The organism is Geomicrobium sp. JCM 19039, from assembly GCF_000698145.1.
Taxonomy (GTDB): Bacteria; Bacillota; Bacilli; order Bacillales; family Marinococcaceae; genus Geomicrobium_A.
On the sequence record NZ_BAXB01000021.1, the window covers coordinates 1 to 56207 of the forward strand.

Sequence of the window (56207 nt, forward strand, 5' to 3'; positions counted from 1 at the left end):
CGTCGCTGTTTTGGCGACTTTATTAATTTACCACAACCAGCGTTTCGCGTCAATAATTTTTTTAAAAAGTTTTTCTGTGCGAACTGCTGTTCTCAAGCACAAGATATATCTTATCACCTGAGCACTTTGACTGTCAATAACTTTTTTAAGTTGTTATCGCCGTCGTTGTGGCGGATTTATAATATACCAATAACCTAAATAATATGCAACCATTTCTAGTAAATTCCTTTTAATTTTTTATTTCATGTACGATCGTATCAATTCTTTCCTCTCCATACGCTTGTATAACGCTCGAATCACGTCGCGCTTTTCTTCTACTGCTCTCAGTGACAAACCACTCACATCCTCTGATTGTAATCGCCGTTCGAGTAATTGCCATTCGTAGTAAAGCAGATCCCTTAGCTCAACTTCTTCTTTTTCATTAATAAGTAAACCAATCATCATTTGTCCTCCTTTTTCAGTTATATCTTGTCCGTTCATGCATATACATAACCAGCAAGACGTCGGCAATAATGGGAGGGAGTCATGTCACAGTTTTGGGTAATCAATCGACGTAGTGGTAAAAAATATGTATTTATTGCTGTTATTGCTTTTTGTACCGCATGTATTCTATTAATGGACAGACCTTTTTTGGCGGTGTTTTCAGGGGACAATGATGCGGGTGCTTTCTCAAGTGCCGATATTGAGGAAACAATCGCTAGCCTCACGTTTAATGTAAGTTGGGGAGAAGAAAATGTGGAGCCAATCTTGGATATCTTACAGGAAAAAGACGTTACCGCAACGTTTTTCGTCTCTGGTGTTTGGTCTGAACGCCACGTTGAGTTACTACAACGCATGGTCGAGGAAGGTCATGAGGTAGGAACTATGGTTACTACTTCAAACCATATCCAGACCAAGAACCTGAGGATATTCGAAGAGACATGATGCAAAGTCATGATGTCATCTCAGAAGCTACTGATGCATCCCCGATATTTTTTCGCCCTCCAGCAGGGATCTTTAACCAAGAAGTATTAGATGCTGCAGATAATATGGGTTATTCAGTAATTCATTGGGCCACTGACGGAGCTGATTGGCAAAACCCTGGTATTGATGAGATTGTTGCTAACATTAGCGACGAACTTTCCCCAGGTGACGTCATCATGCTAGATGCGTCAGATTCAGCAAAACAAACGGTGGAAGCACTCCCGCTCGTTATCGATCATTTGCGAGATGATCATTACGAGTTGGTTTCGCTTCAAATGCTCATTAGCGAGGCTGAAGCTGAATACGAAGCATTATAGATAGATAAAAAAGCCGAGCGCCTCATCAATAGGGCGCACGGCTTCTTAAAATTGTTGAAACGGGTGACTTCGTTTCAACTTATAGGGGTGGTTCTTCGTCAAACTGTTAATGATTTCGATGTTCCGTGTTACAGATAAAGCCAAGTTCGTCGCACTCGTTCCGTGAGAGTGTTCAAGGTTCGTGAGCATAAATATTTGGTGCTCCCTCTTATCGATGAAAGATAAACGGTAGTCCCGTTCAACTTTAGGCAACCCTTTCCCCTCCCAAACGAGGTCATCTTCCATCCGCTCAATAAAATGAGGAACTTGTGGTTCATACCCTGTGGCAAGTACCGTCCAATCAGAATCAAGCTCGAAGTTTCGATCCTCTTGCCATTGCTTGCACTGCAACTCGTGATTTGAATGATCGGAGTCCGAAAGTCCGTTCACTTCTACACTTGGCTGGATACTCACCGGGATCTCTCCTTCCGCTGTTCTGTGATACAGCAATTCATAGATCGATTTCAACGTTTTTCCTTCAACACCATTGCGCAAGCTAGTCAGGGAACCGAGCACATTTTGCCTTTCATCAAAAGACAACCTGTGAAAATGGTCAACATAATCAGGCGTAAACTGTTCTTGACCTAACTTACTTTCTTCTAATTGAAAGAAACCAGGTGAACGCGTGAGCCACGTTAATGTGTACCCAAAATAAGTTTGGTTTTCCAGCAAATCATAGAAGATTTCTGCTGCACTCTGGCCCGAACCAACAACAGTCAACCGTTCCCCACGTTTGATTTCTTCGGCATGAAACGTGTATTCACTGGAGTGGATGACTTGATGCTCTCGATTCTCTTCCATTGTTGGCGGGAACATCGGTATACTTCCCGTCCCAACAACAACATGATTTGCGGTCACTTCAGTTTGGCTTTTCGTTTTCACATCTTCAATCGTGCAACGATAAAATGTCCCTTCATTTCGTACGTCTACTACCCGCTTTCCAAACACCAAGCTGTTCACTTTCTTAGCCACCCATTGGCAATATGCATTGTACTCTTTCCTCGGCACATTCCATTCCTTAAAGAAATAGAACAAAAACATGCGATCAGTTTCATGTATATAGTTTAAAAACGTATATTCACTGCGAGGATTGGCCAGCGTCACAAGATCCGCAATAAAAGAAATTTGAAGATCTGTTCGGTCAATTAACATCCCAGGATGCCATTCAAAATGATCATTCTCATCAAAGAATACAGCGTTGAGTTCTGTGCCTTCTTCCAGTAATGCAGCCAAACTTAAATTAAATGGGCCAATACCCGCTCCTAGTACATCCACGTGCTTCACCATATCGACGTCCTTTCTATCTATACACAAAAGTACAGGCCTATCAGCCTGTACTTGATTATTTATCTTGGCGTTGTAGCCTGTGTAGCGCAATGAGTTGATACGTGTTCGCTGCAATTAGTGGGGCTAAATAGATCCACAGCCACACACTATCGTTAACCACTTGTATTGTTAAAGCTGGCACCCATTCGATCGTTGTAATGACAAACATAAAGAATACCGCGGGGACAAACGCTGTCCAATTCGTCTCTTTCATCTTCCAATAGGCAATAATCACCGCATAAATTAACAGAAGCGTCGGTGTAATCAAATAGCCTGTCCAATGTTCCCCAGGTTCTGCGTATGCAATATATCGTAAATACACAAGATCAAAATACACAAAAGCAATCAACAGTATTTGAATAAGATTCCAAAGTTTTCGCGTTTTAAACAACGATAATGCAAATCGATGCAAGACGAGGTAAGCAAAATACCCCATTTGTGCGACAATACTCACCGCTGCACCAATTCCAAGCATCCAGACGACACCCCAGAAAAAGTTCCAAAACCCTTCTTCTTGGAAAACATCCCATGTTAATGGAACTCCGACAACCGCACCACCTGCTGCTCCGATAAACATCGTCGTGAAAAATAGATAGACAACTTTTCTAGTATTCACAAGATCATCCCTTAAGACCAAAATCACACAGGTTACATTTTACCAATCACTGTGCGAAAAAGCTAGCTGACGTTTAAAGGGTTGCATATTTTGTCACGGTTTGAATCATAGTAAGAAAAAACGAAAGGGGGCTGACAATCCATGATTCCATACGGACGCCTCTTGGCTTTAGCAACATCTATCGTTGTTTTAACGGGATGTGCCGCTTTTCAAGGAGAAGCCCAGGCAGATTATGATGAAACAAAACGGATGGTTAGTGACGTTATTAAAACAGAAGAAGGAAAAGAAGCGTTGCGCGAGGTGTTAAGTGAGGAGGAGTTTCAATCCTCTTTAATCATGGAGCAATCATTTATTCAAGATACAATTCACGACACACTCGTATCAAACGAAGGGAAAGAGTATTGGGGACAACTCATTGAAGACCCTGACTTTAGCGTGAAAATTGCCGATAGCATGCAATCAAAGAATGAAGAGATCTTAAAACGTCTCATGAAAGATCCCGACTACCAAACGATGATGATGGATGTCATGCACGATCCAGAAATGGAGCAAGCAACACTTGAGTTAATGAAAAGCAAAGCGTATCGCGAGCAAATGATGACCGTCATTGCGGAAGCATTACAGAACCCTCGTCTTCAATCACAGTTGCAACAAGCAGACAATGCCAGTGATCGCGAAGAAAGCAGTGAGGGAGAGGAAGAAAAAAGCGAATCGTCTGGAAGCGAGGAAGAAGAGTAAAGTGAACGCTCACTTTACTCTTCGGTCGTTTTACGATTCTTTTTTACGAATGACGTTTCGGGCGAGTTCACTATAAATTTGACCGATTGGGTGGTCTTCTGCGTATACAGAAGGTGCAAAATCTTCATGGTCAATATCGGGTTGCCCAAGTGGAATTTGGCCAAGAAGGTCCGCTTTCAACTCTTCACTCAAGCGTTCACCGCCACCTTGACCGAATACGTACTCCCGCTCTCCAGTCTTTTGACTCTCAAAGTACGCCATATTCTCAACAATACCGAGAATGCGGTGGTTACTCTTAATCGCCATAGATCCAGCACGAGCCGCAACAAATGCCGCTGTTGCGTGCGGTGTTGTAACGATAATCTCGTCTGACTCCGGTAGCATCGTATGAACGTCCAAAGCAACATCGCCTGTGCCTGGTGGCAAGTCCAAGATGAGGTAGTCAAGATCTCCCCACGTCACTTCCTTGAAGAAGTTCGTTAACATCTTCCGAGCATTGGGCCACGCCAGATGACAGGGGCATTGTCTTCAACGAAGAAGCCCATGGAGATAACTTTAACACCGTAACGCTCAACGGGGTGAATCTTCTCACCTTCAACAGTCGGACGCTTTTCAATGCCCATCATGTCCGGAACACTAAAACCGTAAATGTCTGCATCAATAATGCCGACTTTCTTACCTTCACGGGCGAGGGAAACGGCTAGATTGACGGAAACCGTTGACTTTCCAACGCCGCCCTTACCGCTAGCGACAGCAATGAAATTCACTTTATTATTCGGATCTAGCAAGCCAAGTTTTTTCGCTTCCTCTTCAGGATCGATGTGTTTGCTGACTTCTTCTTCTGTTAACTGCTCAAAACGAAGTCCGACACTATTTGCCCCTAGCTCTTTAACAACAGAAACAATATTTTGTTGCAATTTCATCTGACCGCTCGTACCGGTTTTTGCGAGCGCGATCTTTAGACTAACGTTCTCATCTTTAATCTTGATTTCCCGAATGCCTTCGGTCTCAAGAATACTTTTATTCAAATCCGGATCTTTTATAGGTTTAAGTACTTCAATGATTTCTTTCTCATTTAACAACGTTTTACACCTTCCTTTAGTGTGACTGCATATATTATATCACACCTAAAGGCTAGGTTTTACTGTTCTGCTTCATTCTCCTTCGCCATTTCTGGAACTTTATATCGAAGCATTCCTTGATAAATTGATGCGGCAATTTTGTCTTGATATTCTTCCGATTGAAGGTCAGCCGCTTCATTTGGATTCGATAAAAACCCGACTTCAACGAGAACACCTGGAATTCTTGCTTGATCAACAATGTATTTGCCATTGATGGCTAAAGCGGTCCGGTTTGTATTTTCCAACTGCCGAATCATTTCACTTTGAACGCTCTCAGCCATGTTTTTGCTGTCTTCAAACGTGCGATTATAGAACGTCTGCGCCCCGCGCCACCTCGGTGAGTGAATGGCGTTTAAGTGTAAGCTTATATAATAATCACTATTCGTTTCATTAATGAGCGCAAGCCGGTTTTTTAGATCTTCTGTTTTTCGATTTGAATACCTTTTGTATCACTCCCAGCCAAGTCGCTATCATCCTCGCGCGTCATGAGTACAAGTGCTCCTGATGCTTGCAAATAATCTCTTAATTTTAGAGAAATCGCCAAGGCAATTTCTTTTTCTTGTGTACCGTCACTAGCACTAGATCCCCCATCGACGCCTCCGTGCCCTGGGTCAATCACAATGATTTGTCCGCTTAACGGCATCTCAAGCCCTGCTGTATTTTCTGAGGAAAACATGGAGAAGATAGCATAAACCGCTAAACCTGAAAAAATAATGGCTAGAGGAATGCCGATAAACATTCGTTTCGTCATGATGAACAGCCCCTTTTGGGAGTTTAGTTCATCATATGAAAAACAAGACGAGCATATGCCCGTCTTGCCCATTAACGTCTTGCTTTTACATGCTTTTTCCCCGCATCAAAGCCCAAATCCCACCAATGCTTCACATAGCTGCTGCACCGTGCGCCACTTTTTCGGATTCAACGGTCTGATCTTGAATCCAGTCAGAAATGAACAAGTTCAGTTCCATCATACGGTTTTGCAAGTGAGCGTCTTCATGAGGCACTGCTTTCCCTAGTCGAGCCTCTGTCATCCCACGCTTCCCTGAATATAGAAATGTTTCAATGGCGAGATCCATGCACACTTCTTCAAGGAATGAATGGCGAAATCGAAAGGTTCGGCTAATCGGAACGAGGTATTTCTCAGTTGCAGCAACCATATCTTCCATGCTGAGGGTATGAAGCAATGATTTCTCCGTCTCCCAGTCTCTTGCCCGCTTCTCCTCTTGAAAAGAAACAACAGCTCCCAATTCCAGCCCCCCTCACTCCATAGTATGGGGCGACTCGCTGGATTCATGACTGGGAATTGCCGAATGTTCCACGAGAAACATTTGACAGTATGATTCGCAGCAACATGCAAATACTAATGGTTGCTACTTCGTTCCTGCCAAATGATATGGGCTACACGAACGCAAGCGTTCCAATCATGGTCATCTGAAAACGACTCATCAAATATTTGTTTTATCCGATTCGCCAAGTGATTCGCATCGGACGTCTTTTCCAGTTGAACGATGATTTGTTTAATTTCCACGTCATATTCGTCCAGGGGCGCGCCGCCAAGAAGCAACAATTGCGGATCCCATTCATCAATGATTTTTTTGACAGCTATTTCTATTGTCTGTGTCAACGTTACACCTCATGTCCAAAACATTGTAAAAAGACCGATCAACACGACGATAGACGGACTACTAAAAAGCAGAAGATAAATCGCCCAGCGGTGTCGATTTGCCCCCTCTTTATTCGTCTCAAAATTCTCACTAGTTAACGCACTTCTTTTCGTAATCCCAACAACAAACCCGCCGATCACTAAAGACGCGATAATGACAATTCCTACCCCGTTCAAAAGGATGTTTCCATTTGCTGAAATCCATGCAACGAGTGCGAGCACGCTAACCGTGGCGATCCCTAATAACAAAGATACAAGCATTTGAACTCCCCTTCCCCATCTTCTCATAGTATACCTTTTCCTGTTACCCTAGTAAAAAAGGAGATGAGGAAGTGACGTTGATGAAATCCATTGTTGTAATGATTGTCTTGGCTATGTTAACCGCTTGCTCTTCTTCCACACTTAATGAGACAGTTGAAAGTTCATATAAAGGTAATGATTTTACTGCAAACATTACGCACGTAACAGGTGTAACTGAAGGGGAAAACAAAGAAGCTTTAACGTTGAGTGCCGATTCAATGCTGCTTTATGTAACCGTTGAAATCGAAGCAATTGATTCCGTCAATATCGACCAACCCTTTTATGAAGGATTTAAAATTGAAACATCCGTTGAGCCATTTCCTATTTCACCATTTATTGAACAACTTCAAGATGCGCCAGAAGATATGCAAATCGTTAACGTTCAAGAACAGCAGCTAAATGCCGGTGAACAAACATCGATTGACCTTGCTCATAACATCCGGCAAGGATCAGGTGCATATCAATTGCACGTGCATGACGGCCCGAGCATTCAATTTACTGAAGATGAGGTAAAATTCAATCGGTCTCAAGCAAATTAAATCGGGAGAACCCCGATTTAAAGCTTGGCCCCCTCAAAACCTTAGAGCCCATATTCAAGGGTCGAGAAAACCTACGTTGAGTTTGATCACATCGTTCCTAGTCCGTTAAACAATTCTTCCACATCTACCTTAAACGCAGACAAAATTGTGGATGAAACTTCCCCTTGTCCTCTCGAAGCTGATAAAACTCTTCTAAAGTGACGGTTGATTTTTCGGGAATGCTCATTTCTAACACCTACCCTCTTGTATTAACCTTTCACCTACCAAACATTATGGCATACTCTCCGAGAATTTCGTAATTGTCCTTGTGCCAAATAATTCTCAAGTATACGTAATGACGAATTGTAAAATCAAGTGCAACACCTAAAATAAAGACAGCTAATGACAGCCTTGTGTAAGGTGGATTGTAACCACGCAACTACACCTACGAAGGCATTGTCATGAACTACCAACATCTTAGCAAAGATGCAAAACCGCACGGCAGCGATTAAAAGATTACATACGTTACTGCCAGTTGGAACGTTTAAAACAGCGACCGAGGATCGAGGAAAAGAATTGGCATGCTATCCAAGAATTGAAGCCGAGCTCCCACTACGCATCTATTTCGCAGATGCCTATTCATCATGGCAACGCGGGAGTAATGAGAACGCCGATGGCCTTCTGCGCGAGTTCTTTCCGAAAGCATCTGATTTAAGTCTTGTGTCTGAGGAAGAGGCGAAGAATGCCCTTTGTTTAATTAATGGACGCCCACGCAAGTGTTTGAATTGGAAAACTGCGCACGAGGCTTTTCAGGATGAGCTGTTGCACTTAGATTGACAAACCGTCTTGCCTCAGTTATTTTTCAACCCCAACATTTAGTGTAGAGCCCAAAAAAGAAACAGACATTCATGGAAATCCATGAATGTCTGTTTTTTAACTATTGTCAAGCACCCTAATTTAATGACCTTGATATAAAGTTAGGTGCTTTTAGAGAATAATAAATTATTCAGCGTCGTCGTCATCAGTGTCAACATCGTCTTCTTCTGTGCCTTCACCTGCTGCAGCAATCTTATAAATCGAACCGCCATCAGTGATTGCAATAAGCGCGCCATCCTCAGTTACAAGAATATCACGGAAACGTTCACCTTCTTCAGTTAGTAGGCGTTCTTCTCCTACGATGAAGTCATCTTCAATAACGACACGTACAATATAATTCGGCGCTAAACCACCGATGAACAAGTCGTTCTCCCATTCAGGAATGGCGTCGTTATCATAGAATGACATGCCACTTGGTGCACTTGTTGGATCCCAATAATATACGGGTTCAACAAAGCCTTGCGCTTCGTGTTCTGAAATACCATCATTAATTAATTCACCCGTGTACTCAATACCATAGGAAACAATTGGCCATCCATAGTTAGAACCTGGTTCAATAATATTCAGTTCATCCCCAGCTTGTGGGCCGAATTCAACAACCCATAATTCTCCTGTTTCAGGGTGGAAGTCCACACCTTGAATATTACGGTGACCGTAGCTGTAAATACCATCTAGTGCGTCTTCATCTTCAATAAATGGATTCGTATCTACTGCTTCTCCATCTTGTGTGATGTGAATGACTTTACCTAAGTAAGCATCTAAGTCTTGTGCACGTTCGCGAATTGGATCATCTGAACGCTCACCAGTTGTTAAGAATAGGTTGTCTTCATCATCAAAGATAATACGTCCACCATAGTGTAAGTCACCATCATAAGCTGGTTCCGCTTGGAAGATGACTTCAAAATCTTCAAGTGAGGCTTCATCTTCTGATAAAACACCTTTACCGACAGCAGTTACAGTACCATCTTCAAGGTCTTGAGCAAACGTCATAAATACTAATCTTGATTCGTCAAAATCAGGTGCAATGGTTACATCAAGTAAACCACCTTGACCTTCGTTATTTACTTCTGGTGTACCTTCGATTGGATCCGAAACAGAGCCATCTTCAAGGTTTATAATAAGAAGTTCTGCTGAATCTCTTTGCGTAACAAGTAAGCGGTTTGTATCAAACTCTTCCATACCCCAAGACACGTCAAGACCCTCAGCAACAACTTCCACATCAAGTTCTGCTTCAGTCTCTACTTCAGGTGCTCTTGTTTGTTCTGGAAATGCAGGCTCAAACTCCGTAACTTTTGGCTCAGATTCTGCACTTGTATCTGTGTTTTCATCAGCGTCCTCGTCAACATTTTCTTCTGTTTCAGCATCCGAGTCATCCGTTGATTCTTCGTCTGAAGGATCACCATTTCCACAAGCTGCCAAAGTCAATACAGAGATCAGCATTGTAAAAGACATTAATCTTGACCACGAAAATTTCGTCATTGTTTTTGCTCCCATTTCTAAAATTTTTAAACTGAATAAATGATATGTCAGTCTTAACCAATTTTTGATATTGGTTCAGAGGATTGAACTTTACTATAAAAATGAAACACCTGCGAAAATAATACTAACAAAATTATCTCCAGATGACAAATAAAGGAATGTACCTAAACACGAATACGTTTTTCTTTTTTTGGTTACTATTTAGGTCTGAACACCATTAGTATAAAGTAGAAGTGGTGGTACTTTTAAATTACAAAATCAATAATAATCCTGCATTCCGAACTGTGGATAATTAAAGTTGCCCACAGGTTTTTTGCCTATTCCCCCTCCCAACAAAGCGGGCTGAGAGATACGCACCCATCATTTTTATTTCCCTAAGATATAGATATTGCATATGTATCTAAACGATGAGGACACATAACGATTCAAACCACTCAAAATTATTATCTCGAATTAATGCCAGAAAAAAACCCCCAACCGTAGTGGTTTGGGGGTTCTTGTAAAGGTAGTATCTTAACGCTTCGAGAATTGTGGTGCACGACGTGCAGACTTAAGACCGTATTTCTTACGTTCTTTCATTCTCGGGTCACGAGTAAGGAATCCTTTTTCTTTAAGAACTTTACGATATTCAGGATCAACGTCAAGAAGTGCACGGGATACGCCGAGCTGGATTGCGCCTGCTTGGCCTGTGTATCCTCCGCCATGAACGTTTACCTTAATGTCGTATTGTCCTTCTGTTCCTGTTTCAACGAATGGCGCGCGGACAACCATCTTCAACGTTTCGTAGTTGAAGTACTCATCCATATCACGCTTGTTAATCGTTACTTTCCCGCTGCCTGGTGTGACGAACACACGTGCAGTCGAGTTCTTACGACGGCCTGTACCGTAATATTGCAAAGCTGCCAATTCAAACCCTCCTCTAATTATCCGCGTAGCTCGTAAGCTTCTGGTTTTTGTGCTGCGTGCTTGTGTTCAGAACCTGCATATACGTGAAGCTTCTTGATCGTTTGACGACCGAGAGCGTTCTTTGGAAGCATGCCGTGAACCGCAAGTTCGATCATTTTCTCAGGCTTGTTCTTGCGCATGTCGATCGCGCGTGTTTCTTTAAGCCCACCGCGGTAACCGCTGTGACGATAGTAAACCTTGTCATTCCACTTGTTTCCAGTAAGTTCGATCTTCTCAGCGTTGATGATAATCACGTGATCACCTGTGTCAACGTGTGGTGTGAACTCTGGTTTATTCTTTCCACGTAGGATTGTCGCTACTTCACTAGCCAAACGTCCGAGCGTTTGACCTGCTGCGTCAATCACATACCATTTACGTTCAATTTCTTCTGCTTTAGCCATAAAAGTTGTACGCATGATGGAACCTCCTCGTTCATGATCATTCATTTATTTAGCAATCGTTTTTGTTCTCGTATATTTCATTCTCCGGGGCAGTGGAGTTTGAAATGCCAACTAACATCGTATAATATCCAGAGGAAAAAGTCAATTATTATCACGAAAAAAATGTTCGTCTATTGCCTGCAGGGAGCGCTTTTCGATGAGGTCATGATCTTCTGTAATTTTCCTCGTACACGGCTTTTCGGAATCGCTATCTAATCCGCGCGCTCAGCCCGCTTATTCACCACGATACGCCACTTCCCATAAGTACAACCCTTGTGCAGGTGCTGTTTTTCCTGCAAGCCTGCGATCTTTCCCATCACGAATGGTTGTGATCTCTTCTACAGTGCGACGCCCCTGTCCGACTTCCAGTACAGTTCCTACAATAATTCTTACCATATTGTAGAGAAACCCCTCTCCGCGAAAGCGAAACATCAACGTATGCTCAGCGAGTGGTTCTACATATGCGAGCTTTAATGTCCTTACTTTATCCACGACGCTCGTATTGCTTGCACAAAAGGATGAAAAGTCATATTTACCGACCAGTTTCTCCAATGCTTTGTTCATCGCTTCACTGTCTAAATGATTCGTATACACGTGATGGGTGTAGTTGCGCTGGAACACATCACGGTTTTTACCGATTTGCACGTAATAGCGATATTCTTTTTCCAAAGCATCGTACCTTGCATGAAAATCATCTCGAACGACTTCCACACGCTGAATGAGAATATCATCAGGTAAGAGTGACATGAGCGCTTTTGGCCACCTCTCCTCAGGAATGGCTAGTTGTGAATCAAAGTGGACAGCTTGCCCGACGGCATGCACGCCGCTGTCGGTTCTGCCTGAAGCAGTGACGTTTTCAACATGTGCCACCCGGTGCAAAGTGCCGAGTGCTCGGCCGATCTCTCCTTGCACCGTACGCTTTTCTGGTTGCACTTGCCATCCAGAAAAATGAGTTCCATCGTACGCCACAACCGCTTTTAATCTCGGCATCTTTTTTCACCTCTTGATTCTATGATCGTGCCATCCATAACAGGACACCTAGCGCAATGACGATGATGATGGCGATGGTGTCTCGCAGCTTCCACTTCAACACACGCAACTTTGTTCTGCCTTCACCGCCTCGGTATCCCCTCGCATCCATTGCCGTTGCCATGTCCTCGGCTCGTTTAAACGATCGTACAAATAGCGGAATGATAAAAGCAGTCATCGTATTCAATCGCGTCTTGAGTGAACCTTCAGTGAAGTCTGCCCCTCTGGCAGACTGTGCCTTTAAGATACGGTCAGCTTCAAGTAAGAGCGTCGGTATTAGGCGAATGCTTATGGCCATCATTAACGCAATTTCATGAGATGGTACCCCGATTTTTTTGAAAGGTCGAAGGTACGCTTCAAAGCCGTCAGTTAAGTCAATTGGCGATGTCGTTAACGTAAGTAATGATGCAATAATGACAAGTGATCCAATTCGTACGGCGATATAAAAACCTTGAACGAGTCCGCCAGAATAAATGGACCATCCAAGAAACGTAAATAACACTTCCCCTTCATTTGTAAAAAACGCATGCAAAAAAAACGTGAAGAAAATTAATATAAAGATCGGCAACATGCCTTTTAAGAAAAACTTAAGCGGTACACGTGATAATAAAACAAATATAACAATTGCACCGACTAGCATACTGTTTGTTACCGCATCATTGGCAAAAAATACGATGACTGCCATGAGAAGTAGCGCTAAAATCTTCGATCTAGAGTCCAAGCGGTGCAACGGTGATTTCACCGGAATGTATTGTCCAATCACAATGTTTTGGAGCATATTACTTGCCCCCTTCATTGCGAATGGCCGTTGCCATTTGTTTAGCACTTAAAAATGATTCGTCAATTGATAGGCCACATCGGTTAAGCTTCTCTCTAATTCTGACAGCAGCGGGTACTGCAAGCCCTAGGCTTTGCAGGCGGTCCGAATCTTGAAACACCTGCTCTGGTTCCCCTTGCAAAACTGGTCGGCCGTCACCCATCACGACGACCTCATCGGCATATCGAAATGCATCTTCCATATCATGAGTCACGAGTACGGTCGTCAGTCCGTTTTCTTTATGCCATGCTTGAAACAAATCTAATAGTGCTCGGTGTCCGGCAGGATCTAAGCCCGCCGCCGGTTCATCAAGAATCAACACTTCTGGGCGAGTAGCAAGAACACCTGCAATGGCAACTCTACGCATTTGCCCCCCACTCAGTTGAAACGGGGAACCGTCACGTACATCTTGTGGTAATCCGACCAGGTCGAGCAGCTCAGGAATTCTTTTGCTCACTTCGCCCGCGTCCATCCCATGCTGGATGGGACCAAATAGAATATCTTCCTCTACCGTTGAGCCAAACAGCTGATGTTCTGGATATTGAAAGACCATGCCGACTTTACGCCGGAGAGGCTTAACGAACTTTCGCTTCGTTTTTCGATGGAAACTTGTATTTCCGACAGTAACTTGTCCTTCAGTAGGAAGAAGCAGACCGTTAACATGTTGCATGAGTGTTGATTTACCTGAACCAGTACTGCCAACAATCGTCGTGAAGTTGCCTGAACGAATCGTTAGATTCACATCTTCCAATGCTTTTTTTTCAAATGGGGAGCCAGGCATATATGTATAACTTACGTTGTTGAATGTAATTTGCACAGCATCTTCACCCACTCATCCTCATCTAGCATATACGCTTGTTGTTTGTTGTCATTTAAGTATGCTTGTACTTCAAGAAAGTACGGCAAGTGAAAATTTCGATCCATTAAGAACGCTGGATCTTGAAAGAATGCTTCCGTCGATAGATCTTTTACTATCGTTCCTTTTTCCATAAACACAACACGGTCGGCTTGCATTGCTTCTTGCAAGTCATGAGTAATCATAATGAGCGTGAATCCACGTTCGTGCAATTCGTTCATTGTCTTCATCACTTCTTTGCGACCTTCGGGATCGAGCATGGAAGTTGATTCATCAAAGATCATGATATCTGGACGTAAAGCAAGAATACCAGCTATAGCAGCTCGCTGCTTTTGACCTCCTGAAAGACGATGAGGCTCGGCATCAAGATGACCATCAATCGCCACCTGCTCACTCGCAGCTTTAATGCGCTCAATCATCTCCTCACGATCTATGCCTGCATTCTCCAGTCCAAAAGCAATATCGTCACGAACGGTCGCTGCAACAAATTGATGATCTGGGTTTTGAAAAACCATACCTGCTTTTTGACGTATTTCCCAAACATGATCATCTTCGTCAGTTCGAAGCCCGTCAACCTCTGTCGTTCCTGAAGTAGGGATAAGCAGTGCATTTAGCATTCGGGCAAGCGTTGATTTCCCCGACCCGTTCGTTCCGAGTATCGCGATCCATTCACCACGATAAGCTTGAAACGATAGATTGTTTAGGATCCACTCTTGTTCTTCTTCATATGTAAAATAAAGATCACGACAATCAATTATGGCTTTCTGCACAGGAGCCTCCCCCAATCTGGTTGCTATATAAGTTGAACTAAAGAATTCCTTCACAAACCAATGCTAGACCAACCGTTAAAGGCTAAAATTCAACGACTTTGAGATCGATCTTCATTGTTTACAATAGACGTAGCAAGGATGGGGATCTACTGCTATTGACCTCCAAAGTGTACGGATCGAGTTGAAATGCCAATATTGAGCGATCCCAGTTCAGTAACGTCGCTAATTCACTACTTTTGCTTGGAACGAAAGGCGGTGACGCCTGTAGAAGTTGGGCCGAGGCTCGGCCGGTCCTCCGCGGTAAAGAAAACACGGTGGGCGTACTTTGGCCACCGATGTTGCACTTATACTCTGGAGTGTAAAGAAAACACGGTGGGCGTCTTTTGACCACCGATGTTGACCTTATACTCTGGACTGTAAAGAAAACACGGTGGGCGTACTTTGGCCACCGATGTTGCACTTATGCTCTGGAGTACAAGCATCCGCCTGCAGTGGAAAGCAACAATAAACTGCGCAACGAGGAAAATGTTTAGTTCATTCTATATAGTATAAGAAAAAGGCAGTGACGTGTGAGATCGTCCTGCCTAAGTGAGAAATTATACGAGTTCGATGACAGCCATTGGTGCACCGTCACCTTTACGTGGCTCCATCTTAACGATGCGCGTGTAACCACCTTGGCGATCTTCATAACGTGGACCAATGTCACTGAACAATTTCTGAACTGCAGTTTCGCTGTCTGCATCCTCAGTCACGTTCTCATTGCGAATGAAAGATGCCGCTTGACGACGAGCGTGAAGATCGCCGCGCTTTCCGAGCGTAATCACTTTCTCGACGAGTGGGCGTAAAGCTTTTGCTTTCGCTTCTGTCGTCACAATCTTTTCGTTGATGAGCAAATCGGTTGCAAGATCGCGGAAAAGTGCCTTACGCGCAGAACTGTCACGTCCTAGCTTTGCGTATGCCATTTTCGTTCCCCTCCTTCATCATGAGCCTGTATTCTTTGTTGTTACACATTAGAAAGAAGACCGATCAGCCGTCTTCTAATGAGAAACTTACTCTTCATTTCTTAGCCCGAGACTTAATTCTCCAAGCTTTTCTTGTACTTCTTCAAGTGATTTACGGCCAAGGTTGCGCACTTTCATCATGTCTTCTTCAGACTTCTGAGTAAGTTCTTGAACCGTATTAATGCCGGCGCGTTTTAAACAGTTGTACGAACGGACGGATAAGTCCAGTTCTTCAATTGTCATCTCCAGCACTTTCTCTTTCTGGTCTTCCTCTTTTTCCACCATAATCTCCGCATTCTGCGCTTGATCGGTCAAGCCAATGAAGATGTTTAGGTGCTCGTTCATAATCTTAGCGCCAAGAGATACCGCTTCTTCCGGACGGATGCTACCATCTGTCCATACATCAAGCGTTAGTTTGTCGTAGTTTGTAATCTGACCCACACGCGTATTCTCCACTTGGTAGTTTACACGAGAGACCGGTGTAAAGATGGAGTCAATCGGAAGAACGCCAATCGGCAAGTCTTCATGATTGTTCCCTTCAGCCGGAACATAGCCACGCCCGCGCTTAGCTGTCATACGCATATGAAGCTGTGCACCTTTCGTAAGCGTTGCAATGTGAAGGTCTGGGTTCAAGATATCAACATCACTGTCATGATTAATATCACGTGCAGTTACGACACCTTCTCCGTTTGCATCGATTTCAAGCACTTTCTCTTCGTCAGAATGAATGTTCAGAGCTAACTGTTTCAAGTTCAAAATGATCGTTGTAACGTCTTCTACGACACCCTCAACCGTTGAGAATTCATGAAGAACACTATCAATTTGAACATTGGTAATCGCAGACCCTGGGAGGGAGGATAATAGGATTCGACGCAAGGAGTTCCCTAAAGTCGTACCATAGCCACGTTCCAAAGGCTCCACAACGAATTTGCCGTACTTAGCATCCTCGCTGACTTCGATCGTTTCAATGCTTGGCTTTTCGATTTCAATCATTCGATTTCCTCCTTAAAAACGTCGGAATCCGAAAAGGCGTGCTCAGCACGTCTTTCCGCTTTTCCCTTAAAGGCAGTGATTGACACTGTTCACCATAACTCTGGCGCCCACATCTAACCATTATTGACACAATCCGGTTATTTTAACCTCTATGGTGTTAAACTCTCCGACGTTTCGGGGGACGACAACCGTTGTGAGGTACTGGCGTCATGTCACGAATGACATTCACTTCAAGGCCTGTTGCTTGCAAAGAGCGGATTGCTGCTTCACGTCCGGCACCAGGTCCTTTAACGGCAACCTCAACAGTTTCATGCCGTGCTCCATTGCTGACTTCGCTGCGCTTTCTGCAGCCATTTGTGCAGCAAACGGCGTAGATTTACGAGAACCTTTAAATCCAAGGTTACCAGCACTTGCCCAGGAAAGAACGTTTCCTTGTAAATCTGAAATGGTCACGATCGTATTATTAAACGTTGAGCGGATGTGAGCAATTCCTGAATCCACTTGTTTACGTTGGCGACGTTTACGTGTTGTTGTCTTAGGCTTAGCATCTGAATAGACCTCCTTTATCATTTATTTCTTTTTATTAGCGATCGTCTTACGAGGACCTTTTACTGTACGTGAGTTGTTCTTTGTCTTCTGACCACGAGCAGGAAGCCCGCGACGATGACGAATACCACGATAAGATCCGATTTCAATAAGACGCTTGATGTTTAATGACTTCTCACGGCGAAGATCACCTTCTACGTTGTAGTTTCCTACAACTGTACGAATGCGTCCTAGTTCTTCATCAGTAAGATCACGAACGCGCGTTTCTGATGAAACGTTCGCTTCATCGAGTACTTTCTCAGCAGTCTTCTTACCAATCCCGTGTACATAAGTGAGTGAAATCACTACACGTTTATCACGAGGGATATCGACACCAGCAATACGTGCCAAACTCATGCACCTCCTTGTTTTTTATCCTTGTTTTTGTTTATGCTTCGGATTTGAACAGATCACCATAACCGTACCTTTACGGCGAATGACCTTACAGCGTTCACAGATCGGTTTGACGGACGGTCTGACTTTCATCCTTTTTCCCTCCTTATGATCGGCATCCTTTGGGAGGCCACGTCTGCAGAACTGTGACGATTATTTATATCGATACGTAATCCTTCCCCTAGATAGGTCATATGGAGACAACTCCACAGTAACTTTATCTCCGGGTAAGATTCGAATAAAGTGCATTCGGATTTTGCCAGATACGTGCGCAAGAATCTTGTGTCCGTTATCTAACTCCACACGAAACATTGCGTTCGGTAAAGGCTCGATCACTGTGCTTCTACTTCGATTACATCATCTTTGGCCATGGATTACTCTCCTTCCTTTATTATAACAGGTTTCTCCCTACAATACTGAATCAACCCGTGGCGGATTTTGGCATTGGTCACAAGACCTGTTTGCTCAAGACTTTCCTTCACCTCTCGGGAAGCAAACCCAAGCGCTCTTACATGGTTGATGTTTTTCTTCTTAGCAGTTTTGAACATTCTCTGGTCGCCATCGGCAACAGCAACAAAGTGATCATCGAACTTGCCGACGACAATGTAGATTTTACCGTGGTCTCTACCTTTTGTCGCTTCAACAATTTCCCCGATTTGAAAAACCGGTACGTTCTCCATGTTCGACCACCTTGTTTACTACTTGGTTAGAATTTCATATCCCGTGTCCGTAATGGCAATGGTGTGTTCAAAATGTGCGCAGTTCTTTCCATCAGATGTGACCACTGTCCAGTTATCATCCAGGGTATGAACGTATCTTGCCTGCATATTAATCATCGGTTCAATGGCAAGGACCATTCCGGGTTTTAGCCTAGGGCCTTTCCCAGGAGGACCGTAATGCGGAATCTGTGGATCTTCATGCAAGTTTTGCCCAACTCCATGACCCACATACTCTCTCACGACCGAAAATCCATGCTTCTCAACGTACGTCTGAATTGCATGAGAGATATTGGAGAGCCTTTCTTTTGGTTTTGCTTCTGCAAGACCTTCGTACAAGGCATCCCGGGTAACATCCAAGAGCTTCTCGTTCTCTTCGCTGATCGTCCCTACTGGATACGTCCATGCGGAATCCCCGTGATACCCTTGGATTTTAGCACCAATGTCGATGGAGATGATGTCTCCATCTTGCAAAACACGCTTTCCCGGAATCCCGTGAACGAGTTCTTCATTGACAGAAGTGCAAATGCTCCCTGTAAATCCATGATACCCTTTGAATGATGGTTCTGCACCACGTGAACGAATGTAAGAATCGGCAATTCCATCCAATTCACCCGTCGTTACACCAGGCTGAATGTATTTTTTAAGTTCAGCATGTGTCTCAGCAACGATTTGACCTGCCAGGCGCATAATGTTGAGCTCGCGCTCGGTTTTCGTGATAATCATGCACGAAGTCCTTTCAACAACTGATCAATTTCAGAGAATACCTCGTTAATATCCTGGTCACCCTGAATATCTTTAAGGTAACCTTTATCTCCGTAAAAATCTTTCAGCGGTTGTTGCTGCTCAATATTCACCTGAAGACGATTCTTCACCGTTTCTGGCTTATCATCGTCACGTTGAATCAATTCACTGCCGTCCACATCACAAACACCGTCAACCTTCGGCGGATTATAGATCACGTGGTAGCTTCTGCCTGAAGATGGAGATACTCTTCGTCCAGCTAATCGCTCGACTAACTTCTCTTTTGGAACATCAATGTTGAGAACGTAGTCTAGCGTTCGGCCCATGTCTGAGAGCATATCCTCCAATGCTTTCGCCTGTACAGTAGTACGCGGGAAGCCATCGAGCAGAAAACCGTTTTTACAATCATCTTGTTCAAGACGTTCTTTTACAATCCCAATGGTTACATCGTCAGGGACGAGTCCTCCCTCATCAAGGTAACTCTTTGCTTTTATGCCTAGCTCGGTTTCTTCCTTGATGCTGCGCGGAACATATCGCCAGTGGAAATATGGGGAATTCCATATTCACGACGAATGCGATCTGCTTGTGTTCCTTTACCAGCTCCGGGAAGTCCCATTAAAATTAAATTCATGGTGATACCTCTCCTATCATCGCTTTACCAAATGATTTATTTGATAAAACCTTTATAACTCCGTTTTATTAGCTGACCTTCGATTTGTTTCATCGTGTCAAGTGCAACACCAACTACGATGAGTAATCCAGTACCCCCGATTTGAATTTGCTGAGGCAAGCCTAGCTGATTGGTAAAGAAAATCGGAATGATGGATACTGTGGCCAAAAACAGAGCGCCGACGAAGGTGAGGCGATATAAGATGCGACGAATAGTAAGCTCAGTCGACTTACCAGGCCTTACCCCAGGTATATAGCCGCCTTGTTTTTTCAAGTTTTCAGCCATAGTTTCGGGATTCACTTGCACAAACGTATAGAAATACGTAAATGCGATAATGAGGCCGACATAAAAGATCAGGCCAACTGGATGGTTATAGTTAAAGTTATCAACGATCCATTGTGCAATGCCACTACCATCTGCAAAGAATCCTGCTACTGTTGGTGGGAAGATAAAAAGTGCCATTGCGAAAATGACTGGAATTACCCCCGCAGAGTTTACTTTGAGTGGAAGGTGTGTGGATTGAGCGCCAGCTGTATTGCCTTGCCCAACGACACGCTTAGCATATTGAATCGGAACTTTTCTAATCGCTTGTTGTACGAAGACAACACCAACGATAACAAGTAAAACGGCTAACGCTAATAAAAGAATCGTGACGACACCCATGAATATCTGGTCGCCTTGGTCTTGAATTTGCGTTGCATAGATCATGTTCACACCATTAGGTATACCGGCAGCAATACCTGAGAAGATGAGAATCGATATCCCATTTCCGACGCCTTGTGCGGTAATTTGTTCCCCTAACCACATTAAGAACGTTGTACCTGCTGTCATGATTAAAGCAATCATGAGGTACGTCGTAACACTCGGATCAGGAATTAATCCAGGGAATTGCGTGTTAAAGCCGATTGACATTGCTAATGCTTGAACAAATGCTAACACAACAGTGAAATATCTAGTAAACTGCGCAAGCTTTCTACGCCCTGCTTCGCCTTGCTTCGACCATTCCGTGAATTTCGGAACAACGTCCATTCTTAAAAGCTGGACGACAATCGAGGCAGTAATATAAGGGAAGACTCCCATCGCGAAGATCGAGAAGTTCCCTAACGCCCCGCCCCCAAATGTATCTAGGAAACCAAAGGCGCTTGCTTCATCTTGAAAAGATAACTGATCACTGTCTGCCCCAGGAACCGGTATGAACGTACCCATACGGTATACGACGAGCATTAACAAGGTGAATAAAATCTTGCGGCGCAGATCAGCGACTCGAAAAATATTGGCGAGCGCCTTAAACATTAGACCACCTCTGTTGTACCGCCGGCTCCTTCAATCACCTTAACTGCAGATGCAGAGAACTTGTTTGCCTTTACGGTAAGTTTTTTGTTTAGACTACCGTTACCAAGTACTTTGATCCCATGATTCTCTTTTTTAACAACACCGTTTTCGATGAGAAGCTCTGGTGTAATCTCTGTACCTTCATCGAATTGATCTAGTGTCTCAACATTAACAATGCTATACGTTTTGCGTCCTGGGTTCGTGAACCCACGTTTTGGCAAACGCTTGTAAATTGGATTTTGACCACCTTCAAAGCCTGGACGTACATTCCCGCCTGAACGAGACTTTTGACCATGCTCTCCGCGTCCAGCACGATTTCCGCGTTTCGCACTGTACCCACGACCAACACGAATACCGCGCTTGCGGGATCCTTCAGATGGCTTCAACTCATGTAGTTTCATCAACTCACACCTCCTGTCTTTTCAATTATGACTAACCTTTAATTTCTTTAACGTTCAAAAGGTGGGATACTTTGTTAACCATTCCTCGGATCGATGGATTATCTTCTTGTACGACCGAGTGATTGACTTTACGAAGCCCAAGTGTCTTCACCGTCACGCGTTGATCTTCAGGACGCCCGATAAGACTGCGTTTGAGGGTGATTTCTAGCTTATTTGCCATGACATTTCCCTCCTTATCCTAGCAACTCTTCAACGCTTTTACCGCGAAGTTTTGCTACGTTTTCTGCAGTTTTCAATGAAGTTAACCCTTGCAATGTGGCACGAACCATATTGATTGGGTTGTTTGAACCGTGAGATTTAGACAAGATGTCTCCAACACCGCCAAGTTCAAGCACGGCACGAACCGGTCCACCCGCAATAATTCCAGTACCTTCGCTAGCAGGCTTAAGAAGTACTTTACCTGCTCCGAAACGTCCGATAAGTTCGTGAGGAATTGTTGTTCCAACACGTGGTACACTGATCAGATTTTTCTTTCCGTCTTCAATCGCTTTGCGAATGGCTTCTGGTACCTCTAGGGCTTTTCCGATTCCAAAACCAACATGTCCGTTACGGTCTCCGACAACAACAACCGCAGCGAAACGGAAGCGACGTCCACCTTTTACAACTTTTGCTACACGGTTGATGGCAACAACCTTTTCTTCAAGATCCAGTTTGTTCGGATCGATCATGTAATTTCCCTCCTTCGACCTTTAAAATTTCAATCCTGCTTCGCGCGCTGCATCTGCAAGCGCTGCAACACGTCCGTGGTATACGTTCCCGCCGCGGTCAAATACGACGTTATCGTATCCTTTTTCAGTGGCACGTTTCCCAACTAGCGCTCCTACTTCTTTTGCAGCTGCAACGTTTCCTCCGTGGTCTACGTTGATGTCCTTATCCATTGTGGACGCAGCAACAACCGTTACTCCTTGTTGATCATCGATCAATTGAGCGTAAATGTGGTTCGTTGAACGAAATACGTTAAGACGCGGGCGCTCTGTCGTACCATGCACCTTAAGACGGATGCTCTTTTGGCGACGCTGGCGCGCAGTGTTCTTTGACATTTTCTTCGCCATGAGAATGTTTCCTCCTTTCGTGCCGTTCGCTGGTTTCGTTTGTACCGAGCAAACAAAACCGGTTCATCTATAAAATTACTTACCTGTTTTACCTTCTTTACGACGAATCATCTCTCCGCTGTAGCGAATTCCTTTACCTTTATAAGGTTCAGGCTTACGTACAGAACGAATGTCAGAAGCAATCGCACCTACAAGCTGCTTATCGATTCCTTTTACAACAACTTTGTTGTTTGCAGGAACGTCAATTTCGATGCCTTCGATCTTGTCGAACTCAACAGGGTGTGAATACCCGACGTTAAGGACGAGTTTCTCGCCAGACTTCGATGCACGATAACCAACACCAACAAGTTCTAGTGTTTTTTCAAAACCATTCGTTACACCTTCGACCATGTTGCCAATAAGGCTTCTTGTCGTTCCGTGTAAAGAGCGGTGGTCTTTATGATCTGATGGACGGCTTGTAGTAAGCACGTCATCTTCAATCGAAATCTTAATGTCTGTATTAAACGTGTTGGACAGTTCGCCTTTTGGTCCTTTGACCGTTACGTGACCGCCATCCAACGTAATCGTAACATCCTTAGGAATCTCTAAAGGATTTACACCGATACGTGACATAATGTCGCACCTCCATTCTTCAGTAACTTCTTACCAAACGTAAGCGAGTACTTCGCCTCCGATATTCTTTTGACGCGCTTCTTTATCAGTCATTACTCCTTGAGATGTTGAAATGACTGCGATACCTAAACCACTGAGTACACGTGGAATCTCTTCTGATTTCGCGTATACACGAAGGCCAGGCTTACTAATTCTTTTTAGACCTGTAATTACTCGTTCGTTTTGCTCCCCGTACTTCAAGAAGATGCGAAGAACACCTTGTTTTTTATCATCAACGAATTCTACATCGCGAACGAATCCTTCACGTTTGAGGATTTCTGCTACTTCGCGCTTCACGTTTGAAGCTGGAAGTTCTAGTTTATCGTGACGTACAGTGTTCGCATTGCGAATTCTTGTTAGCATATCTGCAACCGGATCTGTCATAACCATATTGATGTACCTCCTTCCTTATATAAGGCTCTTACCAGCTGGCTTTTTTCACACCAGGAATCTGGCCTTTGTATGCAAGCTCTCGGAAACAAATCCGGCAAAGCTTGAATTTACGAATGACGGAGTGTGGCCGTCCACAACGTTCACAACGTGTATATTCACGAACTTTATACTTTTGAGGACGTTGTTGTTTGGCAACCATTGATTTTTTTGCCAAGAGTCTTTCCCTCCTTCATGTTTAGATGAATATCGTTCATTATTTTTGGAATGGCATTCCGACTTCTGTAAGAAGTGCTCTGGATTCTTCATCCGAATCAGCCGTAGTTACAATTACGATATCCATTCCGCGTACTTTATCAACTTTGTCGTACTCAATTTCAGGGAAAATCAACTGTTCTTTTACACCAAGCGTGTAGTTTCCACGACCGTCAAATGCTTTGTTAGACACACCACGGAAGTCACGTACACGTGGAAGGGATACATGGATCAATTTCTCAAGGAAATCATACATGCGCTCTCCGCGAAGTGTAACTTTTGCTCCAATTGGGTTGCCTTCACGAAGCTTAAAGCCAGCGATTGACTTTTTCGCTTTTGTAACGACTGGCTTTTGACCAGAGATCGTCGCAAGCTCTTCTACCGCGCTATCGAGTGATTTAGGGTTGTTTACGGCTTCACCGACACCCATGTTAATCACAACTTTTTCGATCTTAGGTACGGCCATGACCGAATCGTATTTGAATTGCTCGTGTAGACGAGGCACAATTTCTTGTTTGTAACGAGTTTTTAAAGCGTTCATGATCAAGGACCTCCTTTCAACAGGTGTTACTTATCGATCACTTCACCTGATTTTTTTGCAACACGTACTTTTTTGCCGTCTTCGTGCTTGTAACCCACTCGCGTTGGTTCTCCGCTTTTCGGGTCAATGAGCATCACATTAGAAACATGGATGGCTGCTTCCTCGTTAAGAATACCGCCTTGTGGGTTTTCTTGAGTTGGCTTTGCATGTTTCTTTACTACATTTACGCCTTCGACGATCACTCGCTCTTTACTCGGAAGAGCTTTAAGGATCACGCCTTCTTTTCCTTTATCTTTACCAGTGATTACTTTGACTTTATCGCCAGTTTTCACGTGTAATTTTGGCTGCGCCATTTAGTCGCACCTCCTCGATAACCGTTGTTTCGTATCTTTAAAGTACCTCAGGTGCTAGAGATACGATCTTCATATATTGCTTATCACGTAATTCACGTGCAACTGGTCCGAAAATACGTGTACCTCTCGGCCCTTTGTCGTCACGAATGATTACTGCTGCGTTTTCATCAAACTTGATATATGAACCGTCGTTACGACGAACGCCACTGCGTGAACGTACGATAACGGCGCGGACAACTTCACCTTTTTTGACAACGCCACCAGGTGTTGCATTCTTGACTGCACACACGATCGTGTCACCAATGTTCGCTGTCTTACGTCCAGTACCACCAAGTACTTTAATGCATTGTACTTCACGAGCACCAGAGTTATCTGCTACTTTCAATCTTGATTCTTGCTGGATCATGTCATTTGCCTCCCTTCAACAAAAGGATGTCTTAGATAATCACGGATTCTTCAACGATTTTCACGAGGCGGAAGTACTTATCTTTGGAAAGCGGACGTGTTTCATGATGCGTACGATATCTCCGACTTTTGCTTCGTTGTTTTCATCGTGAGCTTTGTATTTCTTTGAGTAACGAACACGCTTGCCGTATAACTTATCACGTTTATACGTTTCAACAACAACAGTGATTGTTTTATCCATTTTGTCGGATACAACACGGCCCGTTAATTCTTTACGATTATTACGTTCAGTCATTACGTTTGCCCCTCCTTTAATTATCCACGAGTAATGCCAAGTTCTCTTTCACGAAGAACTGTATTGGCTCTAGCGATTTCTTTACGTACGTGACGGATGCGGGCAGGATTATCCAACTGACCAGTAGCTAGCTGGAAACGAAGGTTAAACAATTCTTCTTTCAAAGACTTTGTTTCTTGTTCGATCTCAGTCGTTGTCAGATCTCTAATTTCTTTAGCTTTCATTTGCCTCACCACCCATATCTTCACGTTTCACGAATTTGCATTTAATCGGAAGCTTGTGAGACGCAAGACGCAATGCTTCACGTGCCACCTCTTCGTTTACACCTGCAATTTCAAACATGATTTTACCTGGCTTTACGACAGCTACCCAGCCTTCAGGAGCACCTTTACCGGAACCCATTCGAACTTCTAGAGGCTTTGCTGTGTAAGGCTTATCAGGGAAGATTTTAATCCATACTTTACCGCCACGCTTCATGTAACGAGTCATCGCGATACGTGCTGATTCGATTTGACGGTTCGTTACCCAAGATGGTTCGAGGGCTTGAAGACCGTATTCACCAAAGTTTACTTCTGTTCCGCCTTTCGCACGACCTTGCATACGGCCACGGAATTGGCGGCGATATTTAACGCGTTTAGGCATTAACATGTTTAGTTGCCTCCTTCCTCGTTGCTCTTACCTTTCGTGGGAAGGACTTCTCCACGGTAGATCCAGATCTTTACGCCGATTTTACCGAAAGTCGTATCAGCTTCAGCTGTTCCGTAATCAATGTCGGCACGAAGTGTATGAAGTGGCACTGTACCTTCACTATAGCTTTCAGAACGAGCCATATCTGCTCCACCAAGACGTCCATTTACTTCTGTACGAATCCCTTTTGCTCCAGAACGCATTGTGCGTTGGATCGATTGCTTCATCGCACGACGGAAACTCACACGGTTTTCCAATTGACGAGCAATGTTTTCTGCGACTAGACGAGCGTCCATGTCAGTAACTTTCACTTCAGAAATGTTGATATGAACACGCTTGCCAGTAATTTCATTTAGCTTCTTACGAAGTGCTTCGACTTCAGAACCACCCTTACCAATTACCATTCCTGGTTTCGCAGTATGGATGTTGATGTTCACACGACGAGCAGCACGTTCGATTTCGATTTTAGACAATGATGCATCTTTGAGGCGATCTTCAAGGAATTCACGAATCTTAATATCTTCATGCAAAAGATCTGCATATTCCTTCCCAGCGTACCATTTCGATTCCCAATCACGAATGACGCCGATACGAAGACCGACAGGGTTTACTTTTTGACCCACGCTCTATCCCTCCTCCTTCTCAGAAACAATAATTGTAATGTGACTAGTGCGCTTGTTGATTCTAGACGCACGACCTTGGGCTCTTGGGCGGAAGCGCTTCAAGGTAACTCCTTCATCTACAAATGCTGCACTTACGTATAAGTTTTCAGCATCGAGTTCGTAATTGTGTTCAGCGTTCGCAATAGCAGAATTGAGAACCTTCTCAACGATCGGCGAAACACCTCTTGGTGTATGACGCAAAATTGAAATGGCTTCTCCAACTTCCTTACCTCTGACAAGATCAACAACCATTCTTGCTTTACGAGGAGCAACACGAACTTGTTTCGCAACAGCTTTAGCTTGCATGAGTGAACCTCCTCTCTAATTAGCGGCGTTTCGTTTTCTTATCGTCTTTATCATGTCCACGATACGTTCTTGTTGGTGCAAACTCTCCGAGTTTATGTCCAACCATATCTTCTTGAATGTAAACCGGAACGTGTTTACGACCATCGTAAACAGCAATTGTATGACCTACAAATTGCGGGAAGATGGTAGAACGACGTGACCATGTTTTAATGACAGATCTGTTGTTATCATCCATTGCTTCAATTTTGTTAAGCAAGTGGCTATCGGCAAAAGGGCCTTTTTAAGACTACGTCCCATGTGAATGCCTCCCTTCAAATGTATAAAACGACGTTGACAGCGCCCGACACAGCAAAGGCGTTGCTGTTATCAGGGGCGCAGCAATCGTCTGGCCTTCTCGGCAATTACTTACGCTTCGCGTTGCGACGACGAACAATATACTTGTCAGAGTCTTTCTTGCCTTTACGCGTTTTGTAACCAATTGCTGGTTGACCCCAAGGAGATACTGGTGCAACACGACCGATTGGCGCGCGTCCTTCACCACCACCGTGAGGGTGATCCGCTGGTTCATCGCAGAACCACGTACAACTGGGCGTTTGTTCATCCAGCGACTACGTCCTGCTTTACCAACATTAATGAGTTCATGCTCAAGGTTTCCAACCTGACCGATTGTCGCACGGCACGTTGAAAGGATCAAACGGTTTTCACCAGAACGAAGGCGAATTAACGTGTACTTTCCTTCACGACCAAGAATTTGAGCTTGTGATCCTGCAGCACGAGCGAGTTGTCCGCCGTGACCAGGCTTCAATTCGATGTTGTGCACGTTCGTACCAACTGGAATGTCTTTAAGCTCAAGTGCGTTACCGAGTTTAATGTCAGCTTCTGATCCAGAGTAGATTGAGTTGCCGACTTTTAGACCTTTAGGTGCTAAGATGTAACGCTTTTCTCCGTCCATGTAGTGGATGAGTGCAATGTTCGCCGAACGGTTTGGATCGTACTCAATTGTCGCTACTCGTCCTTCTACTTGGTCTTTGTTACGCTTAAAGTCGATCATACGGTATTTACGTTTGTGACCGCCACCTTGATGACGTGTTGTCAAACGACCTTGGTTGTTACGACCTGCCTTTTTAGACAGTGGCGCAAGCAAAGAGCGCTCAGGTGTGTTCGTTGTAATTTCAGAGAAGTCTTTCCCTGTCATGAAACGACGACCGTTTGTGGTCGGTTTATAACGTTTTACAGCCATTTTCATTTCCCTCCTTTACATTAAAACTTAAGCTTCGCCGAAGATCTCGATCTCTTCGCTGTCTGCTTTAAGTGTTACAATCGCTTTTTTCTTCGCAGGTTTAAAGCCTTCATAACGTCCGAAACGACGAAACTTTTGCTTGTATTTGATCGTGTTGACTTTCTCAACATCAACTTCGAAGATTTCTTCGATTGCTTGCTTGATTTGCGTTTTATTCGCTCTAATATCTACTTCAAACGTATACTTCTTATCTTCCATCAGTTCAGTAGAGCGTTCCGTAATGACCGGGCGCTTAATCACATCGCGTGCATCCATTAGCTAAGCACCTCCCCTACCTTCTCTGCAGCTTCCTTCGTAATGATCACTTTGTCGTACTTGATCACATCAAGAACGTTTACGCCAGTAGCTGTAATCGTTTTGACGTTCTGAAGGTTGCTAGCAGATCTTTCGATGTTTTGATTGCGCTCTGCAGTAACAATGAGTGTTTTCTCTGCGGACAGGTTAGAAAGAATTTGTACCATTTCTTTCGTCTTTGGTGCTTCGAAGCTTAACTCATCAACAACAATCAATGCATCGTTTTGTACTTTATCAGAAAGAACTGAGCGAATCGCTAGACGGCGAACCTTTTTCGGTAGGTTGTAGCCGTAAGTTCTTGGTGTTGGTGCGAAGACCACACCACCGCCTTTCCAAATTGGTGAGCGGTTTGAACCGTGTCTAGCACGACCTGTTCCTTTTTGACGCCAAGGCTTTGCACCACCGCCACGAACTTCAGAGCGAGTTTTCGCTTTCTGCGTTCCTTGACGAAGGGAAGCTTGTTGCATTACGACGGCATCATGAACAACACTTTCGTTTGGTGTAATACCAAAAACAGCATCAACAAGTTCGATGTCGCCAACTTGTGAACCGCTTTGGTTAAATACCGTTACTTTTGGCATGATGACTCCTCCTTTCTTCGAGACGTTAGTTGCCTTTTACAGCACTTTGAATTTTAACGTAGCTTTTCTTCGCTCCAGGAACGTTCCCTTTAATAAGAAGCAAATTACGCTCTTCGTCGATTTGTACGACTTCCAAGTTTTGTACAGTTACCTTTTCGCCACCCATTTGACCCGGGCCTTCCATGCCTTTGATTACCTTCGCATCTTGCATCGTACCGAGTGAACCCGGACGACGGTGATAACGAGAACCGTGGCTCATTGGACCGCGCGCTTGGTTATGACGCTTAATTGCACCTTGGAAACCTTTACCTTTTGAAGTACCGGTCACATCAATGATGTCTCCGACTTCAAATGTATTTACGTTGACCGCTTGACCGACTTCGTGAGTCCCAACATCCATGTTGCGGAATTCACGAGCGTAGCGCTTGGGTGCCGTGCTTGCTTTTTCAGCATGGCCTTTTTCCGGCTTGTTAGAACGATGATCTTTCTTGTCATCTGCACCTAACTGCACCGCATCGTAACCATCTTTTTCCTGTGTTTTCAACTGCATGACAACATTCGGATTTGCTTGAACGACAGTAACTGGAACGACTTCGCCATTCTCGCTAAAAATCTGTGTCATGCCGATCTTTGTACCCAAGATTCCTTTGGCCATCAGTCACACCTCCTATATTTTGTGTTCATAATTGTTTGTCCAAACTGCCATCCTATAACTGTGAATTGGATTAAAGCTTAATCTCAATGTCAACGCCGGATGGAAGATCCAAACGCATTAAAGCGTCCACCGTTTGTGGTGTTGGACTGATAATATCGATGAGACGTTTATGCGTACGCATCTCAAATTGCTCACGCGAATCTTTGTACTTGTGAGTCGCACGTAAGACTGTGTATACCGAACGCTCTGTCGGTAACGGGATTGGTCCGGATACATTTGCACCTGAACGTTTCGCCGTGTCTACAATCTTCACTGATGATTGATCGAGAATACGGTGATCATACGCCTTCAATCGAATACGAATCTTCTCTTTTGCCATGTTTAGCCCTCCTTTTATCGCCTGATTTTCAGACCTACTCCGCAGAAATCCCCCCACACCCATCATGGCAAAGGGGCCGGGTGTGTCAGCAACCTTCTGCATCATCGCAAATGACAACATAAAAACAGGAAATCCGTGCGGATCTCCAACTTTGTCACACTTTTACTATTATAAAGGCTTTCACCTATGAATGCAAGAGTGGATTCATATTGTTTTTGTTAGTCTTTACGTTCGCCAATTTGCTCGACCTTTTTACTTGATCTGTACTACGATTTTAACAAAAATGAACAGCCAATGATAGATCTCTTGGCTGTTCATTTTCTTCCATTATTCTTTGTCTTCTTTGAAGACCATATCAATTAATTGCTGAAAACCATCGACCTGTTCTGTAATAAGGAATACGGGAAGTAGCAAGACCGCTAAAACAAGAGCACCACTAGACAATGCCGACTTGACGACAATCTTTTGTATGAACTTCATAACCATTCCTCCTCGTAATTCCTTCAGTATACACCCCTATTCAAAAATTGCTAGCTTTATTTTTTGTATGTACTCACCTATCTTACATCCAACATGAAAAACGACTTCGTGATTGGTCGGCAAATGACGAGCATGATGCACGTAGAAGAATCGTACGGAAATTTTAATGTAGAGACTGCTTGCCTACGTATCGGCATATCTTGCAATCATACGTGCAAGGCATGTAATTCTCAGCATACATAACAAAAAAAAGCAGGCTAAGAATGAGTGTATCATTCCTAGCCTGCTTCTATTGTTTGTTCTGAGATTACTTCGTGATTGTAGAAACAACACCAGAACCTACAGTACGACCACCTTCGCGGATTGAGAAACGAGTACCGTCTTCAATTGCGATTGGTGAAATCAATTCAACTTCCATTTCAGTGTTGTCGCCAGGCATAACCATCTCAACGTTCTCAGGAAGGTTAACAACGCCTGTTACGTCCGTTGTACGGAAGTAGAACTGTGGGCGGTAGTTGTTGAAGAATGGCGTGTGACGACCACCTTCTTCTTTTGAAAGTACATATACTTCAGCTTTGAAGTTTGTGTGTGGAGTGATTGTACCAGGCTTAGCTAGTACTTGACCACGAGTGATGTCCTCACGGTCAACACCACGAAGAAGTGCACCAATGTTGTCACCAGCTTCAGCGTAGTCAAGAAGTTTATGGAACATCTCAACACCTGTTACTGTTGATTTTCTAGACTCTTCAGTGATTCCTAGGATTTCGATTTCGTCTCCTACGTTAAGAACACCACGCTCAACACGGCCAGTTGCTACTGTACCACGACCAGTGATTGAGAATACGTCCTCAACAGGCATCATGAAAGGCTTGTCTTTGTCGCGCTCTGGAGTTGGGATGTAAGCATCCACTTCGTTCATAAGCTCAACGATTTTTGCTTCGTAGCTTTCGTCACCTTCAAGTGCTTTAAGAGCAGAACCAGCAACGACTGGAATGTCGTCTCCTGGGAAGTCGTACTCAGAAAGAAGGTCACGTACTTCCATCTCAACAAGCTCAAGAAGCTCTTCGTCGTCTACCATGTCAACTTTGTTTAAGAAAACAACCATTGAAGGTACACCTACGTTACGAGAAAGAAGGATGTGCTCACGAGTTTGTGGCATTGGGCCATCCGCTGCAGATACAACGAGGATCGCGCCGTCCATTTGTGCAGCACCAGTGATCATGTTTTTAACGTAGTCAGCGTGACCTGGGCAGTCAACGTGTGCATAGTGACGCGTTTCAGTTTCGTACTCTACGTGAGAAGTCGCGATTGTAATTCCACGCTCTTTCTCTTCTGGAGCACCGTCAATTGCGTCATACGCCATTGCAGTACCTTTACCAGATTTTTTATGAAGTACAGTTGTGATTGCAGCAGTTAGTGTTGTTTTACCGTGGTCAACGTGTCCAATCGTACCAATATTGGCATGCGTCTTGGAACGGTCAAATTTTTCTTTAGCCATTTGAGGATATCCTCCCTTAAATTAATTTAAATTTATGAAGCAAGAAAGGAGGCATGCGCATTTCAATCACATATCACCTTTCTAGACTACTAACAAAGTCATTACTCTCCAGTGTTCTTTTTGATGATCTCTTCAGAAATACTCTTTGGTACTTCTGCATAATGATCAAAGAACATGGAGTACGTTCCGCGTCCTTGTGTGTTTGAGCGAAGCGCTGTCGCATAACCAAACATCTCAGATAGCGGGACAAATGCACGGATGGTTTGCGCGTTACCGCGTGCTTCCATACCGTCAACACGTCCACGACGTGATGTAACGTCACCCATGACATCACCCATGTATTCTTCTGGAACGACGATTTCAACTTTCATAAGTGGCTCTAAGAGAACTGGCTGGCAATGAGCTTTCGCTTCTTTAAATGCCATGGAAGCCGCAATCTTAAATGCCATCTCGTTGGAGTCGACATCGTGGTAAGAACCATCGAATAGACGAGCTTTAACGTCAATGACAGGATAACCTGCAAGTAGACCATTTTGAAGTGCTTCTTCAATTCCAGCTTCAACAGATGGAATGTATTCACGAGGAACGACACCACCAACGATGTTGTTTTCGAATTCGAAGCCTGCACCTTCTTCGTTTGGTCCAATCTCAACTTTAACGTGTCCGTACTGTCCACGTCCACCTGATTGTCGTACAAACTTACCTTCAAGCTCTGCAGATTTACGCAGTGTTTCACGGTAAGATACTTGTGGTGCACCAACGACCGCTTCAACTTTAAATTCACGTTTCATACGGTCGACGATGATGTCGAGGTGAAGCTCACCCATACCAGCGATAACAGTTTGACCTGTTTCTTCGTCAGTATACGTTTTGAATGTTGGATCCTCTTCAGCAAGCTTACCGAGGGCAACACCCATCTTATCTTGGTCGGCTTTAGATTTCGGTTCAACAGATAGTGAGATAACCGGCTCTGGGAAGTCCATGGATTCAAGAATCACTAGTTCCTTCTCATCACACAAAGTATCTCCTGTTGACGTATCTTTCAAACCTACACCTGCGGCAATGTCTCCTGAGTAAACCGTTTTGATTTCTTCACGAGTGTTTGCGTGCATTTGTAGAATACGACCAACACGCTCACGCTTATCTTTAGAAGCATTCTTCACGTATGAACCAGAATCAAGTGTTCCGGAATAAACACGGAAGAATGTCAATTTACCAACGTAAGGGTCTGTCATAACTTTAAATGCAAGTGCAGAGAATGGACCGTTGTCATCCGCTTCACGGATAACTTCTTCGTCGCTATCTACTTTGTGTCCTTTAATTGCAGGAACGTCTGTAGGAGCCGGAAGATAGTCAATGACTGCATCGATCATCGGTTGAACACCTTTGTTCTTAAATGCAGAACCGCAAAGAACTGGGTAGAACTGTACCGAAAGTGTCGCTTCACGAACGGCAGTTTTGAGTTCTTCGTTGCTGATTGTGTCACCATCAAGATAACGCATCATCAACTCTTCATCAAATTCTGCAACCGCTTCGATGAGCTTCTCACGATATTCATCAGCCAATTCACGGTGCTCATCAGGGATTTCACGTGTTTCAGTGTTTTGCCCTAAATCATCAAGATAATAGTAAGCTTTCATTTCTACAAGGTCAATGATCGCTTCAAAATCATCTTCAGCACCAATTGGAAGTTGAACTGGATGCGCATTCGCGTCTAGACGATCATTTAACGTCCCGACGGAGTATAGGAAGTCTGCACCCATCTTATCCATCTTGTTCACGAATACAATTCGTGGAACGTGGTAAGTGGTTGCTTGACGCCATACCGTTTCTGTTTGTGGCTCAACGCCAGATTGAGCATCGAGTACAGCAACAGCACCGTCAAGAACACGTAGTGAACGCTCTACTTCAACAGTAAAGTCGACGTGTCCTGGTGTATCAATGATGTTGATACGGTGGCCTTTCCAAGACGCTGTTGTCGCAGCAGACGTGATTGTAATCCCACGCTCTTGCTCTTGAGACATCCAGTCCATCTGAGAAGCGCCTTCATGTGTTTCACCAATTTTATGAGTACGACCGGTATAGAACAAAATACGTTCTGTAGCAGTCGTTTTACCGGCATCGATGTGTGCCATGATCCCGATATTACGTGTTTTCTCCAAGGAGAACTCTCTTGCCATGGTTTACACTTTCTCCTTTCAGCTATCATTTACAACTGGATTGCGAAACGCTTACCAGCGATAATGTGCGAACGCTTTGTTTGCTTCAGCCATACGATGCGTGTCTTCACGCTTCTTAACAGCAGAGCCTGTGTTGTTTGATGCATCAAGAATTTCATTTGCTAGACGCTCTTCCATCGTTTTTTCTCCGCGAAGACGTGCATAGCTTACTAACCAACGAAGACCAAGAGTCGTACGACGGTCAGGCTTTACTTCAATTGGTACTTGGTAGTTGGCACCACCGACACGGCGTGCTTTAACTTCAAGTACAGGCATGATGTTTTTGAGTGCTTGATCAAAAACTTCAACCGGATCTTGACCACTGCGCTCACGGACGAGATCAAAAGATGCGTAAAGAATGTTCTGCGCTTTACCTTTCTTTCCATCCACCATGATGCGGTTAATCAAACGAGTGACCAACTTAGAGTTGTAGATCGGATCGGCAAGCACTTCACGACGAGGTACAGGACCTTTACGAGGCATAACCAACCCTCCTTTCTGTCTCAAACAAGACATCTGAATTCATTTCTTCTATAATAGTAAAGCTTATTATTTCTTTGCTTTCGCACGCTTCGTTCCATACTTAGAACGACCTTGCTTACGGTCTTGAACGCCTGCTGTATCAAGCGCACCACGTACGATGTGGTAACGAACACCCGGAAGGTCTTTTACACGACCACCGCGGATCAATACAACACTGTGCTCCTGAAGATTGTGTCCAATTCCAGGGATGTATGCAGTTACTTCAATTCCATTCGTCAAACGTACACGTGCATATTTACGAAGAGCAGAGTTCGGCTTCTTCGGTGTCATTGTACCGACACGAGTACATACCCCTTGTTTATGAGGAGAAGAAAGGTCAGTTTGAACTTTTTTGAAGCTGTTATAGCCTTTGTTCAATGCTGGTGCATCTGACTTCTTCATTTTAGACTTACGTCCTTTTCGAACGAGTTGATTCATTGTTGGCATCGATATTTCCTCCTTTCACAACTTAATTCTCATGCAGCTTGCATTCATGAAATCCACCACGGTTTGTGTAGCGTTCAAAACCGCGTCATCATCGCGATTTTCAAGACCACCGTTCCAGGTGGTTCACAATTGGGCAAAAGTAAAGTTCTTACTGGACGGGCGAGAACGCCCGCCAGTAAAAACATGACTACTTTTTTATAGCTACAGCCGCAGCATTAACTTCAATACCGCAAGCTTTGCCGAGCTTTTTCATAGATGGAACCATTACCAAAGGTATTTGCTTTTCATATGCGGTGTCCGAGACTTTACGAAGCAACTCATGGTCGGCATCTTCAGCAACGAATACTTCCGTCGCTAAACCGTCAGAGATCGCTTTTATTGTCCGTTTCAAACCAACATATCGTGTGCCAGCATTCATTACCTTATCATAACCCATTATCGCCACCTCAAATACAGGCGAATTACGCGCACTTAGACATCTTAACAAAGTGGAGATGATGTGTCAATACGGTTTTTTAGTCGTAACCGATTGTCTCTGGTTCTGGTTCCACTTGCTTTCCTTCATCTGCTGTCTCGCCCTTAAGCGTTCGGTAACGTTGCATACCTGTACCTGCTGGGACGAGCTTACCGATAATAACGTTCTCCTTCAAGCCAAGAAGTGCATCTCTGCGCCCTTTAATGGCCGCATCTGTGAGTACACGTGTCGTTTCTTGGAACGACGCAGCTGATAAGAATGAGTCTGTCTCAAGAGATGCTTTTGTAATCCCTAGGATAACTGGAGCTCCCACCGCTGGGCGCTTCCCTTTTCGAAGCACGTCGATGTTTGCTTTGTTGAAAGAATTAACTTCAACAAGTGTTCCTGGAAGTACATCAGTGTCTCCAGAGTCATTTACGCGAATCTTACGGAGCATTTGGCGAACCATAACTTCAACGTGTTTGTCACCAATCTCTACCCCTTGCATCCGGTAAACCTTCTGAACTTCTTTCAAGAGGTACTCTTGAACTTCATCCAGACCGGTAACTTTGATCAATTCTTTCGGGTCAATGGAACCTTCAGTCAGTGCCTGCCCTGCTTCAACTTGATCGCCTTCGGATACTTTCAAGCGTGCACCATATGCAGTTGTGTAGGAGCGCGACTCATACTCTCCGCGAATGACAACATCTTTCTTGTCACCAGCGTCACGGATCTCTTCGATCGTTCCTTTGAGTTCTGTAATAAGCGCTTGACCTTTCGGATTACGCGCCTCAAACAACTCTTGGATACGCGGTAGACCTTGCGTGATGTCATCCCCAGCTACACCGCCCGTGTGGAACGTACGCATCGTAAGTTGTGTACCTGGCTCACCAATGGACTGGGCTGCGATAATGCCGACCGCTTCGCCGACTTCAACATCGCTTCCTGTCGCCAAGTTACGGCCGTAACATTTATTACATACACCGTGTGACGTGTCACACGTGAAGACAGAACGGATTTTCAATGATTCGACGCCTGCGTCAACGATTGTTTTTGCAGACTCTTCATTGATAAGTTCATTCGGTCTGGCAAGGACTTCGCCTGTTTCAGGGTGTTTGACCGTTTGGAATGCAAAGCGACCAACGAGACGATCATAAAGGTTCTCAATTTCTTCAGTACCTTCTCTAATCGGTGAAACAACGAGACCGCGATCCGTGCCGCAATCATCCTCACGAACAATGACGTCTTGGGCAACGTCAACAAGACGACGGGTCAAGTAACCAGAGTCTGCTGTCTTCAATGCCGTATCGGCTAGACCTTTACGAGCACCGTGTGTCGAGATAAAGTACTCGAGTACGGTTAGACCTTCACGGAAACTGGACTTGATTGGAAGCTCAATGATTCTACCAGACGGGTTCGCCATTAGACCACGCATACCCGCAAGTTGCGTAAAGTTTGAGGCGTTACCACGTGCTCCAGAATCACTCATCATAAAGATCGGATTCGATTTGTCGAGTGTTTTCATTAGACGGCTTTGAATGTCGTCTTTTGCTTCACTCCAAATTGAGATGATCTTGTCATAACGTTCCTCTTCAGTGATTAGACCTCTTCGGAACTGTTTCATCACTCGGTCTACTTGCAATTCAGCCGCATCAAGAATTTCACCTTTTTCAGCGAGAACTACGATGTCAGCCACACCTACGGTAAGGCCAGCTTTTGTTGAATAGTAGAAACCAAGGTCTTTCATTCGGTCAAGCATTCGGGATGTTTCAGTGACTTGAAACTTCTTAAACACTTCAGCGATGACATCTCCGAGGAAGCCTTTCTTGAATGGAGCAACAACTGGACGTTCCGCCAATGTTTTCTTAATATCTGTATCACTAGTAACAAAATATTCTTTTGGCGTTTCTTGTTCAAGGTTAATCGCCGTTGGCTCATTGATATACGGGAACGACTCCGGAAGAATTTCGTTAAAGATCAGCTTACCGGTGCTCGTTAACAAAATACGGTCTTCTGTGTTCTCAGGGAATGTCGTCTTGTTCAATGACCGAACAGGAATTCCTATACGTGTGTGCAAATGCACGTAGCCGTTTTGGTAAGCGGTGAGTGCCTCATCGCTATCCTTAAACACTGTGCCTTCCCCTACTGCACCTTCACGTTCAAGCGTCAAGTAATAGTTACCAAGAACCATATCTTGAGAAGGCGTAACAACTGGTTTCCCGTCTTTCGGGTTCAAGATGTTTTGTGCAGCAAGCATGAGCACGCGCGCTTCCGACTGGGCCTCTGCTGAAAGTGGCACGTGAACCGCCATTTGGTCACCATCAAAGTCGGCGTTATACGCGGTACATACAAGTGGGTGCAACTTAATTGCGCGTCCTTCTACAAGGATCGGTTCAAAAGCTTGAATTCCAAGACGGTGAAGTGTTGGCGCTCGGTTTAATAAAACCGGATGCTCCTTAATCACTTCTTCAAGCACATCCCAAACTTCAGGCTGTACACGATCAACTTTACGTTTTGCACTCTTAATGTTGTGCGCTTGACCTTTAGCAACAAGCTCTTTCATAACGAAAGGCTTAAATAGTTCTAATGCCATTTCTTTAGGAAGACCGCACTGATACATCTTTAAGTTCGGACCGACGACGATTACGGAACGACCAGAGTAGTCAACACGCTTTCCGAGTAAGTTCTGGCGGAAACGACCTTGCTTTCCTTTCAACATGTGCGAAAGTGATTTCAACGGTCGGTTACCAGGACCCGTTACAGGACGGCCACGACGACCATTATCAATGAGCGCATCTACAGCTTCCTGAAGCATCCGTTTCTCGTTTTGAACGATAATGCTCGGGGCACCAAGATCTAAAAGACGCTTTAGACGATTGTTACGGTTAATCACTCGACGATACAAATCATTCAAGTCAGACGTCGCAAAGCGACCGCCATCCAATTGCACCATCGGACGAAGCTCAGGTGGAATGACTGGCAATACATCCATGATCATCCAAGAAGGTTCGTTGCCGGAGTTACGAAACGCTTCGATGACTTCAAGTCGTTTAATCGCACGAGTACGACGTTGCCCTTGAGCCGTTTCTAATTCATCTTTTAGCGCTTTTACTTCTTTTTCAAGGTCTAAATCAGAAAGAATCTTCCGGATCGCTTCAGCACCCATTTGCGCCGTAAACGAACGACCATACTTGTCGTAGTATGCACGGTATTCTTTCTCAGATAATAACTGCTTATATTCAAGTGGTGTATCGCCTGTATCTGTGACGACGTAAGAGGCGAAGTAAATCACTTCTTCTAACGAACGTGGAGACATATCCAAGACGAGTCCCATACGACTTGGGATTCCTTTAAAGTACCAGATATGAGAAACAGGTGCGGCTAGCTCAATGTGCCCCATACGTTCACGACGAACTTTGGCACGAGTAACCTCAACACCGCAACGGTCACAAACAACGCCTTTGTAGCGGACGCGTTTGTATTTCCCGCAGTGACATTCCCAATCCTTTTGTGGACCAAAAATACGCTCACAAAACAGCCCGTCTTTCTCTGGCTTTAACGTTCGATAGTTAATGGTTTCGGGCTTCTTCACTTCACCACGAGACCAACTACGGATCTTGTCTGGAGATGCAAGACCGACTTTCATGTATTCAAAATTATTGACATCGATCAAAGGGTGACCCTCCCTTTCCTACGCTCTGTTGTCAAAGGGGCTGAGTGACGGGTAACAGTAGCAAAAGAGGTAAAGAGCCCCGCACGGGGCTATCCTTTACCGATTGCAAAACCTTAGGCGTTTTCCGTTGTTTCAAGCTTCAGGTTCATTTTATCATTCGATTGCTCTTCTTCGTCGTCCAGCTCTTTCATTTCAATCTCTTCTTCGTTGCTTGATAGCATTTTTACATCCATACCAAGACTTTGGAGTTCTTTAATTAATACTTTGAATGACTCTGGAACCCCAGGTTCAGGAACGTTTTCGCCTTTCACGATCGCTTCGTACGTTTTCACACGTCCAACAACGTCATCGGATTTCACCGTTAGAATCTCTTGAAGTGTGTACGCAGCACCGTATGCTTCAAGTGCCCAAACTTCCATCTCTCCAAAACGCTGACCACCAAATTGAGCTTTACCACCCAACGGTTGTTGCGTAACGAGGGAGTATGGTCCAGTAGAACGTGCATGCAATTTATCATCAACATATGCGCCAACTTAATCATGTACATAACGCCGACAGACACACGGTTGTCGAATGCATCTCCAGTACGACCATCATAAAGAATGGTCTTACCGTCTCTTGCCATACCTGCTTCTTCTAGCGTCTCCCACACATCTTCCTCGCGAGCACCATCAAATACTGGAGAAGCGACGTGGATACCTAGCTGACGTGCAGCCATTCCAAGGTGCATCTCAAGCACTTGTCCGATGTTCATACGCGATGGTACCCCAAGCGGGTTAAGCATAATGTCGATTGGTGTCCCATCAGGAAGATACGGCATATCTTCTTCAGGAAGAATTCGTGAAATAACACCTTTATTCCCGTGGCGTCCAGCATTTTGTCACCTTCGTTAATCTTACGCTTTTGCACGATGTACACGCGCACAAGCTGATTCACACCCGGTGGCAATTCATCACCATCGTCACGGTTGAAAATCTTCACATCGAGGACAATTCCATCGCCACCGTGAGGTGCACGAAGTGATGTATCACGAACTTCGCGTGCCTTCTCACCAAAGATCGCATGAAGCAGACGTTCTTCTGCTGTCAGTTCAGTCATCCCTTTCGGGGTTACTTTACCGACAAGAATGTCGCCATCTTTCACTTCAGCACCTACGCGGATAATCCCGCGCTCATCCAAGTTGCGAAGCGCATCTTCACCGATGTTTGGAATGTCGCGTGTAATCTCCTCCGGACCGAGTTTCGTGTCCCGAGCCTCTGATTCATACTCTTCAATGTGAATAGATGTGAATACATCATCTTTCACGAGTCGCTCACTTAGAATGATCGCATCCTCATAGTTATAACCGTCCCAGGTCATAAAGCCAACGAGAACGTTGCGACCAAGAGCCATCTCACCTTTATCCATAGAAGGTCCATCAGCAAGAACTTCGCCTTTATCTACGATGTCACCTTCAGACACAATTGGACGTTGGTTGTAGCTCGTTCCTTGGTTCGAGCGAATAAACTTCGACATACGGTACACTTGATCGTCTGTCTCAACTTCTTTGCCATCAACGTCAACGAGCTTGCGAATACGAATCTCACGAGCTGTTACTCGCTTTACGATGCCGCGTTCTCTTGCGACAACAGCAGCTCCCGAGTCTTTTGCCGAAACATACTCAATGCCTGTTCCAACAACGGCGCTTCTGGTTGCAACAACGGTACGGCTTGACGCTGCATGTTCGCTCCCATTAACGCTCGGTTGGAGTCGTCATTTTCAAGGAATGGAATGGATGCAGTTGCCGCTGAAACGACCTGTTTTGGTGATACGTCCATATAATCAATACGATCTTTAGACACGATTGTATTCTCTTCACGGAAACGTGCAATAATATCATCATCAACAAACGTTCCATCGTCATTTAACTTCGCATTCGCTTGCGCAACAACGTAGTTGTGCTCTTCGTCTGCAGTCAAGTAATCGATGCGTTCGGTGACTCGCCCAGTTTCTGGGTCAACACGACGATACGGAGCTTCCATAAAACCAAACGCATTCACTTTAGCGTAACTCGATAACGAGTTAATCAAACCGATATTCGGCCCTTCTGGAGTCTCAATCGGGCACATCCGACCATAGTGGGAGTAGTGAACGTCTCGTACTTCCATTCCGGCACGCTCTCTTGTCAGACCCCCAGGTCCTAGTGCAGATAAACGACGCTTGTGTGTAAGTTCAGCAAGTGGGTTCGTTTGATCCATGAACTGAGATAGCTGAGAGCTACCAAAGAACTCTTTAATGGAAGCGATCACTGGGCGAATGTTAATTAAGGCCTGCGGAGTTATCTGGCTAGGGTCTTGAATTGACATACGCTCACGAACCACACGTTCCATTCTAGAAAGACCGATTCGAAATTGATTCTGTAGCAATTCACCAACAGAACGAAGACGCCGGTTTCCTAAGTGGTCAATATCGTCAGTATTTCCGACCCCATGAAGAAGGTTAAAGAAATAACTGATCGAAGCAATAATATCTTCCGCTGTAATGTTCTTGATACTCTTATCAATCACACCGTTACTAATGACCTGAATCGTTTGCTCTCCTTCAGGGTCGTTCGGTGCATAGATCTTAATCGATTGCACGTTAATATCAGCGTCTTCAACAACACCGTCAGCGACGGTATACGTTTTAAACCCAAGATCGTTCTCAATGTAAGGCATGAGGCGGTCTAATGTGCGACGATCAATCTGTGTGCCCTCTTCAGCAATCACTTCCCCAGTTTCAGGGTCTGCTAATGTTTCAGCTAGCACTTGGTTAAATAAGCGATCTTTAATATGGAGCTTCTTGTTAATCTTATAACGTCCAACATTTGCAAAGTCGTAACGCTTCGGATCAAAGAAACGTGATTCCAATAGACTACGGGCGTTATCAACCGTCGGCGGCTCGCCTGGGCGAAGACGCTCATAGATTTCTAATAAAGCTTTCTCTGTATCTTCCGTGTTGTCTTTCTCTAATGAGTTTCTCAAGTATTCGTTCTCACCAATGAGATCAACAATGTCTTGGTCGGAACCAAAACCTAAAGCACGAAGGAGTACCGTTACAGGAAGCTTACGTGTACGATCAATACGTACGTATACAATGTCTTTTGCATCGGTTTCTAGCTCTAACCACGCACCACGGTTTGGAATAACCGTAGCCGTAAAGCCTTTCTTACCGTTCTTATCAGTCTTGCGACTGTAATATACACTTGGAGAGCGGACGAGTTGGGAAACGATGACTCGCTCGGCACCATTAATTACAAAAGTACCTGTATCCGTCATCAACGGAAAGTCGCCCATGAATACTTCTTGTTCTTTCACTTCGCCTGTTTCCTGATTCATTAAACGAACTTTCACCCGTAAAGGCGCTGAATATGTTACATCCCGTTCCTTTGAATCCTCAACAGAGTACTTTGGTTCACCTAAGCTGTAATCGATGAATTCCAGCACTAGATTCCCCGTAAAATCTTCAATCGGTGAAATGTCTTGAAACATCTCACGAATCCCTTCGTCAAGGAACCATTGATATGAAGCTGTCTGAATCTCGATGAGATTAGGAAGATCAAGAACTTCACTAATCCGCGCGTAGCTTCTTCGCTGGCGATGGCGTCCATACTGAATGAGTTGACCTGTCAACGAATTCACCCCTCAAATCCGCGTATTTTTACTGATCCCAATAGCCTCGGCAAGACTCTGCCATTTTTGTTAAAATGGGGGAAACAATCATCTAGGATGATGCCGATCGTTATATAGAACGGCAGGAAAACCGTGTAAAAAACCGAAAAAGGTTCATATTATACAGGATAAAAATACCAACCTCTTTTACTCGTATTTACTTAGTCTTCCCGACCGCAATAACCTTTATACTCCTCTTTTTATCGAAAAAAATGCATAAAAAGAGACGGTTATACGCATTAAATGATAGTATCACAAATTCAACAACCGGTCAAATATTCTTTTCTTTTTTTATTTCCGACTTCGAAAAATTGAGTACCTTTTCGTTTCGCTACCTCTTCGACGTCACCAAACAACTCCACCAATTTCTTCTTGGCTGACGGGGCACCTTGCTTCTTTTGAATGACGACCCACAACTCACCACCATTCTCTAAGACCCGGTACACATCTTCAAAGATTTGATGGACAACGTCTTTACCCGCACGAATTGGCGGATTCGTCACAGCGGCTGCAAATCGCACGTCCTCTGGAACACGCTCGAGCACGGAGCCATGGACAACTGTGACTTGTGAATCGACTTTATTTTTTGTTGCGTTTTCTTTAGAGAGCGCTACTGCTCGTTCATTAATGTCGGTCATCCATACATGGCGGTCGCCCGTTTTAGCAATCGCAATGCCAAGCGTCCCGTAACCCGAGCCGACATCAAGAACACCTCCTGCCACTTCCGGTTCGACGAACGTCTCCAAAAGAAACCGACTGCCAAAGTCGACCTCACCTTTTGAAAACACCCCTCGATCGGTACTGTACGTAACACGCTCGCCGTTCACATCGATACTGACTTCTCCGCGTTCGCTCCCGACCGTAGGTTTTGAATCATAGTAGTGACTACTCACGCCACACACCCCTTTTATCCACTAGCTTTTAGATCTAGTCTAACACGCCCAAACCTTCGAATACTCTCGAAATCTATCGATAAAAAAACTTCCCTGCATGAGATACAGGGAAGTTTCTGTGTAACAATTACTTGATTTCGACTTCAGCGCCAGCTTCTTCAAGTTGGCTCTTCATGTCTTCAGCTTCGTCTTTGCTTACGCCTTCTTTAAGTGTTTCAGGGGCGCCGTCAACAAGAGCTTTCGCTTCTTTAAGACCAAGACCTGTGATTCCACGAACCACTTTGATAACACCGATTTTAGAAGAACCAGCAGAAGTAAGAACGACGTTGAATTCAGTCTGCTCTTCAGCAGCACCTGCGTCTCCGCCACCTGCAGCTGCAACTGGTGCAGCAGCTGTAACTCCAAATTCTTCTTCGATTGCTTTAACAAGATCGTTCAATTCAAGGACAGTCATGCCTTTGATTTCTTCAATGATTTGCTCTTTAGCCATTGTATATTTCCTCCTTCAGGAATGTGTAATAGTAGGTGCTTACGCACTTTCTTCTTTTTGGTCTGCAACTGCTTTTGAAGCCAACGCGAAGTTTCTGATTGGTGCTTGTAGTACGCTAAGAAGCATAGATACAAGTCCTTCGTAAGAAGGAAGTTCAGCAATCTTCTTGATGTCTTCAACAGGCGTTACGATTCCTTGGATGACGCCCGCTTTAATTTCAAGCGCTTCGTTATCCTTAGAGAAATCGTTGAGTACTCTTGCAGCTGCTACTGCATCTGTCTTGCTCGTTGCTACGGCTGTTGGGCCTGCGAGAGCTTCGTCCAGTTCAGTATAGTTCGTTTCCGCTGTCGCACGACGTGTTAATGTGTTTTTGTCACTTTAAGCTCAACGTCTGCTTCACGAAGCTTCGTACGAAGCTCCGTGTCTTGGCTTACGCTAAGACCGCGGTAATCAACTAAGATGATGGACTCGCTGTCGTTAAATTTACCGACAATCTCGTCAACAACGGCTTGTTTCTGCTCGATTACACTGCTCATCATTCCACCTCCTGAAAATTTGCCGTTCAGAGGATCAAAAAACTCCCCTGCCTATGCATACACACAGACAGAGGAGATTCAGAAGGACACAATCGTGTCTATTCTATCAAATCGATACCTCGGCAGGATTTACGCACAATGTGCACCTACTGTCTGCGGCAGTATAGTTATTCATTAGCCGTTTTCATTATATATAGCGGCCTATCAAATGTCAATACGGAAAAATTAGCTAGTGTAGCCGGACGTACTAACTTTCACACCAGGTCCCATAGATGAAGATACAGCAATGTTCTTCATGTACGTACCTTTCGCTGCAGAAGGCTTCGCTTTTGCAAGGATATCGAGAATGGTTTTGAAGTTCGCTAGCAATTGCTCTTCAGTAAATGATACTTTTCCAATTGGAACGTGTACATTTCCTGCTTTTTCAACGCGGTATTCTACTTTACCCGCTTTGATTTCGTTAACAGCTTGAGTCACATCCATTGTTACCGTACCCGTTTTCGGGTTTGGCATTAGACCTTTTGGTCCAAGTACACGACCCAATTTACCAACTTGCGCCATCATATCAGGTGTCGCAACAACAACGTCAAAGTCCATCCAACCTTGTTGGATTTTGTTTACGAGGTCTTCTTCACCAACGAAATCCGCGCCTGCTTCTTCAGCTTCCTTCGCTTTTTCACCTTTTGCAAATACAAGAACGCGTTGAGTTTTACCCGTACCATTTGGAAGAACGACCGCGCCACGGATTTGTTGATCCGCTTTACGAGGGTCTACACCAAGACGTACGGCTACCTCAACAGTTTCATCAAAGTTTGCCGGAGCAACTTTTTTCACAAGCTCAATGGCTTCGCTTGCAGTGTATTCTTTCGTTACATCGACTTGTTTCTTTGCGTCTTCATATTTCTTACCGTGTTTCTTAGCCATATCTAACAACTCCTCTTTTTGTGGTTTTAACGGTTTGACCTCCCACGCTTAATCGCTAGAGAAGATTCATTCCTAGAGAAAGACAATTATACAAGAATCAAGGTTGCGAAAGCCCGATTTTCGCCGGTGATCGCAACCTTTCTTGCCGTTCTATTGCGACTAATCGTTAGCCTTCAACAGTGATCCCCATGCTACGCGCTGTACCTTCAATCATCTTTACAGCAGCATCAAGATCAGCAGCGTTTAAGTCTTCCATCTTCGTTTCAGCGATTCCACGTACTTGTTCAGCAGTTACTGATGCAACCTTCACTTTGTGCGGCTCTCCAGAACCAGATTGTACTCCAGCTGCTTCTTTAAGAAGAATAGCTGCTGGTGGAGTCTTCGTCACAAATGTGAATGAACGGTCTTCATAAACAGTAATCTCAACAGGAATAATCGTACCTGTTTGCTCCTGTGTACGTGCGTTAAACTCTTTACAGAAGCCCATGATATTTACACCAGCCTGACCAAGGGCAGGACCGACCGGTGGTGCCGGGTTAGCTTTACCTGCAGGAATCTGTAGCTTCACTACGGTTTCAACTTTTCTAGCCACGCGACACACCTCCTTCGTTCGTAATGTGGTGTTTCGGGCACACGTGCCCTCCCACTTGTTGACAACTACCAATGCTGATAGTTGATGCAAACATTAAAATCTTATCATCCAGCGGGATGAAGCGCAAGTGGAAATTGTTATGAGAGTTTCTCAACTTGATGGAATTCTAATTCAACCGGCGTTTCTCGACCGAACATGTTCACATGCACTTTTACTTTCTGTTTCTCAAGACTAATTTCCTCAACTGTCCCTGTGAAATCAGTAAACGGTCCTTCTTTCACTTTCACCGACTCTTTAATTTCTAAGTCAATTTCTGCTTTTGGAGCTTCCACGCCCATCTGCCTTAGAATGGAATCCACTTCATCTGGCAAAAGCGCTGTCGCTTTGAGCCCGCGCCCGAAGAGCCGACAAACCCAGTAACTCCCGGTGTGTTACGAACCACATACCAAGAGTCATCCGTCATCACCATCTCAACGAGAACATATCCAGGAAATGTCTTACGATTTACCGTTTTCGTTTTGCCGTTCTTTGTTTCTGTTTCTTCTTCTACTGGAACGAGGACACGGAAAATTTTATCAAGCATTTCCATTGATTCTACTCGTTTCTCAAGGTTCGCTTTCACTCGGTTTTCATACCCAGAGTACGTATGAACAACATACCAGTTCTTATCCATAGGGTCATCAGTCAATCGCGACTGCTGTCCTCCTCTCATCGTTCATAATCATGTCAACTACAAGAACAACCGTACAAGTTCTGAAAAGCCGTAATCCACAACTGCAAAGAAGATCGACATGAAAATAACTGTAATCAATACAATTTTCGTATATTTATAAAGCTCGCTAGGTGTCGGCCACGTTACTTGTTTCATTTGTTTTCCGACTTCTTTTAGAAATTGAACAGGATTCGTCACTTGCAAGACACCCCCATAGGTCGTCGATTTATTTCGTTAAACATAAAAAAACAACCGCATTCACGGTGGTTGTTGTTGTCATCATGTATACATCCATTATAGACCAGACAAGTTATCTACTATACAGAGTGCAGAATATCATAATCGTCCGTTTATGTCAATATGAGGGGGCGCGCGTGACGGACGTCCCCTCTACAACTTGTCTAACAATAAAGCAAATGAAGATTCTGCTATTTCAAATTGCGCGAATATTAACCCGGCACGTTTCTCATTTCGATATACCGTTCTAACTTTCTCTTTACGCGTTGCAATGCATTGTCGATTGACTTGACGTGTCGATTTAAATCTGCGGATATCTCTTGGTACGATTGTCCGTCTAAATAAAGGCGAAGTACTTGTTGTTCTAAATCACTAAGCACCTCATTAATTTTCCCTTCAATGTCTGTGAGTTCCTCTTGATTAATTAACATTTCTTCAGGGTTACTAATGAGCGAGCTACAAACCACATCCATAAGAGTACGGTCGGACTCCTCATCATACATAGGCTTGTCCAATGAAACGTAAGAGTTTAGCGGGATGTGCTTTTGGCGCGTCGCTGTCTTAATAGCCGTAATTATCTGACGAGTGATGCACAACTCCGCAAACGCTCTGAACGAAGAAAGCTTGTCCCCGTTAAAATCGCGAATTGCTTTATACAAACCAATCATACCTTCTTGGACAATATCTTCATGATCTGCCCCGATTAAAAAGTACGATCTCGCTTTCGCGCGGACAAAGTTCTTGTACTTGTGAATGAGTTGTTCCAAAGCAGCGGAGTTCCCATAACGAACAGCTTCTACTAGTCTTTCATCTTCGGTAGCAAAGTTTCTTTCAGTGTTTTCGACAAATGGCTGACTCTTCTCTAAGACGTGTGCGTTCATGACAATCCCTCGCCCTCGACTTCGGTGTATAGTAACTAAGTATATAGTAGTCAAGAACGAGAATCAATAAGTCATTGCCCTTTTCGACGCCATTTGTCAAAGAATTCAGCAACTTCCTCACTAAGCGCAATTTTTCCTTGGTTTGGCTCACGCTCGACATCTTTTACTGTCTGTCTAATGCTTTTTTCGACATCAACAAGCTGATTTCTTAGCTCTCGAGCGGAGGTTCGAAGAGCACCACTACCAAAAATGACACGTTGTTCGAGGTAATCAGAGGTGGCCACATATACTTGTGTATTCACATTCTTTAACTTTTTGACGAGCTTCTCAATTCGCTCGTCTGCAGTTTCCTTTTCTTTTGTATAGATGACTTCTACTCGGAATTGCTTCTCTTTAGCACCAATCCCTCTGACAAGGTGGGCATCGAATACAATGATAACAGTACGACCTGTAATCGCCTGGTATTCTGCCATTTGCTCAATAAGCATATCTCTTGCGTCTACGAGGGAATATTTTTTTCGTTCCACGAGTTCTGGCCAGTCACCAATGATGTTATATCCGTCCACAACAACATACTCTTTCATGGAATTACCTTCCTAACGGGTAGCGTTTTCGCTGCACTTCAAACATAAACAGACTACCCGCTACTGCAGCGTTTAAGGATGTCACATGGCCGTGTAACGGAATTTGATAAAGAAAATCACACGATTCTTTCACGAGACGGCTCATCCCCTTACCTTCGCTACCAATGACAAGACCAATGGCCATGCTCGCATCTAGCTCCCGGTAATCTCCTTGTCCAGAGGCGTCGCTACCAACAATCCAAAGACCGCGGTCTTTGAGCTCTTTCATCGTTCGCGCCATATTTGTAACCTTAACGACCGGAACGTGGGATATGGCACCGGCAGAAGCTTTTGCTACGATCGAGGTTAGACCGCTCGCCCCTCGCTTCGGGATGATAACGCCATGGGCGCCAGCCGCATCTGCGGTTCGTAAAATGGAACCTAGGTTTTGTGGGTCTTCAATGCCATCACAAAGAATGAAGAACGGGGCTTGTCCACGATTACTAGCGGCAGAAAATAACGTCTCGATGTCTGCATACGCATGTGCGGCGATCGAGGCGATAATACCTTGATGGTTTTGGTGACCAATGAGTGCGTCAAGCTTCTTTTTAGGCACGGTTTGAATGACGATATTTTGTTCTTTTGCTCGTGTGATCGTCTCTTGGATGGATGCTTTTTTCACTCCATCTGCTACCCAAATCTTCTGTATCGATTGCGAGGAACGAAGTCCCTCGATTACAGCATTTCTCCCCGCCAGCCACTCTTCATCATTCATGTGTCTTCCCCCTCGTCAATCTTTGCGACTGCTTCTCGTAATAAATGGTGTTTACGTTCTTGGTCACCACTCATATGGACGTAACCAATCACCGCTTCAAACCCTGTACTATACCGGTAGGTTCCTGGGTCGGTGTTCTTTGGAACACTTCCTGATTTCGCATTACGACCTCGTTTAGCAATGGCTGTCTCTTCTTCCGTTAAAACGCCCTCATCAAGCCAATACGTGAGCACACTGGCTTGTGCCTTTGCACTCACGTAAGAGGTAGCCGCTCGATGTAAATCGTTTGGGCGACCGTACCCAGCGTAGACAAGGTAAGACCGCACATACAGCTCATAAACTGCATCGCCAATGTATGCCAAAGCTAGACCGTTTAACTGTTTATAGTCTGTTTCTCGCATAGGGTTAGCCCCTTTTCCATCGTGTACCTTGTGCTGTGTCTTCGAGAATGATTCCTTTTTCCGTTAACTGATCGCGAATCTCATCTGCTTTTTGAAATTGCCGATTTTCACGCGCGTCTTTTCTCTGCTGGATCAGTGTATCCACTTCGTCATCAAGCAGTTCTTCTTCAGGAATGAACGCCACACCTAACACACGGCCCCACTCCTCAAACAATTGCAGCATCGCTTCAAGTACGTTAGTGGACGTGTTAGCTTCATCAAGGTAACGATTACCTTCTTTGACGAATTCAAACATCGTTGTGATCGCATTGGCTGTATGAAAATCGTCGTCCATGTCATCAATGAAACGTTTCTTGTACTTCTCCATTCGATTTAACCAGACTTCAGATTCGCCAAGGTTGGCACTTTCTTTTCTTCGATGCTGTACATTTTGGATAAACGTTTCGATGCGTCCAAGCCCTGATGCGGCTGATTCCAACAGCTCTTGATTGAAGTTTAACGGATGTCGATAATGCGCTTGTAGGATGAAAAAGCGAACGACTTTAGGGTCATGTTGCTCGATGAGTTCATTGACGAGTACAAAGTTTCCAAGTGACTTTGACATCTTTTCGTTATCAATTTGGATATATCCGTTATGCAACCAATAGTTTGCCATCTGCTTGCCCGTTAGCGCTTCCGACTGAGCAACTTCATTCTCATGGTGTGGGAATGTGAGATCCTGACCTCCTGCATGAATATCAATCGTGTCACCGAGGTATTTCTTCACCATTGCTGAACATTCAATGTGCCAACCTGGACGTCCCTCACTCCAAGGACTCTCCCATTTAATCTCTTTGTCTTTCGCTTTTTTCCAAAGCGCGAAATCAAGAGGATCTTTCTTCTGTTCTCCTACTTCAATTCTAGCACCTGAGCGCAATTCATCGACGGCCTGCCCAGATAACTTCCCATAATCCGGGAATGCTTTCGTATGAAAATATACATCTCCACCGGCTTCATACGCATAATCCTTCTCAATGAGCGCTTCAATAAACTCAATAATTTCGTCCATTGTGTTTGTCACACGCGGATGGGCATCTGCTTCTCGAACACCGAGCGCTTCTGTGTCTTCATGGTATTTTTCAATAAAGCGTTCAGCTAATTGGAACACATCTTCACCGGCATCTTGTGCTGCCCGAATGATTTTGTCGTCCACATCCGTGAAGTTCGACACATATTCGACGTCGTATCCTTTATATTCAAGATACCGACGGACCATATCAAAAACAACCGCCGGCCTCGCATTACCAATATGAATATAGTTATATACGGTTGGTCCGCACACATACATCTTTACACGGTTTTCTTCAAGCGGTGTAAAAACTTCTTTTCTGCGCGTCAATGTATTGTACATATGAATCGCCATATCACTCACTCCTCATCCAGTCTTTGCTTGCATTCTTTAAGCTCGCGCCTTAGACGCTCCACTTCTTTTTCAAGTAGCCGGAACCGATCATTTTCAGGGTCGGGCAATAAGTGATGGTGTAGGTTCTCGCTCACACGGATGCCATCTTGAATGACAACACGTCCTGGAATCCCTACGACCGTACTGTTTCGTGGCACCTCATGCAAAACGACAGCACCTGCACCAATATTAGAGTTTCTTCCAATCGTCATTGAACCAAGCACTTTAGCTCCCGATGCAAAAAGTACGTGATCCTCTACCGTCGGGTGGCGCTTTCCTTTTTCCTTCCCTGTACCCCCAAGGGTGACTCCTTGATAAATCGTAACGTCGTTGCCAATTTCGCACGTCTCACCGATGACAACGCCCATGCCATGATCAATAAACAACCGTTGCCCAATTTGCGCCCCTGGATGAATTTCAATGCCGGTAATAAAACGGCTAAGCTGGGAAAGCACCCGCGCTAACAGATAGAACTTCTTCTTCCAAAGCCAATGGGCGATGCGGTGTGCCCAAATCGCGTGAACACCGGAATACGAGAGGATAACTTCAAAACGACTCCGGGCAGCTGGGTCTCGTTGAAAGACAACATCGATATCACTTTTGAATGTCCGCCACATAGTTTCCCTCCCCAATGGTATGCACCTTACATTGTATTGTGTATCCTAAATCAATCATTCCGTTCATTTGCAAAGTATTGTCTTTAGTATCCCCTAATTGCAGATGACTAAGCTATACTGTAGCAAAATTCTCTTTACCTGACGAAAGAAACGGCTTAAAAAAAGCGCCTCTGTGCATGTTCTGCACAGAGCGCTTTTGCGCGGTTCCACTCTGTATACGCCTGGTTGATCGGGCGTGACTCGTTGTAGATAACGGCTACTCACCGCCCGCGCCTACTTGAAACTTGTTCAACGCGAGACTCAAAGGGGCATTCACAAAGCGTGTCCATCGGTCGTTCCCACTATCCGACCGTCTCTGTAAAAGACGACTGCATTGCTACTTATCCTTATCGATGTTCAGTTTATGAAGATTGTTGTGCCGCTTTATTTACACGTGCGAGCACGGCATCTTTACCAATTAGCTCAATCGCTTTTGGCAACTCTGGTCCATGCGTTTGTCCCGTGACAGCTACACGAATCGGCATAAAGAGTTGTTTTCCTTTAGCACCTGTTTCTTTTTGCACCGCTTTGATTGCTTTTTTGATCTCATCGGCTTCAAATACATCTAATTGATCAATTTGTCGTGCAAGAGATTCCATCACTTGCGGAACATGCTCAGCACTAATTACTTCCGCAGCTTCTCCCTCATAGTCTACGTGTTCCTTGAAAAAGAGTTCCGTTAACTCAACGATTTCAGCCGCGTAGTGCATTTGCTCTTGATAAATCCCAACGAGAGACGTTACCCACGCATGCTCATCTGCTGACAGGTTGTCAGAAATCCGACCCGCTTTTTGTAGGAATGGAATGGATAGCTCGGTTACGCGCTCCACATCCGCTGATTTCATATACTGATTTCCTACCCAAGCCAACTTACTTTCATCAAACACTGCTGGAGCCTTCGATACCCGCTCCAAGCTAAACTGCTCAATCAAGTTATCCATCGTAAAGATTTCTTCCTCGCCAACGGGTGACCAGCCGAGTAAAGCAAGGAAATTCACGAGTGCTTCCGGGAGGTATCCGTAATCTTGATATTGCTCAACAAATTGCATAATTGACTCGTCACGTTTACTCATCTTTTGTCGGTCTGGGTTGAGGATGAGCGGTGCGTGAGCAAATGTTGGTGATGTGAACCCTAAAGCTTGATAGATCATGACCTGAGAGGTGTGTTGGATAGATGTTCTTCTCCGCGAATGACGTGGGAAATCTTCATGAGATAATCATCCACGCTCACTGCGAAGTTGTACGTCGGAACACCATCGGTTCTCGCAATAATAAAGTCACCGATACCATCTGTATCAAAAGAAACTTCACCCCGAATAGCATCATCAATATGAATCGTTTCACCACCAGGTACTTTAAAACGAACAACAGGTTCGATACCTTTCGCTTCATAAGCGGCCCGCTCATCTGCAGTAAGGTTCCGATCCCGACCGCTATACTTAGGCATCTCCCCACGTGCGAGCTGCTCCTCACGTTCTTTTTCAAGCTCTTCGCTCGTCATGTAACAATAATACGCGAGGTCTTGGTCAAGAAGTTGTTGAACGTACTTCTCATACGTATCCATCCGCTCCATACTGCGGTACGGACCAAACCCACCGTCTTCGTCTGGACCTTCGTCCCAATCAACGCCGAGCCACTTCATGCTATTTAGCAACTTGTCGGTTGCTGCTTCCACATTTCGTGCTTGGTCCGTATCTTCAATTCGTATAATAAATTTCCCGTTATGGTGCTTTGCAAAAAGATAGTTAAACAATGCTTGCCTCGCACCACCAATATGCAAGTGCCCTGTCGGACTTGGTGCAAAACGCACGCGCACATCCGTCATATCGATCACCGTCCCTTTTCCTTGGTCATTAGTATATCATGATTTACTCGGCTTGTAGAAGAACGGTCGCCATCGCTGCAATTCCTTCTTGTCTGCCCGTAAATCCTAATTTCTCTGAAGTGGTCGCTTTTACATTCACTTGGTTCAACTCTGCGTCTAACAGTCCAGCAATTCGTTCTCTCATCGGCAGAATATACGGAGCCATTTTTGGCTTTTCTGCAATAATCGTACAATCTAAATTCCCTAAAACTAGTCCTTCATTTTTGACCATCTCGTATACATGCTCAAGTAGCACAGACGAATCAGCACCTTTGAATGCCGGGTCAGTATCTGGAAAGTGCTTGCCAATATCCCCTTGGGCAATCGCACCTAAAAGCGCGTCACTGATGGCGTGCAATAACACATCGGCATCAGAATGACCTTTTAGACCTAGTGGATACTCTAGCTTTAATCCACCAATGATGAGATCTGTGTCCTCTGCAAACGCGTGTACATCAAAGCCTTGTCCAATTCTCACTGGCCTGCCTCCTTTGCTCTTAACTCAAGTAAAATTGTCGCTAGTTTAATGTCATATGGGGTTGTAAGCTTCATGTTCTCCCGGCTTCCTTCTACAATACGGACATGCTTACCTAGACGCTCCACGAGGCTCGCATCATCGGTTCCATAAACATTTGCTTCTTTTGCATGTGCATATGCCGTCTTAATCAATGCAAAAGGAAACGCCTGTGGGGTTTGTACTGCCCATAACCTATCCCGCGGAATCGTCTCTTGAATGAGCTCTTCGTTTACTTTCTTTACCGTATCAGTCACTTGTACAGCTAATACCGCTCCGTGTTCAGCATCTACACGATCAACGAGTCGGTGTAGGTCACGTTCTTGAACGAAAGGACGTGCACCATCATGAATGAGTACGACGCGGTCGCTAGGTTGATCGATCACCTTTAATCCCTCGTACACACTATCTTGACGCTCAGCCCCACCAACAACGACATTGGTGAGCTTTTTCAGTTTATATGTTTGGAACAACTGTTTCATTTCCTGCACTTCATTCTCATTAACGACGACGATCATTTCATCGCACGATGAATCATTTTCAAATACACGTAACGTATGTATAATCACCGGGTCATCTTCAAGCATAATAAATTGCTTATTCTTACCCGCTTGCATTCGTTTGCCTTGCCCAGCAGCAAGAACGACGACTGAATAGTTCATAACCCGTGTGCCCCTATCCGAATCATTTCATGTGCCATTCTTTATCATACAACCGAAATACCGCGAAAAGCAACTCGTACATCTGTGCTCTTCGCGGCATTTCCATACTATAAAGCTTTCTCTTTATGCATTTGCTTAGGCTTGGCAAAAATCATTCGGCCTGCACTTGTTTGCAATACACTCGTCACGACAACATCAATTTGCTGTCCGATATATTTATGCCCTTCCTCAATTACAATCATCGTTCCATCATCAAGGTAACCGATGCCTTGGTTCGCCTCTTTCCCGTCCTTAATCACTTGCACGTGCATCTCTTCTCCTGGAAGCACGACGGGCTTTACGGCATTGGCTAGGTCATTGATGTTAAGAACCGGTACACCTTGAAGATCGCACACTTTATTCAAATTGAAGTCATTGGTCACAACAATTCCCGATGTCTTTTGCGCCAGCTTCACGAGCTTGCTATCAACACCTTGTACATCATCAAAATCTATATCTTCAATCTTCACTTGTACGGGTAATTCCTTTTGAATCTGATTCAAAATATCAAGCCCTCTACGGCCTCGGTTT

At 44.5% G+C, this 56207-nt stretch carries 64 protein-coding genes, 14 pseudogenes and 1 other annotated feature (1 of these 79 running past the window's edge); of the genes and pseudogenes, 4 read left to right on the plus strand and 74 right to left on the minus strand.

Annotated features, from left to right (window positions below; all coding sequences use genetic code 11):
* Positions 1-237: 237 nt before the first annotated feature.
* Positions 238-441 (minus strand): hypothetical protein, encoded by a 204-nt coding sequence (locus JCM19039_RS16520; RefSeq protein WP_042429294.1) that lies wholly within the window; start codon positions 439-441, stop codon positions 238-240.
* A gap of 174 nt (positions 442-615) precedes the next feature.
* Between JCM19039_RS16520 and JCM19039_RS25890 the strand changes: the two are divergent.
* Positions 616-1280, plus strand: a pseudogene (locus JCM19039_RS25890) (polysaccharide deacetylase family protein).
* Between the two features lie 45 nt (positions 1281-1325).
* On the opposite strand, the gene JCM19039_RS16530 reads toward JCM19039_RS25890, so the two are convergent.
* On the minus strand, positions 1326-2603 hold the full coding sequence (locus JCM19039_RS16530; RefSeq protein ID WP_193744272.1) for a lysine N(6)-hydroxylase/L-ornithine N(5)-oxygenase family protein: 1278 nt from the start codon (positions 2601-2603) through the stop codon (positions 1326-1328).
* 58 nt (positions 2604-2661) lie between these two features.
* On the minus strand, positions 2662-3261 hold the full coding sequence (locus tag JCM19039_RS16535) for a KinB-signaling pathway activation protein (protein WP_042429298.1): 600 nt from the start codon (positions 3259-3261) through the stop codon (positions 2662-2664).
* A 141-nt stretch (positions 3262-3402) separates the two neighbouring features.
* Between JCM19039_RS16535 and gerD the strand changes: the two genes are divergently transcribed.
* Positions 3403-3999 (plus strand): spore germination lipoprotein GerD, encoded by a 597-nt coding sequence (gerD, locus tag JCM19039_RS16540; RefSeq protein ID WP_042429301.1) that lies wholly within the window; start codon positions 3403-3405, stop codon positions 3997-3999.
* A 30-nt stretch (positions 4000-4029) separates the two neighbouring features.
* Here the strand turns inward: gerD and JCM19039_RS26910 are convergent.
* From JCM19039_RS26910 to JCM19039_RS16565, 6 genes and pseudogenes are all read right to left on the minus strand, one after another.
* Positions 4030-5081: pseudogene (locus JCM19039_RS26910) on the minus strand (P-loop NTPase).
* A gap of 59 nt (positions 5082-5140) precedes the next feature.
* Positions 5141-5515 carry an N-acetylmuramoyl-L-alanine amidase gene (locus JCM19039_RS27480; RefSeq protein ID WP_307190285.1) on the minus strand — a complete coding sequence of 125 codons (375 nt, stop codon included), beginning with the start codon at positions 5513-5515 and terminating at the stop codon, positions 5141-5143.
* A 17-nt stretch (positions 5516-5532) separates the two neighbouring features.
* A complete protein-coding gene (locus JCM19039_RS27485; RefSeq protein WP_307190284.1) occupies positions 5533-5871 on the minus strand; it encodes an N-acetylmuramoyl-L-alanine amidase in 339 nt (112 codons plus the stop codon).
* A 130-nt stretch (positions 5872-6001) separates the two neighbouring features.
* Positions 6002-6367, minus strand: a complete 366-nt coding sequence (locus JCM19039_RS16555) for a DUF2521 family protein (RefSeq protein WP_042429304.1) — start codon at positions 6365-6367, stop codon at positions 6002-6004.
* 113 nt (positions 6368-6480) lie between these two features.
* A complete protein-coding gene (locus tag JCM19039_RS16560) occupies positions 6481-6744 on the minus strand; it encodes a DUF1871 family protein (RefSeq protein ID WP_042429307.1) in 264 nt (87 codons plus the stop codon).
* A gap of 9 nt (positions 6745-6753) precedes the next feature.
* Positions 6754-7044 carry a hypothetical protein gene (locus tag JCM19039_RS16565; RefSeq protein ID WP_042429310.1) on the minus strand — a complete coding sequence of 97 codons (291 nt, stop codon included), beginning with the start codon at positions 7042-7044 and terminating at the stop codon, positions 6754-6756.
* Positions 7045-7115: 71 nt separating this feature from the next.
* Between JCM19039_RS16565 and JCM19039_RS16570 the strand changes: the two genes are divergently transcribed.
* The gene (locus JCM19039_RS16570) at positions 7116-7622 is read left to right on the plus strand and encodes a hypothetical protein (protein ID WP_042429313.1); all 507 of its coding nucleotides are present in this window, start codon (positions 7116-7118) and stop codon (positions 7620-7622) included.
* A 453-nt stretch (positions 7623-8075) separates the two neighbouring features.
* Positions 8076-8438, plus strand: a pseudogene (locus JCM19039_RS16575) (IS30 family transposase); the annotation flags it as partial.
* 165 nt (positions 8439-8603) lie between these two features.
* On the opposite strand, the gene JCM19039_RS16580 reads toward JCM19039_RS16575, so the two are convergent.
* From JCM19039_RS16580 to JCM19039_RS16880, 65 genes and pseudogenes are all read right to left on the minus strand, one after another.
* Positions 8604-9956, minus strand: a complete 1353-nt coding sequence (locus tag JCM19039_RS16580; protein ID WP_042429316.1) for a PQQ-dependent sugar dehydrogenase — start codon at positions 9954-9956, stop codon at positions 8604-8606.
* A 513-nt stretch (positions 9957-10469) separates the two neighbouring features.
* Positions 10470-10862 (minus strand): 30S ribosomal protein S9, encoded by a 393-nt coding sequence (gene rpsI / locus JCM19039_RS16585; RefSeq protein ID WP_042429318.1) that lies wholly within the window; start codon positions 10860-10862, stop codon positions 10470-10472.
* 17 nt (positions 10863-10879) lie between these two features.
* Complete coding sequence (rplM, locus tag JCM19039_RS16590) at positions 10880-11317, minus strand: 50S ribosomal protein L13 (RefSeq protein ID WP_042402185.1); 438 nt, start codon at positions 11315-11317, stop codon at positions 10880-10882.
* Positions 11318-11575: 258 nt separating this feature from the next.
* On the minus strand, positions 11576-12331 hold the full coding sequence (gene truA / locus JCM19039_RS16595; RefSeq protein WP_042429321.1) for a tRNA pseudouridine(38-40) synthase TruA: 756 nt from the start codon (positions 12329-12331) through the stop codon (positions 11576-11578).
* A gap of 19 nt (positions 12332-12350) precedes the next feature.
* Entirely contained in the window at positions 12351-13148 is a 798-nt protein-coding gene (locus JCM19039_RS16600; protein WP_042429323.1) for an energy-coupling factor transporter transmembrane protein EcfT, read from the minus strand.
* 1 nt (position 13149) lies between these two features.
* Entirely contained in the window at positions 13150-14004 is an 855-nt protein-coding gene (locus JCM19039_RS16605) for an energy-coupling factor transporter ATPase (protein ID WP_042429413.1), read from the minus strand.
* Positions 13980-14813 (minus strand): energy-coupling factor transporter ATPase, encoded by an 834-nt coding sequence (locus JCM19039_RS16610; RefSeq protein ID WP_042429325.1) that lies wholly within the window; start codon positions 14811-14813, stop codon positions 13980-13982. The genes JCM19039_RS16605 and JCM19039_RS16610 overlap by 25 nt, the downstream gene beginning before the upstream one ends.
* A 596-nt stretch (positions 14814-15409) precedes the next feature.
* A complete protein-coding gene (gene rplQ, locus JCM19039_RS16615; RefSeq protein ID WP_042402176.1) occupies positions 15410-15775 on the minus strand; it encodes a 50S ribosomal protein L17 in 366 nt (121 codons plus the stop codon).
* Positions 15776-15862: 87 nt separating this feature from the next.
* Complete coding sequence (locus JCM19039_RS16620) at positions 15863-16807, minus strand: DNA-directed RNA polymerase subunit alpha (RefSeq protein WP_042402173.1); 945 nt, start codon at positions 16805-16807, stop codon at positions 15863-15865.
* Between the two features lie 157 nt (positions 16808-16964).
* Positions 16965-17287, minus strand: a pseudogene (gene rpsK, locus JCM19039_RS16625) (30S ribosomal protein S11).
* Between the two features lie 90 nt (positions 17288-17377).
* The gene (rpsM, locus tag JCM19039_RS16630; protein ID WP_042429332.1) at positions 17378-17743 is read right to left on the minus strand and encodes a 30S ribosomal protein S13; all 366 of its coding nucleotides are present in this window, start codon (positions 17741-17743) and stop codon (positions 17378-17380) included.
* 21 nt (positions 17744-17764) lie between these two features.
* Complete coding sequence (gene rpmJ / locus JCM19039_RS16635; RefSeq protein ID WP_042429335.1) at positions 17765-17878, minus strand: 50S ribosomal protein L36; 114 nt, start codon at positions 17876-17878, stop codon at positions 17765-17767.
* 60 nt (positions 17879-17938) lie between these two features.
* Positions 17939-18156: pseudogene (infA, locus tag JCM19039_RS23340) on the minus strand (translation initiation factor IF-1).
* Positions 18157-18159: 3 nt separating this feature from the next.
* Positions 18160-18465, minus strand: coding sequence for a KOW domain-containing RNA-binding protein (locus JCM19039_RS16640; protein WP_042429338.1), 306 nt, complete (start codon positions 18463-18465; stop codon positions 18160-18162).
* Between the two features lie 18 nt (positions 18466-18483).
* The gene (gene map / locus JCM19039_RS16645) at positions 18484-19227 is read right to left on the minus strand and encodes a type I methionyl aminopeptidase (protein ID WP_042429341.1); all 744 of its coding nucleotides are present in this window, start codon (positions 19225-19227) and stop codon (positions 18484-18486) included.
* Positions 19224-19876 (minus strand): annotated as a pseudogene (locus tag JCM19039_RS16650) (adenylate kinase). Before JCM19039_RS16650 ends, map begins: the two are co-directional and overlap by 4 nt.
* 36 nt (positions 19877-19912) lie before the next feature.
* A complete protein-coding gene (secY, locus tag JCM19039_RS16655; protein ID WP_042429344.1) occupies positions 19913-21208 on the minus strand; it encodes a preprotein translocase subunit SecY in 1296 nt (431 codons plus the stop codon).
* Complete coding sequence (gene rplO, locus JCM19039_RS16660; RefSeq protein ID WP_042429347.1) at positions 21208-21648, minus strand: 50S ribosomal protein L15; 441 nt, start codon at positions 21646-21648, stop codon at positions 21208-21210. Before rplO ends, secY begins: the two co-directional genes overlap by 1 nt.
* A gap of 31 nt (positions 21649-21679) precedes the next feature.
* Positions 21680-21868 carry a 50S ribosomal protein L30 gene (rpmD, locus tag JCM19039_RS16665; protein WP_042429350.1) on the minus strand — a complete coding sequence of 63 codons (189 nt, stop codon included), beginning with the start codon at positions 21866-21868 and terminating at the stop codon, positions 21680-21682.
* A gap of 13 nt (positions 21869-21881) precedes the next feature.
* Positions 21882-22376, minus strand: coding sequence for a 30S ribosomal protein S5 (rpsE, locus tag JCM19039_RS16670; protein WP_042402149.1), 495 nt, complete (start codon positions 22374-22376; stop codon positions 21882-21884).
* 21 nt (positions 22377-22397) lie between these two features.
* The gene (rplR, locus tag JCM19039_RS16675; protein ID WP_042429353.1) at positions 22398-22760 is read right to left on the minus strand and encodes a 50S ribosomal protein L18; all 363 of its coding nucleotides are present in this window, start codon (positions 22758-22760) and stop codon (positions 22398-22400) included.
* Between the two features lie 75 nt (positions 22761-22835).
* The gene (gene rplF, locus JCM19039_RS16680) at positions 22836-23372 is read right to left on the minus strand and encodes a 50S ribosomal protein L6 (RefSeq protein WP_042402143.1); all 537 of its coding nucleotides are present in this window, start codon (positions 23370-23372) and stop codon (positions 22836-22838) included.
* A gap of 30 nt (positions 23373-23402) precedes the next feature.
* On the minus strand, positions 23403-23801 hold the full coding sequence (gene rpsH / locus JCM19039_RS16685) for a 30S ribosomal protein S8 (RefSeq protein WP_042402141.1): 399 nt from the start codon (positions 23799-23801) through the stop codon (positions 23403-23405).
* 31 nt (positions 23802-23832) lie between these two features.
* Positions 23833-24018, minus strand: a complete 186-nt coding sequence (locus JCM19039_RS16690) for a type Z 30S ribosomal protein S14 (RefSeq protein ID WP_042402139.1) — start codon at positions 24016-24018, stop codon at positions 23833-23835.
* Positions 24019-24057: 39 nt separating this feature from the next.
* Positions 24058-24597, minus strand: a complete 540-nt coding sequence (gene rplE, locus JCM19039_RS16695; protein WP_042402136.1) for a 50S ribosomal protein L5 — start codon at positions 24595-24597, stop codon at positions 24058-24060.
* Between the two features lie 26 nt (positions 24598-24623).
* The gene (gene rplX / locus JCM19039_RS16700; RefSeq protein WP_042429357.1) at positions 24624-24950 is read right to left on the minus strand and encodes a 50S ribosomal protein L24; all 327 of its coding nucleotides are present in this window, start codon (positions 24948-24950) and stop codon (positions 24624-24626) included.
* 37 nt (positions 24951-24987) lie between these two features.
* Entirely contained in the window at positions 24988-25356 is a 369-nt protein-coding gene (gene rplN / locus JCM19039_RS16705; protein ID WP_042402133.1) for a 50S ribosomal protein L14, read from the minus strand.
* A gap of 31 nt (positions 25357-25387) precedes the next feature.
* Positions 25388-25650: pseudogene (rpsQ, locus tag JCM19039_RS16710) on the minus strand (30S ribosomal protein S17).
* Positions 25651-25670: 20 nt separating this feature from the next.
* The gene (gene rpmC, locus JCM19039_RS16715) at positions 25671-25874 is read right to left on the minus strand and encodes a 50S ribosomal protein L29 (RefSeq protein ID WP_042402127.1); all 204 of its coding nucleotides are present in this window, start codon (positions 25872-25874) and stop codon (positions 25671-25673) included.
* Positions 25864-26298, minus strand: a complete 435-nt coding sequence (gene rplP / locus JCM19039_RS16720) for a 50S ribosomal protein L16 (RefSeq protein ID WP_042402124.1) — start codon at positions 26296-26298, stop codon at positions 25864-25866. Before rplP ends, rpmC begins: the two co-directional genes overlap by 11 nt.
* 2 nt (positions 26299-26300) lie before the next feature.
* Entirely contained in the window at positions 26301-26960 is a 660-nt protein-coding gene (gene rpsC / locus JCM19039_RS16725) for a 30S ribosomal protein S3 (RefSeq protein WP_042402120.1), read from the minus strand.
* 3 nt (positions 26961-26963) lie between these two features.
* Complete coding sequence (gene rplV / locus JCM19039_RS16730; protein ID WP_042402119.1) at positions 26964-27305, minus strand: 50S ribosomal protein L22; 342 nt, start codon at positions 27303-27305, stop codon at positions 26964-26966.
* A 19-nt stretch (positions 27306-27324) separates the two neighbouring features.
* Positions 27325-27602, minus strand: a pseudogene (gene rpsS / locus JCM19039_RS16735) (30S ribosomal protein S19).
* A gap of 104 nt (positions 27603-27706) precedes the next feature.
* A pseudogene (gene rplB, locus JCM19039_RS16740) lies at positions 27707-28545 on the minus strand (50S ribosomal protein L2).
* A 27-nt stretch (positions 28546-28572) separates the two neighbouring features.
* A complete protein-coding gene (gene rplW / locus JCM19039_RS16745; RefSeq protein WP_042402114.1) occupies positions 28573-28860 on the minus strand; it encodes a 50S ribosomal protein L23 in 288 nt (95 codons plus the stop codon).
* Positions 28860-29480 (minus strand): 50S ribosomal protein L4, encoded by a 621-nt coding sequence (gene rplD, locus JCM19039_RS16750; RefSeq protein WP_042402113.1) that lies wholly within the window; start codon positions 29478-29480, stop codon positions 28860-28862. The genes rplW and rplD overlap by 1 nt, the downstream gene beginning before the upstream one ends.
* 25 nt (positions 29481-29505) lie before the next feature.
* On the minus strand, positions 29506-30135 hold the full coding sequence (rplC, locus tag JCM19039_RS16755) for a 50S ribosomal protein L3 (RefSeq protein ID WP_042402111.1): 630 nt from the start codon (positions 30133-30135) through the stop codon (positions 29506-29508).
* Positions 30136-30205: 70 nt separating this feature from the next.
* Positions 30206-30514: a 30S ribosomal protein S10 gene (rpsJ, locus tag JCM19039_RS16760; RefSeq protein ID WP_042402109.1), complete on the minus strand. Its 309-nt coding sequence runs from the start codon at positions 30512-30514 to the stop codon at positions 30206-30208.
* A 327-nt stretch (positions 30515-30841) separates the two neighbouring features.
* The gene (locus JCM19039_RS24550; protein ID WP_193744273.1) at positions 30842-30994 is read right to left on the minus strand and encodes a hypothetical protein; all 153 of its coding nucleotides are present in this window, start codon (positions 30992-30994) and stop codon (positions 30842-30844) included.
* A 307-nt stretch (positions 30995-31301) separates the two neighbouring features.
* Entirely contained in the window at positions 31302-32492 is a 1191-nt protein-coding gene (gene tuf, locus JCM19039_RS16765) for an elongation factor Tu (RefSeq protein ID WP_042429364.1), read from the minus strand.
* Between the two features lie 101 nt (positions 32493-32593).
* Positions 32594-34672 (minus strand): elongation factor G, encoded by a 2079-nt coding sequence (gene fusA, locus JCM19039_RS16770; RefSeq protein WP_042429367.1) that lies wholly within the window; start codon positions 34670-34672, stop codon positions 32594-32596.
* A 51-nt stretch (positions 34673-34723) separates the two neighbouring features.
* A complete protein-coding gene (gene rpsG, locus JCM19039_RS16775; RefSeq protein ID WP_042402105.1) occupies positions 34724-35194 on the minus strand; it encodes a 30S ribosomal protein S7 in 471 nt (156 codons plus the stop codon).
* Positions 35195-35260: 66 nt separating this feature from the next.
* On the minus strand, positions 35261-35680 hold the full coding sequence (rpsL, locus tag JCM19039_RS16780; protein ID WP_042402103.1) for a 30S ribosomal protein S12: 420 nt from the start codon (positions 35678-35680) through the stop codon (positions 35261-35263).
* Between the two features lie 187 nt (positions 35681-35867).
* Positions 35868-36116 (minus strand): ribosomal L7Ae/L30e/S12e/Gadd45 family protein, encoded by a 249-nt coding sequence (locus JCM19039_RS16785; RefSeq protein ID WP_042429370.1) that lies wholly within the window; start codon positions 36114-36116, stop codon positions 35868-35870.
* A gap of 79 nt (positions 36117-36195) precedes the next feature.
* On the minus strand, positions 36196-39807 hold the full coding sequence (rpoC, locus tag JCM19039_RS16790) for a DNA-directed RNA polymerase subunit beta' (RefSeq protein WP_042429372.1): 3612 nt from the start codon (positions 39805-39807) through the stop codon (positions 36196-36198).
* A gap of 113 nt (positions 39808-39920) precedes the next feature.
* Complete coding sequence (locus JCM19039_RS28130; RefSeq protein ID WP_373975942.1) at positions 39921-40226, minus strand: hypothetical protein; 306 nt, start codon at positions 40224-40226, stop codon at positions 39921-39923.
* Between the two features lie 84 nt (positions 40227-40310).
* Positions 40311-41415 (minus strand): annotated as a pseudogene (locus tag JCM19039_RS28135) (DNA-directed RNA polymerase subunit beta); the annotation flags it as partial.
* A pseudogene (locus JCM19039_RS28140) lies at positions 41394-43457 on the minus strand (DNA-directed RNA polymerase subunit beta); the annotation flags it as partial. The pseudogenes JCM19039_RS28135 and JCM19039_RS28140, both read right to left, overlap by 22 nt.
* 299 nt (positions 43458-43756) lie before the next feature.
* Positions 43757-44389 carry a class I SAM-dependent methyltransferase gene (locus JCM19039_RS16800; protein WP_042429375.1) on the minus strand — a complete coding sequence of 211 codons (633 nt, stop codon included), beginning with the start codon at positions 44387-44389 and terminating at the stop codon, positions 43757-43759.
* 127 nt (positions 44390-44516) lie between these two features.
* Positions 44517-44879: a 50S ribosomal protein L7/L12 gene (gene rplL, locus JCM19039_RS16805; protein ID WP_042429378.1), complete on the minus strand. Its 363-nt coding sequence runs from the start codon at positions 44877-44879 to the stop codon at positions 44517-44519.
* Positions 44880-44918: 39 nt separating this feature from the next.
* A pseudogene (gene rplJ / locus JCM19039_RS16810) lies at positions 44919-45415 on the minus strand (50S ribosomal protein L10).
* Positions 45416-45441: 26 nt separating this feature from the next.
* Positions 45442-45592, minus strand: a sequence feature (ribosomal protein L10 leader region).
* Positions 45593-45640: 48 nt separating this feature from the next.
* A complete protein-coding gene (rplA, locus tag JCM19039_RS16815) occupies positions 45641-46339 on the minus strand; it encodes a 50S ribosomal protein L1 (RefSeq protein WP_042429380.1) in 699 nt (232 codons plus the stop codon).
* 166 nt (positions 46340-46505) lie between these two features.
* On the minus strand, positions 46506-46931 hold the full coding sequence (gene rplK, locus JCM19039_RS16820) for a 50S ribosomal protein L11 (RefSeq protein ID WP_042429383.1): 426 nt from the start codon (positions 46929-46931) through the stop codon (positions 46506-46508).
* Positions 46932-47068: 137 nt separating this feature from the next.
* A pseudogene (gene nusG, locus JCM19039_RS16825) lies at positions 47069-47604 on the minus strand (transcription termination/antitermination protein NusG).
* Positions 47605-47661: 57 nt separating this feature from the next.
* Complete coding sequence (gene secE, locus JCM19039_RS16830; RefSeq protein ID WP_042402084.1) at positions 47662-47841, minus strand: preprotein translocase subunit SecE; 180 nt, start codon at positions 47839-47841, stop codon at positions 47662-47664.
* A 251-nt stretch (positions 47842-48092) separates the two neighbouring features.
* Positions 48093-48761: an RNA polymerase sporulation sigma factor SigH gene (gene sigH / locus JCM19039_RS16835; RefSeq protein WP_042402081.1), complete on the minus strand. Its 669-nt coding sequence runs from the start codon at positions 48759-48761 to the stop codon at positions 48093-48095.
* Positions 48762-48832: 71 nt separating this feature from the next.
* Positions 48833-49345 carry an NYN domain-containing protein gene (locus JCM19039_RS16840; RefSeq protein ID WP_042429385.1) on the minus strand — a complete coding sequence of 171 codons (513 nt, stop codon included), beginning with the start codon at positions 49343-49345 and terminating at the stop codon, positions 48833-48835.
* Between the two features lie 4 nt (positions 49346-49349).
* Positions 49350-50099, minus strand: a complete 750-nt coding sequence (gene rlmB, locus JCM19039_RS16845; protein WP_042402077.1) for a 23S rRNA (guanosine(2251)-2'-O)-methyltransferase RlmB — start codon at positions 50097-50099, stop codon at positions 49350-49352.
* Positions 50096-50500 carry a Mini-ribonuclease 3 gene (locus JCM19039_RS16850; RefSeq protein WP_042429388.1) on the minus strand — a complete coding sequence of 135 codons (405 nt, stop codon included), beginning with the start codon at positions 50498-50500 and terminating at the stop codon, positions 50096-50098. The genes rlmB and JCM19039_RS16850 overlap by 4 nt, the downstream gene beginning before the upstream one ends.
* 4 nt (positions 50501-50504) lie before the next feature.
* On the minus strand, positions 50505-51902 hold the full coding sequence (gene cysS, locus JCM19039_RS16855) for a cysteine--tRNA ligase (RefSeq protein ID WP_042429390.1): 1398 nt from the start codon (positions 51900-51902) through the stop codon (positions 50505-50507).
* A 5-nt stretch (positions 51903-51907) separates the two neighbouring features.
* Positions 51908-52558, minus strand: coding sequence for a serine O-acetyltransferase (gene cysE / locus JCM19039_RS16860; protein WP_042402071.1), 651 nt, complete (start codon positions 52556-52558; stop codon positions 51908-51910).
* Positions 52559-52959: 401 nt separating this feature from the next.
* Positions 52960-54422: pseudogene (gene gltX / locus JCM19039_RS16865) on the minus strand (glutamate--tRNA ligase).
* A gap of 43 nt (positions 54423-54465) precedes the next feature.
* On the minus strand, positions 54466-54939 hold the full coding sequence (gene ispF / locus JCM19039_RS16870; RefSeq protein WP_042402068.1) for a 2-C-methyl-D-erythritol 2,4-cyclodiphosphate synthase: 474 nt from the start codon (positions 54937-54939) through the stop codon (positions 54466-54468).
* The gene (gene ispD / locus JCM19039_RS16875; protein WP_042429392.1) at positions 54936-55637 is read right to left on the minus strand and encodes a 2-C-methyl-D-erythritol 4-phosphate cytidylyltransferase; all 702 of its coding nucleotides are present in this window, start codon (positions 55635-55637) and stop codon (positions 54936-54938) included. The genes ispF and ispD overlap by 4 nt, the downstream gene beginning before the upstream one ends.
* Before the next feature lie 107 nt (positions 55638-55744).
* Positions 55745-56207 carry the final stretch of a PIN/TRAM domain-containing protein gene (locus JCM19039_RS16880; protein WP_042429395.1) on the minus strand. Its footprint extends 635 nt past the window's final position, so the window shows 463 of its 1098 coding nt (coding positions 636-1098); its start codon lies off the right edge, out of view — the gene reads right to left on this strand; the stop codon is at positions 55745-55747.

What these genes read in the sequence shown, in the direction of transcription:
- JCM19039_RS16520 (WP_042429294.1), bottom strand. Translation starts at nt 441, where the DNA reads ATGATTGGTTTACTTATTAATGAAAAAGAAGAAGTTGAGCTAAGGGAT.
- gerD (WP_042429301.1), top strand. Translation starts at nt 3,403, where the DNA reads ATGATTCCATACGGACGCCTCTTGGCTTTAGCAACATCTATCGTTGTT.
- JCM19039_RS27485 (WP_307190284.1), bottom strand. Translation starts at nt 5,871, where the DNA reads ATGACGAAACGAATGTTTATCGGCATTCCTCTAGCCATTATTTTTTCA.
- JCM19039_RS16565 (WP_042429310.1), bottom strand. Translation starts at nt 7,044, where the DNA reads ATGCTTGTATCTTTGTTATTAGGGATCGCCACGGTTAGCGTGCTCGCA.
- JCM19039_RS16580 (WP_042429316.1), bottom strand. Translation starts at nt 9,956, where the DNA reads ATGACGAAATTTTCGTGGTCAAGATTAATGTCTTTTACAATGCTGATC.
- rplM (WP_042402185.1), bottom strand. Translation starts at nt 11,317, where the DNA reads ATGCGTACAACTTTTATGGCTAAAGCAGAAGAAATTGAACGTAAATGG.
- truA (WP_042429321.1), bottom strand. Translation starts at nt 12,331, where the DNA reads ATGCCGAGATTAAAAGCGGTTGTGGCGTACGATGGAACTCATTTTTCT.
- JCM19039_RS16600 (WP_042429323.1), bottom strand. Translation starts at nt 13,148, where the DNA reads ATGCTCCAAAACATTGTGATTGGACAATACATTCCGGTGAAATCACCG.
- rplQ (WP_042402176.1), bottom strand. Translation starts at nt 15,775, where the DNA reads ATGGCATACGCAAAGCTAGGACGTGACAGTTCTGCGCGTAAGGCACTT.
- JCM19039_RS16620 (WP_042402173.1), bottom strand. Translation starts at nt 16,807, where the DNA reads ATGATTGAAATCGAAAAGCCAAGCATTGAAACGATCGAAGTCAGCGAG.
- rpmJ (WP_042429335.1), bottom strand. Translation starts at nt 17,878, where the DNA reads ATGAAAGTCAGACCGTCCGTCAAACCGATCTGTGAACGCTGTAAGGTC.
- JCM19039_RS16640 (WP_042429338.1), bottom strand. Translation starts at nt 18,465, where the DNA reads ATGGAGAACGTACCGGTTTTTCAAATCGGGGAAATTGTTGAAGCGACA.
- map (WP_042429341.1), bottom strand. Translation starts at nt 19,227, where the DNA reads ATGATTATCACGAAAACCGAGCGCGAGCTCAACATTATGCGCCTGGCA.
- secY (WP_042429344.1), bottom strand. Translation starts at nt 21,208, where the DNA reads ATGTTTAAGGCGCTCGCCAATATTTTTCGAGTCGCTGATCTGCGCCGC.
- rplO (WP_042429347.1), bottom strand. Translation starts at nt 21,648, where the DNA reads ATGAAACTACATGAGTTGAAGCCATCTGAAGGATCCCGCAAGCGCGGT.
- rpmD (WP_042429350.1), bottom strand. Translation starts at nt 21,868, where the DNA reads ATGGCAAATAAGCTAGAAATCACCCTCAAACGCAGTCTTATCGGGCGT.
- rpsE (WP_042402149.1), bottom strand. Translation starts at nt 22,376, where the DNA reads ATGATCGATCCGAACAAACTGGATCTTGAAGAAAAGGTTGTTGCCATC.
- rplR (WP_042429353.1), bottom strand. Translation starts at nt 22,760, where the DNA reads ATGGCGAAGAAAATGTCAAAGAACACTGCGCGCCAGCGTCGCCAAAAG.
- rplF (WP_042402143.1), bottom strand. Translation starts at nt 23,372, where the DNA reads ATGTCACGTATCGGTGTAAATCCTTTAGAGATTCCTAAGGATGTTACG.
- rpsH (WP_042402141.1), bottom strand. Translation starts at nt 23,801, where the DNA reads ATGGTTATGACAGATCCGGTTGCAGATATGCTAACAAGAATTCGCAAT.
- rplE (WP_042402136.1), bottom strand. Translation starts at nt 24,597, where the DNA reads ATGAACGCTTTAAAAACTCGTTACAAACAAGAAATTGTGCCTCGTCTA.
- rplX (WP_042429357.1), bottom strand. Translation starts at nt 24,950, where the DNA reads ATGGCGCAGCCAAAATTACACGTGAAAACTGGCGATAAAGTCAAAGTA.
- rplN (WP_042402133.1), bottom strand. Translation starts at nt 25,356, where the DNA reads ATGATCCAGCAAGAATCAAGATTGAAAGTAGCAGATAACTCTGGTGCT.
- rpmC (WP_042402127.1), bottom strand. Translation starts at nt 25,874, where the DNA reads ATGAAAGCTAAAGAAATTAGAGATCTGACAACGACTGAGATCGAACAA.
- rplP (WP_042402124.1), bottom strand. Translation starts at nt 26,298, where the DNA reads ATGTTAATGCCTAAACGCGTTAAATATCGCCGCCAATTCCGTGGCCGT.
- rplV (WP_042402119.1), bottom strand. Translation starts at nt 27,305, where the DNA reads ATGCAAGCTAAAGCTGTTGCGAAACAAGTTCGTGTTGCTCCTCGTAAA.
- rplW (WP_042402114.1), bottom strand. Translation starts at nt 28,860, where the DNA reads ATGGATGCACGCGATGTGATTAAGCGCCCGGTCATTACGGAACGCTCT.
- rplD (WP_042402113.1), bottom strand. Translation starts at nt 29,480, where the DNA reads ATGCCAAAAGTAACGGTATTTAACCAAAGCGGTTCACAAGTTGGCGAC.
- rplC (WP_042402111.1), bottom strand. Translation starts at nt 30,135, where the DNA reads ATGGCCAAAGGAATCTTGGGTACAAAGATCGGCATGACACAGATTTTT.
- rpsJ (WP_042402109.1), bottom strand. Translation starts at nt 30,514, where the DNA reads ATGGCAAAAGAGAAGATTCGTATTCGATTGAAGGCGTATGATCACCGT.
- JCM19039_RS24550 (WP_193744273.1), bottom strand. Translation starts at nt 30,994, where the DNA reads ATGAAGTTCATACAAAAGATTGTCGTCAAGTCGGCATTGTCTAGTGGT.
- tuf (WP_042429364.1), bottom strand. Translation starts at nt 32,492, where the DNA reads ATGGCTAAAGAAAAATTTGACCGTTCCAAGACGCATGCCAATATTGGT.
- fusA (WP_042429367.1), bottom strand. Translation starts at nt 34,672, where the DNA reads ATGGCAAGAGAGTTCTCCTTGGAGAAAACACGTAATATCGGGATCATG.
- rpsG (WP_042402105.1), bottom strand. Translation starts at nt 35,194, where the DNA reads ATGCCTCGTAAAGGTCCTGTACCTCGTCGTGAAGTGCTTGCCGATCCG.
- rpsL (WP_042402103.1), bottom strand. Translation starts at nt 35,680, where the DNA reads ATGCCAACAATGAATCAACTCGTTCGAAAAGGACGTAAGTCTAAAATG.
- JCM19039_RS16785 (WP_042429370.1), bottom strand. Translation starts at nt 36,116, where the DNA reads ATGGGTTATGATAAGGTAATGAATGCTGGCACACGATATGTTGGTTTG.
- JCM19039_RS28130 (WP_373975942.1), bottom strand. Translation starts at nt 40,226, where the DNA reads ATGGAAGTTTGGGCACTTGAAGCATACGGTGCTGCGTACACACTTCAA.
- rplL (WP_042429378.1), bottom strand. Translation starts at nt 44,879, where the DNA reads ATGGCTAAAGAGCAAATCATTGAAGAAATCAAAGGCATGACTGTCCTT.
- rplA (WP_042429380.1), bottom strand. Translation starts at nt 46,339, where the DNA reads ATGGCTAAGAAACACGGTAAGAAATATGAAGACGCAAAGAAACAAGTC.
- sigH (WP_042402081.1), bottom strand. Translation starts at nt 48,761, where the DNA reads ATGAACGCACACGTCTTAGAGAAGAGTCAGCCATTTGTCGAAAACACT.
- JCM19039_RS16840 (WP_042429385.1), bottom strand. Translation starts at nt 49,345, where the DNA reads ATGAAAGAGTATGTTGTTGTGGACGGATATAACATCATTGGTGACTGG.
- rlmB (WP_042402077.1), bottom strand. Translation starts at nt 50,099, where the DNA reads ATGAATGATGAAGAGTGGCTGGCGGGGAGAAATGCTGTAATCGAGGGA.
- JCM19039_RS16850 (WP_042429388.1), bottom strand. Translation starts at nt 50,500, where the DNA reads ATGCGAGAAACAGACTATAAACAGTTAAACGGTCTAGCTTTGGCATAC.
- cysS (WP_042429390.1), bottom strand. Translation starts at nt 51,902, where the DNA reads ATGGCGATTCATATGTACAATACATTGACGCGCAGAAAAGAAGTTTTT.
- cysE (WP_042402071.1), bottom strand. Translation starts at nt 52,558, where the DNA reads ATGTGGCGGACATTCAAAAGTGATATCGATGTTGTCTTTCAACGAGAC.
- ispD (WP_042429392.1), bottom strand. Translation starts at nt 55,637, where the DNA reads ATGAACTATTCAGTCGTCGTTCTTGCTGCTGGGCAAGGCAAACGAATG.